The 45,058-nt window shown below is 62.7% G+C and carries 39 protein-coding genes, 1 tRNA gene and 1 pseudogene; 12 read left to right on the top strand and 29 right to left on the bottom strand.

Annotation, left to right across the window (positions count from 1 at the left end):
* The 9 genes and pseudogenes from Q1Y33_RS07505 to Q1Y33_RS07545 form a co-directional block, all read right to left on the bottom strand.
* A pseudogene (locus tag Q1Y33_RS07505) lies at positions 1–196 on the bottom strand (hypothetical protein); the annotation flags it as partial.
* The gene (locus tag Q1Y33_RS07510) at positions 184–1,911 is read right to left on the bottom strand and encodes a DUF4153 domain-containing protein (protein ID WP_300799128.1); all 1,728 of its coding nucleotides are present in this window, start codon (positions 1,909–1,911) and stop codon (positions 184–186) included. The gene Q1Y33_RS07510 and the pseudogene Q1Y33_RS07505, both read right to left, overlap by 13 nt.
* Before the next feature lie 53 nt (positions 1,912–1,964).
* On the bottom strand, positions 1,965–2,696 hold the full coding sequence (rlmB, locus tag Q1Y33_RS07515) for a 23S rRNA (guanosine(2251)-2'-O)-methyltransferase RlmB (protein ID WP_300799129.1): 732 nt from the start codon (positions 2,694–2,696) through the stop codon (positions 1,965–1,967).
* Positions 2,689–4,641, bottom strand: a complete 1,953-nt coding sequence (locus tag Q1Y33_RS07520) for an ABC-F family ATP-binding cassette domain-containing protein (protein WP_300799130.1) — start codon at positions 4,639–4,641, stop codon at positions 2,689–2,691. The genes rlmB and Q1Y33_RS07520 overlap by 8 nt, the downstream gene beginning before the upstream one ends.
* 275 nt (positions 4,642–4,916) lie before the next feature.
* Positions 4,917–5,570 carry a ribulose-phosphate 3-epimerase gene (rpe, locus tag Q1Y33_RS07525; protein WP_300799131.1) on the bottom strand — a complete coding sequence of 218 codons (654 nt, stop codon included), beginning with the start codon at positions 5,568–5,570 and terminating at the stop codon, positions 4,917–4,919.
* A gap of 78 nt (positions 5,571–5,648) precedes the next feature.
* Positions 5,649–6,866, bottom strand: a complete 1,218-nt coding sequence (locus tag Q1Y33_RS07530; RefSeq protein WP_300799132.1) for an ABC transporter permease — start codon at positions 6,864–6,866, stop codon at positions 5,649–5,651.
* Entirely contained in the window at positions 6,863–7,510 is a 648-nt protein-coding gene (locus Q1Y33_RS07535) for an ATP-binding cassette domain-containing protein (RefSeq protein WP_300799133.1), read from the bottom strand. Before Q1Y33_RS07535 ends, Q1Y33_RS07530 begins: the two co-directional genes overlap by 4 nt.
* Positions 7,511–7,598: 88 nt before the next feature.
* Positions 7,599–9,149 (bottom strand): DUF4836 family protein, encoded by a 1,551-nt coding sequence (locus tag Q1Y33_RS07540; RefSeq protein ID WP_300799134.1) that lies wholly within the window; start codon positions 9,147–9,149, stop codon positions 7,599–7,601.
* 223 nt (positions 9,150–9,372) lie between these two features.
* Positions 9,373–11,727 (bottom strand): leucine-rich repeat protein, encoded by a 2,355-nt coding sequence (locus Q1Y33_RS07545; RefSeq protein ID WP_300799135.1) that lies wholly within the window; start codon positions 11,725–11,727, stop codon positions 9,373–9,375.
* A 303-nt stretch (positions 11,728–12,030) separates the two neighbouring features.
* On the opposite strand from Q1Y33_RS07545, the gene rmuC reads away from it, so the two are divergent.
* The gene (gene rmuC, locus Q1Y33_RS07550) at positions 12,031–13,554 is read left to right on the top strand and encodes a DNA recombination protein RmuC (protein ID WP_300799136.1); all 1,524 of its coding nucleotides are present in this window, start codon (positions 12,031–12,033) and stop codon (positions 13,552–13,554) included.
* A 204-nt stretch (positions 13,555–13,758) separates the two neighbouring features.
* On the opposite strand, the gene Q1Y33_RS07555 is transcribed toward rmuC, so the two are convergent.
* The 7 genes from Q1Y33_RS07555 to Q1Y33_RS07585 all read right to left on the bottom strand — a co-directional run bounded on the left by Q1Y33_RS07555 (position 13,759) and on the right by Q1Y33_RS07585 (position 19,388).
* Positions 13,759–14,283, bottom strand: a complete 525-nt coding sequence (locus Q1Y33_RS07555; protein ID WP_300799165.1) for a hypothetical protein — start codon at positions 14,281–14,283, stop codon at positions 13,759–13,761.
* Between the two features lie 50 nt (positions 14,284–14,333).
* The gene (gene tsaB, locus Q1Y33_RS07560) at positions 14,334–15,041 is read right to left on the bottom strand and encodes a tRNA (adenosine(37)-N6)-threonylcarbamoyltransferase complex dimerization subunit type 1 TsaB (RefSeq protein WP_300799137.1); all 708 of its coding nucleotides are present in this window, start codon (positions 15,039–15,041) and stop codon (positions 14,334–14,336) included.
* 75 nt (positions 15,042–15,116) lie between these two features.
* Entirely contained in the window at positions 15,117–15,896 is a 780-nt protein-coding gene (locus Q1Y33_RS07565; RefSeq protein WP_300799138.1) for a Cof-type HAD-IIB family hydrolase, read from the bottom strand.
* A 25-nt stretch (positions 15,897–15,921) separates the two neighbouring features.
* Positions 15,922–16,386, bottom strand: a complete 465-nt coding sequence (gene smpB / locus Q1Y33_RS07570) for an SsrA-binding protein SmpB (protein WP_300799139.1) — start codon at positions 16,384–16,386, stop codon at positions 15,922–15,924.
* Positions 16,387–16,579: 193 nt separating this feature from the next.
* Positions 16,580–18,553, bottom strand: coding sequence for a DNA primase (gene dnaG, locus Q1Y33_RS07575; RefSeq protein WP_300799140.1), 1,974 nt, complete (start codon positions 18,551–18,553; stop codon positions 16,580–16,582).
* An 89-nt stretch (positions 18,554–18,642) separates the two neighbouring features.
* The gene (locus tag Q1Y33_RS07580; RefSeq protein WP_300799141.1) at positions 18,643–19,152 is read right to left on the bottom strand and encodes a hypothetical protein; all 510 of its coding nucleotides are present in this window, start codon (positions 19,150–19,152) and stop codon (positions 18,643–18,645) included.
* The gene (locus Q1Y33_RS07585; protein ID WP_300799142.1) at positions 19,149–19,388 is read right to left on the bottom strand and encodes a hypothetical protein; all 240 of its coding nucleotides are present in this window, start codon (positions 19,386–19,388) and stop codon (positions 19,149–19,151) included. The genes Q1Y33_RS07580 and Q1Y33_RS07585 overlap by 4 nt, the downstream gene beginning before the upstream one ends.
* A 467-nt stretch (positions 19,389–19,855) precedes the next feature.
* Here Q1Y33_RS07585 and uvrB point away from each other — a divergent pair, with 467 nt between their 5' ends.
* The gene (gene uvrB, locus Q1Y33_RS07590; protein ID WP_300799143.1) at positions 19,856–21,952 is read left to right on the top strand and encodes an excinuclease ABC subunit UvrB; all 2,097 of its coding nucleotides are present in this window, start codon (positions 19,856–19,858) and stop codon (positions 21,950–21,952) included.
* Between the two features lie 70 nt (positions 21,953–22,022).
* Positions 22,023–22,361, top strand: a complete 339-nt coding sequence (locus Q1Y33_RS07595; protein ID WP_300799144.1) for a TIGR04076 family protein — start codon at positions 22,023–22,025, stop codon at positions 22,359–22,361.
* Positions 22,362–22,499: 138 nt separating this feature from the next.
* On the opposite strand, the gene Q1Y33_RS07600 is transcribed toward Q1Y33_RS07595, so the two are convergent.
* From Q1Y33_RS07600 to Q1Y33_RS07625, 6 genes are read right to left on the bottom strand one after another with little or no spacing between them, the layout of a single operon-like run.
* The gene (locus Q1Y33_RS07600; protein WP_300799166.1) at positions 22,500–22,991 is read right to left on the bottom strand and encodes a GtrA family protein; all 492 of its coding nucleotides are present in this window, start codon (positions 22,989–22,991) and stop codon (positions 22,500–22,502) included.
* Positions 22,991–24,016: a hypothetical protein gene (locus Q1Y33_RS07605; protein WP_300799145.1), complete on the bottom strand. Its 1,026-nt coding sequence runs from the start codon at positions 24,014–24,016 to the stop codon at positions 22,991–22,993. Before Q1Y33_RS07605 ends, Q1Y33_RS07600 begins: the two co-directional genes overlap by 1 nt.
* A gap of 2 nt (positions 24,017–24,018) precedes the next feature.
* Entirely contained in the window at positions 24,019–24,897 is an 879-nt protein-coding gene (gene lgt, locus Q1Y33_RS07610) for a prolipoprotein diacylglyceryl transferase (RefSeq protein WP_300799146.1), read from the bottom strand.
* A gap of 20 nt (positions 24,898–24,917) precedes the next feature.
* On the bottom strand, positions 24,918–25,982 hold the full coding sequence (locus Q1Y33_RS07615; RefSeq protein WP_300799147.1) for an ATP-binding protein: 1,065 nt from the start codon (positions 25,980–25,982) through the stop codon (positions 24,918–24,920).
* Between the two features lie 7 nt (positions 25,983–25,989).
* Positions 25,990–26,586, bottom strand: coding sequence for a riboflavin synthase (locus Q1Y33_RS07620; RefSeq protein ID WP_300799148.1), 597 nt, complete (start codon positions 26,584–26,586; stop codon positions 25,990–25,992).
* A gap of 5 nt (positions 26,587–26,591) precedes the next feature.
* The gene (locus Q1Y33_RS07625) at positions 26,592–27,221 is read right to left on the bottom strand and encodes a S24 family peptidase (RefSeq protein WP_363322805.1); all 630 of its coding nucleotides are present in this window, start codon (positions 27,219–27,221) and stop codon (positions 26,592–26,594) included.
* 43 nt (positions 27,222–27,264) lie between these two features.
* Between Q1Y33_RS07625 and Q1Y33_RS07630 the strand changes: the two genes are divergently transcribed.
* Positions 27,265–27,336 (top strand) — tRNA-Arg (locus Q1Y33_RS07630).
* Positions 27,337–27,579: 243 nt separating this feature from the next.
* On the opposite strand, the gene Q1Y33_RS07635 is transcribed toward Q1Y33_RS07630, so the two are convergent.
* Positions 27,580–28,962: a hypothetical protein gene (locus tag Q1Y33_RS07635; RefSeq protein WP_300799150.1), complete on the bottom strand. Its 1,383-nt coding sequence runs from the start codon at positions 28,960–28,962 to the stop codon at positions 27,580–27,582.
* Positions 28,959–29,513, bottom strand: a complete 555-nt coding sequence (locus Q1Y33_RS07640) for a sigma-70 family RNA polymerase sigma factor (protein ID WP_300799151.1) — start codon at positions 29,511–29,513, stop codon at positions 28,959–28,961. The genes Q1Y33_RS07635 and Q1Y33_RS07640 overlap by 4 nt, the downstream gene beginning before the upstream one ends.
* A gap of 136 nt (positions 29,514–29,649) precedes the next feature.
* Here Q1Y33_RS07640 and Q1Y33_RS07645 point away from each other — a divergent pair, with 136 nt between their 5' ends.
* Together Q1Y33_RS07645 and Q1Y33_RS07650 are read left to right on the top strand one after the other, a co-directional pair.
* On the top strand, positions 29,650–30,357 hold the full coding sequence (locus Q1Y33_RS07645; RefSeq protein ID WP_300799152.1) for a NigD-like C-terminal domain-containing protein: 708 nt from the start codon (positions 29,650–29,652) through the stop codon (positions 30,355–30,357).
* A gap of 181 nt (positions 30,358–30,538) precedes the next feature.
* Positions 30,539–32,962: a glycoside hydrolase family 3 N-terminal domain-containing protein gene (locus Q1Y33_RS07650; protein WP_300799153.1), complete on the top strand. Its 2,424-nt coding sequence runs from the start codon at positions 30,539–30,541 to the stop codon at positions 32,960–32,962.
* 97 nt (positions 32,963–33,059) lie between these two features.
* Here the strand turns inward: Q1Y33_RS07650 and Q1Y33_RS07655 are convergent, their stop codons facing one another.
* A complete protein-coding gene (locus Q1Y33_RS07655) occupies positions 33,060–34,037 on the bottom strand; it encodes an alpha/beta hydrolase (RefSeq protein ID WP_300799154.1) in 978 nt (325 codons plus the stop codon).
* A 598-nt stretch (positions 34,038–34,635) separates the two neighbouring features.
* Here Q1Y33_RS07655 and Q1Y33_RS07660 point away from each other — a divergent pair.
* The gene (locus Q1Y33_RS07660; RefSeq protein ID WP_300799155.1) at positions 34,636–35,958 is read left to right on the top strand and encodes an Ig-like domain-containing protein; all 1,323 of its coding nucleotides are present in this window, start codon (positions 34,636–34,638) and stop codon (positions 35,956–35,958) included.
* A gap of 212 nt (positions 35,959–36,170) precedes the next feature.
* On the opposite strand, the gene Q1Y33_RS07665 is transcribed toward Q1Y33_RS07660, so the two are convergent.
* The gene (locus Q1Y33_RS07665) at positions 36,171–36,413 is read right to left on the bottom strand and encodes a DapH/DapD/GlmU-related protein (protein WP_300799156.1); all 243 of its coding nucleotides are present in this window, start codon (positions 36,411–36,413) and stop codon (positions 36,171–36,173) included.
* Positions 36,414–36,943: 530 nt separating this feature from the next.
* Here Q1Y33_RS07665 and ruvB point away from each other — a divergent pair.
* Positions 36,944–37,948, top strand: a complete 1,005-nt coding sequence (gene ruvB / locus Q1Y33_RS07670; protein ID WP_300799157.1) for a Holliday junction branch migration DNA helicase RuvB — start codon at positions 36,944–36,946, stop codon at positions 37,946–37,948.
* Between the two features lie 111 nt (positions 37,949–38,059).
* Complete coding sequence (locus Q1Y33_RS07675) at positions 38,060–39,340, top strand: malic enzyme-like NAD(P)-binding protein (protein ID WP_300799158.1); 1,281 nt, start codon at positions 38,060–38,062, stop codon at positions 39,338–39,340.
* Between the two features lie 104 nt (positions 39,341–39,444).
* Here Q1Y33_RS07675 and aroB read toward each other — a convergent pair whose 3' ends face one another.
* Entirely contained in the window at positions 39,445–40,461 is a 1,017-nt protein-coding gene (gene aroB / locus Q1Y33_RS07680; protein WP_300799159.1) for a 3-dehydroquinate synthase, read from the bottom strand.
* An 89-nt stretch (positions 40,462–40,550) separates the two neighbouring features.
* Between aroB and typA the strand changes: the two genes are divergently transcribed.
* Positions 40,551–42,353, top strand: a complete 1,803-nt coding sequence (gene typA, locus Q1Y33_RS07685) for a translational GTPase TypA (RefSeq protein ID WP_300799160.1) — start codon at positions 40,551–40,553, stop codon at positions 42,351–42,353.
* A gap of 98 nt (positions 42,354–42,451) precedes the next feature.
* Here typA and Q1Y33_RS07690 read toward each other — a convergent pair whose 3' ends face one another.
* A complete protein-coding gene (locus tag Q1Y33_RS07690; RefSeq protein ID WP_300799161.1) occupies positions 42,452–42,817 on the bottom strand; it encodes a YbaN family protein in 366 nt (121 codons plus the stop codon).
* A gap of 139 nt (positions 42,818–42,956) precedes the next feature.
* Here Q1Y33_RS07690 and rpiB point away from each other — a divergent pair, with 139 nt between their 5' ends.
* On the top strand, positions 42,957–43,397 hold the full coding sequence (rpiB, locus tag Q1Y33_RS07695) for a ribose 5-phosphate isomerase B (RefSeq protein ID WP_300799162.1): 441 nt from the start codon (positions 42,957–42,959) through the stop codon (positions 43,395–43,397).
* Positions 43,398–43,553: 156 nt separating this feature from the next.
* On the opposite strand, the gene ispE is transcribed toward rpiB, so the two are convergent.
* Positions 43,554–44,372, bottom strand: a complete 819-nt coding sequence (gene ispE, locus Q1Y33_RS07700; protein ID WP_300799163.1) for a 4-(cytidine 5'-diphospho)-2-C-methyl-D-erythritol kinase — start codon at positions 44,370–44,372, stop codon at positions 43,554–43,556.
* A 33-nt stretch (positions 44,373–44,405) separates the two neighbouring features.
* Between ispE and Q1Y33_RS07705 the strand changes: the two genes are divergently transcribed.
* The coding region (locus Q1Y33_RS07705) for a GSCFA domain-containing protein (protein ID WP_300799164.1) at positions 44,406–45,058 on the top strand (653 nt) is incomplete at its 3' end.

Below are 45,058 nucleotides of genomic sequence, written 5' to 3' on the forward strand. Positions count from 1 at the left end.
CCCGGCTGTCGAGAAACTCCAGCGCCCGGCGCCGCGAGATGCCGCAGGGCCAGGTCAGCCGCACGGCGCCCGACGCCCGCACGCTGATCGAGACGCGCCGCGCCCGCGCCGAGGCGGACAGTTCGACGACGCCCAGCCGCGGGTGCTCATACCGTTCGGGCTCCGTGTCGCGGTGGAATCGGATCAGCGCAGCCATAGCGAATGAACCTGCACCGACAGCAGCACATCGAGCGAATCTTCGCGCACGATCTCCATCGATTCGAAAAGGATGCGGCAGCGGCCGTCGCGGTAATCCAGTATCCGCAGCGCCTGTTCGGGTGTCGGATCGACACCCTGCGACAGCGCATACCCGCCGGCGGCAAGCTGTCGTTCCAACAGCTCCCGCCCGGCAATTTCCAGCACGGGGTGCTCCCGACCGAGCCGGAAGCGCAGCGTATCCCGCTCGAAGGAGTAACTTTCGGAATCCCACGCCGCCAGATTGACATAGCTCCGGGAGTAGCGGCCGTCCACCTCGATGCAGGCATTCCGGGGGAGGTTGACACCTACGGAGCGCGTGGACACCACCGCGTCTCCGGCAGCCGGCTCCCAACCCCACTGCACATAGTCGCGCATTGCCGAAGGCAGCGTCCTTACCAGATCATCCGACGACGCCACTCCGAAACGGGCAAAGGCCGCACTGTCGCGCTCGACATACTGCAACGCCTCGTAGAGTTCGCGGTACTCGCGCCGGTGCGCCGTGTCGGCCAGCGGAACGGGCTCCGGCGAGAGGCGGCCCGCCGCATCCAAGCGGCCGAGCTCCGCAGCGATCCGCACGGCCCGTCTGCTCTGCGAGCGCAGGGCAAGCGGTCCGGGTTCCAGCGCCGGAACGTATGCCACGGCGGCAAAGGCCGCAAAGGCGGCCAGCACGACCCACAGATAGCGGCCTGCACGGCGCGAGAGGAAGAGCAGGATGCAGAGCGTCATCACCCCGCCGCACAGCAGGAGGTAGATGCGCGCCTCGGTCAGTCCGTATTCGCCGACGCGGCGGGCGACGCCGACCCAGAACAGCGCGACGATGGGCAGCGACAGCAGGCTGAAACGGTCGTAGAACCAGCCGCCGCGACGTTTGTCGAGCTGCATCCACAGCGCCTTGACCAGCAGTGCCGCCATCGTGAATCCGAAGACCAGATAGGCCACGCCACCCTCGGGCAGGGTCCACGTGACGAGGATTTTCAGCAGGTAGAGGTAAAGGATGGCGGCATAGATGATGACGGCGGGCGTAATGATCCAGTTCACCAGGACTTCGAGTACGCGCGAAGAACCCATCTGCGTCTCCTCCCAACGGTCGAGCATCATCATAAAGAGCGTCGGAGCCGCCAAAAAGAGCGTCACAAAGAAGAGTTCGGCCGTCAGGTGGTCGACCCAACGGGCATCATTGAATCCGAAAATGTAGGCCGTCGACCAAAGAATCGCCTCGAAAAGCGCGTAGGCGACGCCTGCGAAGAACAGCGCCAGCACGGCTGCACGCAGACAGACAAGGGCATCGGTCACGAAACGGTCGTTCGCCACGGCCCGGCGGCTGGCCAGCAGGGCCAACGGGGTGAGAACCCCCATCGACACAACACCCTGCGCCGACAGCAGCCAGTCGGAGAATCCGGACCAGAAAAACAGCGGTACCAGCGCAACCCACGCCACCCAATAGAGGATGCGCAGGCGGGTGTGCATCGTCAGGCGGTTGACAATCAGCAGCAGCAAAGCGCCCCATCCGAGCACCACGCAACGTGCGCCGCCGGGGTCGCGATTGCTTTCAAGGCAGACGATCAGCGTCACGGTCAGTGCCAGCAGCAGGAGCAGTTCGAGCGGATGGCGGCGCACGACGTGCACGAGCCCCTCGCGGAGTTCAGCGGCACGTTCCCGGATATTCCATTTCATGGCGACGGAGGTTCAGGTTGTCGGAAAGGCAGGAGGAAGGGCATGCGGCCGGATCAGCTGCCGATACGCTGGCGCACCACCTCGAAGAGCATGACGGCCGCGGCGGCCGAGACGTTCAGCGACTCGATGTGGCCGATGAGCGGGATGGCCAGCTGCTCGTCGCACAGCTTGAGCACCTCCTTCGAGATGCCCGTATCCTCGGCACCCATCACGAGGGCCGTCGGGCGGCGGAAGTCGGCGTCGTAGAGCAGTTTGCGGCTCTTCTCGGTCGCGGCGACGATCTGGAAACCCTCCGTCTGCAACTGCTTGAGCGTATTGCGGATCGAGCCGACGCGGCAGACCGGAATCGTCGTCAGCGCCCCGGCCGACGAACGGATCGCCTCGGCGTTTACCGGAGCGGAGTTCTTCAGCGGCGTGATGAGCCCGTGCGCCCCGGCACACTCCGCCGAGCGGGCAATGGCCCCGAAATTGCGCACGTCGGTCACCCCGTCGAAGACCACCACGAGCGGCGTCTCGTCCTCGGGAACCCGCTCCAGAATGTCGGCCAGCTCGACGTAGGCGATGGCGGCCGTCTGCGCCACGACTCCCTGGTGGTTGCCGCGCGTCAGGCGGTTGAGCTTCTCGACCGGCACCTCCTGGTAGTGCACGCGGTGACGCACGCAGAGGTCCCGGAGCTCCGACATGAGCTGTCCGTCGGCCCCCTTGCGGATGTAGAGTTTCTCAATCTGCTTGCCGGCCTCGATGGCTTCGGCCACGGGACGGATTCCGAAAATCAGGTTATCCATTGTATTGCTCCTCGGTTAGTTCCAGTTCATAGGAGGCCTTCTCCCACTCGTGCATCAGGTGGTCGTACCGTGCCTTCAGGTCGTCGTAGGCCTTGTAGTCGGCCTCGTTGTAGGCCGTTGCGGCGGCGAAGCGCGCGTCGTACTCGGCGATCTGCCGCTCCACGTCGGCCAGCTGCGCCTCGACCGTCTCCACGGCCTTGCGCAGGCGGCGCAGCAGCTTCTCCTGCTCCTTCTTCTGCTCGTAGGAGAGCTTGCCCGCCGTCGGGGCCTTCGGTTCGGCGCCCTTCTCGGCACCCTTGACCGGCACGTCGCGCCGTTCGATCTCCTGCAGCGATTCCAGCTTCCGTTTCTCCAGAAAATAGTAGATGCCGCCGAGATACTCCTTCACGGCGCCGTCGCGGAACTCGTAGACCTTGTCGACCATGCCGTCGAGGAACTCGCGGTCGTGCGAGACGACGACGACCGTGCCGTCGTACTTCAGGATGGCGTTCTTGAGAATGTCCTTCGAGCGCATGTCCATGTGGTTCGTCGGCTCGTCGAGCACCAGCAGGTTGCGCGGTTCAAGCATCATGCGGGCCATGGCCAGCCGCGCCCGCTCGCCGCCCGAAAGGACCTTGACCTTCTTGTCGATGTCCTCGCCGCGGAAGAGGAACGCCCCGAGGATGTCGCGCAGCCGCGTGCGGATGTCGCCCACCGCCACGCGGTCCAGCGTGTCGTAGACCGTGAACTCGCCGTCCATCAAGTCGTCCTGATTCTGGGCGTAGTAGCCGATGTTGACGTTGGCCCCTATGCGGATCGATCCCTCGGTCGGCGTGAGCTGCCCGACGAGCATGCGCGCCAGCGTCGTCTTGCCCTCGCCGTTGCGGCCCACGAGCGCGATGCGGTCTCCCTTCGTGATGGTGAAGTTCGCCCCGCTGAAGACATGCTTCGCGCCGAACGACATGCCCGCATCCCGGATCTCGGCGACGACCTGTCCCGAGCGGGGTGCCGGCGGGAACTTGATGTTGAGCGTCGCGAGGTCCTCCTCCTCGACCTCGAGGCGCTCGAGACGCTCGAGCTGCTTGATGCGCGACTGCACCTGATTCGACTTCGTGGGCTTGTAGCGGAACTTCTCGATGAACTCCTCGGTCTTCTCGATCATGCGCTGCTGGTTCTCGTAGGCCGCCAGCTGCTGCTGACGCCGCTCGGCCCGCAGCACGACATATTTCGAATAGGGCACCTTGTAGTCGGTGATCTTGCCGAGCGACAGCTCCACGGTGCGCGTGGTGACGTTGTCCAGGAAGGCGCGGTCGTGCGAGATGAGCAGCACGGCGCCGTTGTAGTTCTTCAGATACTCTTCGAGCCACTGGATCGACTCGATGTCGAGGTGGTTCGTCGGCTCGTCGAGCAGGAAGATCGAGGGACGCCGCAACAGCAGCTTCGCCAGCTCGATGCGCATGCGCCAGCCGCCCGAAAACTCGCTCGTCGCCCGCGTGAAATCCTCGCGCTTGAAGCCCAGGCCGAGCAGCGTCTTCTCGATGTCGGCGTCACGCGTCTCGCCGCCGAGGATGTGGTAGCGGTCCTGCGCGTCGTTCAGGCGGTGCAGCAGCTGTTCATAGTCGGCGCTTTCGTAGTCGGTGCGTTCGGCGATCTCGCGCGTGAGCCGCTCGATCTCGGCCTCGAGGCGCAGCACCTCGTCGAAGGCCTTGGCCGTCTCCTCGACGAGCGTCGTCGTGTCGGCCACGCGCATCGTCTGCGGCAGGTAGCCGATCGTGCACTCGCCGTTGATCGTCACGGCACCCGACGTGGGCTGCATTTCGCCCACGATCAGGCGCAGCAGCGTCGTCTTGCCCGCGCCGTTGCGGCCAACCAGACCGATGCGGTCCTTCGGATTGATCAGAAAGGAGATGTTGTCGAAGAGGGTCCAGCCCCCGTAGCTCACGGTAAGGTTATCGAGTGAAATCATGGCTTCTCAAAAATCGGAGGCAAAGGTAGTGATTTAATCCGACATATCGGCTCTCCGAACGGCAGAAACCGCACCGGCAGTCATTCTCCGGCAGACGCGCCTATTTCCGATGGCAGGTCCGGCACACTCCGCATACTCCGGCGGCAGAAACCGCACCGGCACCACCCGCTCGTCTTCCTCCGACAACGCGGCACCCCGCAACCGACCGGCACACCTCACCCGACGGCCCGACGCCCGCTCACCGCATACGGGTCCGGCATCGCGCGGCGCCCGGCCTACCGTGCCCCGAGCATGCGGACGATCTCCGCCTCGGGGTCCGGAGCGCCGAAGACGGCATTGCCGGCCACGAGCACGTCGGCGCCCGCCGCGAAGACCTCGGCGGCGTTGCGCGACGAGATGCCGCCGTCAACCTCGATGATCGTGTCGAGACCCGCCTCGCGGGCCATTGCCCGCAGCTGCGCGATCTTCTCGAGCGACGAGGGGATGAACGACTGCCCGCCGAACCCCGGTTCGACGCTCATGACCAGCACCAGGTCGACCGCGGGCAGCAGCTCGCGCAGCACCTCGACGGGCGTGGCGGGCTTGATCGAGACCCCGACCTTGGCCCCGGCGGCGCGGATCAGCTCCACGGTGGCCTGCGGCTCGGCCGACGCCTCGTAGTGGAAGGTCACCAGATCGGCCCCCGCCTCGGCGAAGCGGGCGACGTACTTTTCGGGCTCGACGATCATCAGGTGCACGTCGAGAAACTTCTTCGACGCACGGCGGATGGCCTTCAGCACGGGAAATCCGAACGAGATGTTCGGTACGAAGACGCCGTCCATGACGTCGATATGGATCCATCGGGCCGCGCTGCGGTCGATCATCTGCGTGTCACGCTCCAGATGGCCGAAGTCGGCCGAGAGCATCGAGGGGGCTATGGTTCTCTCCATGACTGTTCCTAAAAAAGAGTTTCCGGCTCCACAAAGATAGGATTTTTTCGCCGATCGGCACCCTACGCGCCCGAATTTTCACGCACTGCGCCGCCCCGGCCGCACATCGGGGCGCAGGCGGGCGATGCGCCGGCGCACGGCCGCGGCGTCGAAGAGCACCATGACGCCGCACAGCACGACGCCGCACAGCAGCGTGGGCCACATCGCCGCGGGCCGGTAACCCTCCTGCAGCGACCCGAGCAGCGGAAGATAGGCGCTCCGCACGACCCGCACCGCCACGAGGGCGACAAGCGTCACCGCGCAGTTGAGCCCCAGCGCCAGCCGCACGTAGGGGCGCGCCACCTGCCGCGGGGCATAGCCGATCAGCAGCAGGTCCCGCACCCGGTCGCTGCTCCGCTGCAGGACAAGGAAAAGGCTTAAAATCAGGACATAGAACGCCATCATGCTGAACAGCAGACCGACGCCGCCGACACCTCCGGCCGCCAGCCGCAGCATGCGCGCCGCCTTGCCGTCGTCGTGCACGTCGCCCTCGGTCTCGTAGCCCCGGGCGGCGAGGTACTCCGTCACGGCCGCGTCGACCGGGCCCGTCGTCTCGACGATCACGCGCGCCGGGTTGCGGGCCTCCCCGCCGCGGCCGAATCGGTCGTTCGACCAGCGGATGAAGCTCTCGGGCACGAGGATCGTGTTGAGCCGGTTCGACAGCCCGACGATCCGTCCGCCGAAGGTCTCGCGACGGCCGCCGCCCTCGATCTCCAGGTCGATGCCGACGTGCCGGAAAAGCCCTTCGGAGAGCTGCGGCAGCCCCTGCGAGCGGGCGAATCCGTAGTTGTAGAGGTTGACGTAGTTGCGCGGGATGATGATGGGCACCTCGCGCGAGCCGGCCTCGTAGTGCCACTCCCCGGGCCGGATGTCGAGAAAACGGTCCGGCACCGCCTCGAAGAAGAGGTAGGTCGAAAGGCGCATGCCCCCGGCGCCGATGCTGCCCGCAATGCGGTAGTCGGCCGGAGTGAAGGCCCCGACGGCCCGGACAAAGGGCTGCGCCTCGAGATCGGCAATCTCCGCGGGCGTAAAGTCGGTCGACCCGATCCCCAGCGTCTGGAGCGCCCCGACCCGCTTCGAGAGGACCAGGAAATCGCCCCGCAGGAAGGAATCGGACGAGGAGAAGAGGGGGCGGATGTCGCGGTAGGCCTGCCACGAAGTCAGCAGAATGGCCATACCCACGACCCCGGCCAGGGCGAACCCGACAAGCTGGGCCGGGCTCAAGTGGCAGCGCAGCAGTCTCCAGAGCAGTGTCATAGGCGGTAGATTTTATGGTACGGCAGCGGCAGCCGGTTGCCTACCGACGTAACGAGCACCCCAGCCCCCTGCCGCCGGGCCTGCTCGACGACAAGGCGGGCGAGCGTCTCGCCGTTGGCCGCATCGAGGTGGCTCACCGGTTCGTCGAGCAGCAGGAAGTCGAACGGCTGGCAGAGGCTCCGCACGAAGGCGACCCGCTGCTGCTGTCCGAGCGAGAGACGGGCGACCGGCTCGTTGCGCTTCGGAGCCAGCCCGACCGCCTCGAGCAGGCGGTCGATTTCCTCCGGGCGGCGGAAGCCCGTCAGGTCGTTTTTCAGCGTCAGATTCTCCTTAACGGTCAACTCGCCGAAGAGCCGCAGGTCCTGAAACAGGCAGCTCAACGAGCGGCGGCGCAGCCCCTCCCACACCGCGGGCGCAAGCGTGCGGCTCTCCGCCCCGTCGAAGAGTATCCGCCCGGCATAGTCGCCGCGCAAGCCGTAGAGAAAGGCGCAGAACGTCGACTTGCCGGCTCCGGACTCCGCCTCGAAGAGGCAGTATTCGCCCCGGCGGAGCGTCACTTCACGGCCCCAGACCTCCGACGTGCGGGATTCGGGGCGATCGGCAAAAACGTCGGGTACGACCCGCTGCAATACGATTTGTTCCATGTCGATGCGTATGAATGGCCCGGACCGGGAAAGCGGCCGTCTCCGAAGGGACGGCCGCTTTTCACGTCCACGGCAAAAAATTGCGGCGTTACTCGGACAGATACGGTGCAAGGAGGTTGCCGACGACGTCGCAGATGCTCTTGAAGGCATTTTGCTCACGGTCGGTCATGCGGACGGTCAGCTCGCCTTTCTCATTGTTGCCGTATGCCTCGAGTTCGTCAAAGCAATTCAGCACCATTGCGCTCTCCCTGTCATAGGAAGAGCCGAGCATGGGCGTCAGCAGCTCGTTCAATGCCGCGAAGTCGAGGTAGCAGCTTCCCTTGTGCTTGCGGAACAGTCCGCTCTTCGATTCGAGCGATTCGAACGCGCCGCCGTCGAGAGCCGCCATCACGGCCGGGTCGGACGTCACGTAGAAGAATCCCTCCTGCACGCCGAACCGTACCGACGTACCGTACACGGTCAGCTCCCAGGCATTCTCGCCCCGCGCCTCCACGGGCATGCCGGCGAGATTCGCAATGACAAACTCCATGAGCGAAGTATCGTTCACCTGAGCCAGCAGCGACGCCAGCGGATAACGGCCGTCGGCCGACATGCCGGAAAAGTCCACCAGCACGTCGCCCCCGATGGAGGTCAGCGCCTGCTGCACCTGCGGATTGCCCGCCAGCAGGTCGCCGCCCGGCAGCGACGAGGCAACCTTCAGCAGCTCGCTGCCTTCGAGTCCGAAGCCCAGCACCGCAACCGTGTTCTGCGGGACATAGCGCAGCAGTTCGCCCTTCTGCGGTTTCACGTAGGAGTAGAACTCCTCGAACTGCCGCCTGCTCTTGGCATCGGCATACGAAAGCGTGCAGTCGCAGACGACCTCGCCCTTCTCGAAGTTCAGGGCGCAGAAGACCGTCATATTTCCGAAGGCCTCCGCCACGGGCAGCGCATTGAGTATCGGATTTCCCTTCAGCATCCCGCCGTAATCCATGACGACGTCGATGTCGTTGTCGCGGGAGAAGGCATCGGCCACGCCGGCCTTGCCCATCAGGCTTTCGCGGGACTTCTGCGCAAAGAGCGCATCGACCCTGCCGAGAACCGTCTCGACGGATTCGGGCGCGAAGTAGAGCAGCGCGGCCCGCCCGTCGAAGGCGCAGACCCCGTTGTAGGTATCGTTTTCAAAGACCACGCAGGTCAGCTTGCCCCGGGTCTGCTTCTCCAGCCCGGCATTTTGGCAGAGGAAGTCGACCGTCGCGGCGAACTTCGCCTGATCGGCCAGGGGCAGCAGCACGCCCGCCTCCTGCGGCATTTGCCGTCCGAGGCTCAACGTCTCCGACACCGACGAGAACAGGAAGATGCTTTTCCGCTTGTCGACACCCGTTTCGGCGGGATCTTCGAGCAGCTTGAGCAGGTACTGGCGCTCGGCGTCCGAGAGGTCCTGCGCCGTCTCGAGCTCGGTGCGCAGCCGCTGGCAGAGCGGGCTCTGGTCGCACGACCCCACGCCGCTCTTCTCGACCAGCGCAGCGAGGTTGACCGACATCGTAAAGGAGGAATCGGCCGGCAGCAGGTCACGATAATCGGCCTTGCCGTGGCACGACACCAGCAGCAGCGCGACTGCCGCACAGCAGAGCGCCTTCCAGTAGTACAGGAGATGTTTCATATCCGGAATCGTTTTAAGGGTTGTCAATTGTCAACAAAGGTAGCAAAATTCGTGAGAAAGCCCACCGCGGGCCCTTCCAAAATTGCGTGACAGCCGAAAAAAGCTCTCCCGAAACCCCTTGCCGATCGATTCGGGACGGATTTTCAAACAAAACGGAAACCCCAGAATCTAATATAAAATTTTAGGGGTTCGCACTCAATAATTATCAAAATGCATCTACAAATCAGAAATCATATCCAACAATGCGATCGGCATATTGACTCCATCCTGAATCCTGCTTGTAGCTGTCGACGGAACCCGAAGGAACATATATTCTCAAATCGCCGCGAGTCCCGGTAAAGGAATTGCCGACATAGGGAGGAACAACCGGACGACAATAGACCTCATACAATCCCGGACACTCGTAAAATGCATTGGTCATGGATGTCAGGCAATCAGGCAGCGTCACGGAAGTCAAACCTTTGCACTGGGCAAAGGCCTCGGATTCCATTACTTCGACTCCCGGCAGATCGATATTTTTCAACGACTGGCAGTCTCTGAATGCGGCATATCCGATATTGGTCACCGTTTCGGGCAAAATGATTGACTCCAGCGCACTGCATCCCATACACATGTAGGTACTTATCGATTTCATCCCCTGGGGAATGTTCAACGAGGTCAGTGCCGTACAATCCTGGAAAGCGGAAACACCGATCTCGGTCACTCCGTCCGGAATTCGGATCGTCTCCAGTTTGTCACACTCCCGGAAGACACCGTTCTCTATTCGCCAGACGCCGTCGACAATTTCCGGAAATTCATAACGGGTCACTCCGGCCGGAGCAAAAGCCAGCAAACGGCCATACAATACGACTCCCCGACCATCCGATGTAACCAGTTTCCCGGTAAACCGCTCCAAATTGTCGCAACCGCAGAAGACGTTTTCTCCAATCTGTTCGATTGCATCCGGAATGTTCAACTCCGTCATGGAGCTACAGTTCTGGAACGCACTGATATCGATCGTCTTCAACCCCGACGGCAGATCGATAGAAACCAGTCCGCTGCAATTGGTGAAGGCAAACTTGCCGATCTCCTCCAGACGGGAGTCCGAAGGAATCACGACTTCCTTCAGGCCGGTACAGTCCATGAAAGTACCGCAATCGTAGTAGGGCTGCTCTCCATCCCGGATAATCGTCACATTAGCCGGAATGGTCACCGATTCGAGACTCGTACAGCCATAAAACGCATTGCTCCCGATCTGCTGCAGATTTGTCGGCAAATCAATCGTTCTCAGAGATGTGCACCCGTAGAAAATATTGTCGGCCAGTATCTCCAGATCATCCGGCAGCGTAACTGACTCCAGTCCAATGCAATTTTCAAACAATCCGAACGGACTGCGCGTCACCGCTCCATACACCCAACCATCCGAAATTTCCACTCCGCGGGGAATTTCCACGGATTTCAAATTGACGCAGCTGGCAAAAATTCCAGAACCGAGCGTTTCCAATGTTTCAGGCAGAAATATCTCCGACAGTTTGGTATAAGCAAATGCTGCGTCATCAATTACCTGCAAATGAGAATCCGACGGTATATTAATCCGATCAAGACCAGCCGAAGTAAATACGTATGATCCAATATATTCCACTGAAGCCGGTAAATCCAGCGAAGTCAGGCTCGTGCAAGAGGCAAAAGCGCCATTGTGCTGATAGCTCGGGCTAGCCCCCTCTATCCGAAGAAGCGTCTGAGGCAATGACACGGATGACAAATTGGAACATCCGCTGAATGCGTTTTCTTCTATGACGGTTATCCCTTCGGGTATCACGATCGACAGGAGCATCTCATTCTTCCTGAACATATAGTACGGAATATGATCTATCCTGCGGTCCAGCACGATTTTTCCTCCCTCCCCCAATTCGTAGGTATTGCTAACGACCAGTGCATCCGAATGAGACATCATCGGTTCAATGACCGTACCATCAATGGAAGTATAATAAATGACCGTAGGCGCATTCGAGGCCGGTTGCACGACCGTCACCGATGCGGTCCGCGGACCGCACGTAACGACATATTCAACCGTCCGGGACTCCGTACCGCTATTTTCCAAAGCCCTGAATTCGATCTCGGCAGCCCCTTCGCCGGCGAGCATGGAGGGCGTACACCAGACGGATTCACCCGCCAATTTCCATTGGCCATTGCAGTCGATCTGCAATGTCGCGCTTCCACCCGACTCTCCGATTGTCAGAACCGAAGCGGAAAGCGAAAGGGTTGCAAAGCGCTGCGATACATGCAACACAACCTCATGTGTGTCGGAGCGGAATGTGAATTCCGCAAAACGGTCCGTCTCCTCGATATTTTCTATGGCAGAGAAGGTCACAACATCTCGATCTTCACCTGTCCGCACGGAGGGGACGCACCACATACACTCGCCTGAAAGAGTCCACGATCCGGCACTCCTTACCTCCAGATCGAGACTGCCTCCCGCGGCATCAAATTTGAGCTCATCGCTACTCAAAGAGAGGTTTTTCTGCTGCACGGGATCCTTCTCACAACCTATCAACAGCAACATCATGGCTGCAACGAACAAAGTCAGACAGTTTCTCATAACATCACTTTTTAAGGGTTGAACAATACAAATATAAAAAAACGTGGACAAATTTCAATATCCACAAGAGAGGCCCTGGATAGCCCATGCAGTAAGATATGAATCATGCCCACGCTGAAAACAGCGAGAGCATCAACTCTTGTTCCTTACTGCATTAGAAATTTTCCAGGTTTCTCTTGTAAGAAAAAAGCCGATGCGCTTTTTAGTCGTATGTACGCAGTCCTCACAGACTGTAAAAGCAAAGATAACAATTTTATTCGGAATATCGGCACCCATCCCGGAATATTCACTAAATTTGTCGACATGAATACCGGACTTCTTCTTGTCATCGCCCTGCTCGGAGCGGTCGCCGCAACGCTCGGGGCTCTTTATATCGCTTCCCGTCGCGAAACTGCGCGTCTGCGCCGCGAGGGGGCCGAGGCCGCCGAACGCGAGCGCGACACGGCAGGCCGTCTGATGCAGGCCGAGACTCGTGCGGCGGCAGCCGAACAGGCCGCCGGTGCCGAGCGCGAGCTCCGCACCCGCTGCGAGGAGCAGTTCCGCACGCTCACGGCCGAGCACAGCCGCACCGAGGCCGAGCTGGCGGCCCTGCAGGCCTCCTCCGCGGCCGAAATCGCGGCCCTGCGGCAGCGCAGCGCCGAGGAGCGCGAGGCCGAGCGCACGGCCCGCGAGAAGCAGGAGGAGACCTTCCGCCTGCAGTTCCGCAACCTCGCCACGGAGATTCTGGGCGAGCAGTCGCAGCGCTTCCGCCAGAGCAGCCAGGAGCAGATCGACCTGCTGCTCAAGCCTTTCCGGGACAACATCACCGACTTCCGCAAGCGCGTCGAGGAGATCTACACCACGCAGACCTCGCAGCGCGGCGAGCTGAAGGCCGAGTTGAAGCAGCTCATGGAGCTCAACCGCACAATCTCGACCGAGGCGCAGAACCTCACCAGCGCGCTGAAGGGCAACTCGAAGGTGCAGGGCGACTGGGGCGAGATGCTGCTGGAGACGATCCTCGACAGCTCGGCCCTCACGCGGGGTATCCACTACGAAACGCAGTACAACATCAAGGACGAAGAGGGGCGCAACCTGCGGCCCGACGTCGTGCTGCACCTGCCCGAAAAGAAGGACATCGTCATCGACTCGAAGGTCTCGCTCACGGCCTTCGTCGCCTACACGTCGGCCGAGACCGAGGCCGAGCGGCAGCGCCACCTCGCGGCGCACGTGGCGTCGGTGCGCCAGCACGTCACCGAACTCGGCCGCAAGGAGTACCAGCGGCGGCTGAACTCCCCGGACTTCGTCATCATGTTCATCCCCAACGAGCCGGCCTTCCTCGCCGCCCTGCAGAACGACACGGCGATCTGGTCGGATGCCTACGACAAGAAGGTCATCATCTCGTCGCCGACGAACCTCTTTGCGCTGCTGAAGATGGTCGCCGACCTGTGGAAATACAACGATCAGGACAAGAACACGAAGGAGATCGCCGCCTGCGGGCTGAAGCTCTACGAGCAGCTCGTGGCCTTCACTTCATCGCTCGAGAATGTCGGCGCGGCGCTCGACAGGGCCCGCGGCGCCTACGAGGATGCCCACAAGCGCCTCTGCACGGGCAACGACAACATCATCCGCGTGGGCGAGCGGCTGCGGCGCACGGCACGGCTCCAGACCAAGCGGCAGCACGACGCCCGCACGCTCGAGGCTGCGGGCAGCGACGGCGAAGAGCCGGACGACAACAACGGCAGCGCCGCAATTCCGGAGCGCCCCGCAATTCCGGACAATCCGGCTAATTCGGAGAACCCCGCAAATCCGGGAACCCCGGCAAATCCGGAAAGCGCCGCGGAAAAATAGTCCCGGCATACCTCCCCGGGCCGCCGCCGACCGTAAAGGGCCAACCGTTCGCCGTCCCGTCGCAATTCCGCCGCACCCCCATCGCATATCCGCCGCAAATCCGTTGCAAACCCGGTCGCGCATCCGTCGCAAACCCGGTCGCAGACAAAAACAAACGCCCCCGGAATAATTCCGGGGGCTTGCTTTATCCGTATGTTCCCATAGCTATTCCCTTCGCAGGCGCCGCAGCCGGCAGGTGATCCCGGGTGTCGCATTCCGGGCAAAGAGGTCCAGCAGGTCACTCCACGATTCGGCGACCCAGGCGACCCGGTCCCGACAGCGCTCCAGCACCTCGAAGGCCCGGACCTTCACCGCCACGGGCGACGACGGATCGGCCAGCCATTCGGCCGCCGCCTCGGCGATCCGTTCCACTGCCCCGGCCGAGGGCCGGAACCGCAGCAGCAGGTCGGCCATGATCTTGCCGAAATGACGGCGGGCGCTCATTCCCGAAGCCGCAGCGAAGTCCCGCTCACAAAACCGCTCCGCATGGGGCATGAAGCGCTCGGGCCAGCGGAAATAGAGCCGCTCGAGCACATAGGCGCTGCGGAAGGCAACCCTCTCGCGCAACGGGCGCGGCAGGGCTGCGGCGGAATCGGTCGCCACGGCATAGAGTGTTGCGACCGCATCGGCGGCCACCACCCGGCGGGCCATCTCCCCGGCGAAGTCCTCGCCGACGCGCTCGGAGAGCATCCGCACCAGCTCATCGCGGGTCATCGTCGCGTCGGAACCGGATGTGCGGGTCAGAAGAGCCGTTTTTTGGAGGTCGTCACCACAAAATCCTTCAGGTAGAAGGGCTCGAAGTAGGCGATGTCCTCCGTCCGCCCGGCATCGAGCGCCGCCTGCGCCAGGCGGACCAGGCCGCGCGCCGAGGGGGTCACCTCGACGAGCGTCGCGCCCGTCAGCACGTCGGCACACTTGCGGGCCCCGCTGCCGAAGATAACGAACGGCCGGTCGCCGGTGCGGTACTCCGCAAAACTTTCGGGTCCGACCACCTCGGCCGAAACCCCGCCCAACGCCTCTCCCTGCGCATCGAAGAGCTGCGCGTAGACCTCCATGCGGCGGGCGTCGACCATCGGGCAGAGCACGGCATCCTCCCAACGCTCGACCGAGATGATGCCCGCCTCGTAGTCCTCGCGCGCCACTTCGGTCAGGGCGTCGAGCGACCCCACGGCCAACAGCGGCTTCTGCAACCCGTAGCAGAGCCCCTTGGCAAAGGAGACACCGATGCGCAGCCCCGTATAGGAACCGGGGCCCTTGCCCACGGCCACGGCATCCAGATCGTCCGGAGCAATGCCCGTCTCGCGGAACAGTTCGTCGACGAACAGCCCCACCTTGCGGGCATGGTCGCGCCCCTCGTCGCTCTCGCGCAGCGAGAGCAGTTCGCCGTCCTTGGCAATACCGACCGAACAGATGTCCGTGCCGGTCTCGATACACAATATCAAACTCATATTTCGAAATATTTTTGTCTGCAAAAAACGTCTCCGCGGCCCGCTGCACACCTTCGGCGGCGCAGTCCCGGGTTTCTATATCACGCCGAAGTGTTCCAGCGCCCGCCGCAGGCCGTCGTCGTCGATATCCGCCGTGACGTAGTCGGCCGCCTCGCGGGCCGCGGCGCTGCCGTTGCCCATCGCCACGCCGATCCCCGCGGCGCGCAGCATCGCGACGTCGTTTCCGCCGTCGCCGAAGGCCATGGTCTCCCCGCGCGACAGGCCGAAGTAGCCGGCCACGGCGGCGATGCCCGACGCCTTGTCGACGCCGCGCACGTTGATGTCGGTAAAGAGCGGGCTCCAGCGGTTGGTCGCCAGCCCGGGCAGCTGCGCCATCACACGCCGTTCGAGCGCCTCGTCCAGGTAGAAGCACATCTGGCAGCACACCGTCCGCGCGAAGAGCGCCCGCAGGTCGGTCAGCTCGGGCACGGGGTGCGCCACCTGCGCGGCCAGCTCCGTGACGGCCGGCGACATGCGGTTGACGTAGACCCCGCCGTCGAGTTCGAGTCCGACCGGGAAGCCCAGCTCGTCGGAGAGGGACAGTGCCCGCTCGAACGCCTCGCACGGAATGGGATGCCGGTCGATGACCTCGCCGCCGCGCAGCACGCAGTCGGCGCCGTTCAGCCCGACGACCCCGTCGTAGGGGATCGCGGCGACGGGTTCGAGGTCCCCGACCGCCCGGCCCGTGGCGATGAAGAGCCTGACGCCCCGCGCATGGGCGCGGCGCAGGGCCCCGAGGGCCGAATCGGGCACACGGTGCGTGCGGAAGCTCACGAGCGTTCCGTCGACATCCAGAAACACGATCTTCGTTTTCATCTCCGTCAGGGTATCTTGCGGCGGTCTACCGCCGGTAGTTCTTCATCGCCTTGTCCATCTCGCGGCGCGCGTCGTTCTCCTTGAGGTACTCGCGCTTGTCGTAGCTCTTGCGGCCGCGGGCCAGGCCGATCACGATCTTCGCCAGGCCGCGCTCGTTCAGGAAGAGCCGCAGCCCCACGATCGTCAGGCCGCGGTCCTGCGACGCCCGCTGCAGCTTCTCCAGCTCGCGCGCCGTGAGCAGCAGCTTGCGGTCGCGGCGCGGCGCATGGTTGTTGCACGTGCCCCAGTCATATTCGGCGATGTTGACGCCCCGAATCCACAGTTCGCCCTTGTCGAAATAACAGAACGAATCGCTCATCGAGGCCTTGCCGGCGCGGATCGACTTGATCTCGGTCCCGACCAGCACGACGCCCGCAACCCACTCTTCGAGAATCTCGTAGTCGAAGGTCGCGCGCTTGTTGCGGATATTTATCTTCTTTTGTTCTCCCATATATTCAAAATCGGCATACATCTTGCGAATCCGAACACCGGGGCGGGTATCGGTCCAAGGTAACTAATTCTTTTATCTTTGATATGTTTTACACATCTTTCTGTTTATTTTCTGTTTGCACACCGTATGCGCAGTGATGCGCGTACAACCCGGCATCCGCCCCTCTTTTTCACATCCGCCGTTCATCCCGCCGTCAGAGAATCAGCCGCTGGAGCTTGCGGGCTATCTGCACCTTCACGCGGTTGTAGCCGTCCAGGCGGCGCAGCACCTCCTCCAGCCCGGCATCGGAGAGCGTATCGTCCGCCAGCCGGGCGTTGAGCTCCTTGATGAGCGAGTCGATGACCTTCGACTTGTAGAGCGTCACCGCCTTCGGCACCCCCACGGCCAGCATCTCCGCCTCGCTCTCGACATGCACCTCCTTGCGGCGCCACAGCTCGCTGGCCACGTAGTTGTCGTCGGCCGTCAGGATGTCGACCGCCGTGTTGCACACCTCCGGGTCGACATGGTTCAGGAAGAGCCGCACGGGCACCTCCACGCCCGGCCCCGTCTGCTCCCACTGCGCGCGGTACGTGGCCATAATCTTGGCATAGACCGGGTTGCGGAAGGTGATGTTGTCGTCGCTCAACTCCCCGAAAATCACCTCGGCGACGTTGCACGGCACCATCTCGCGCCCCTCCTTGAAGTCGAACGAGCAGTGGCCGAACTTGAGCAGGTACTTCACGATCTCGCGCTCGAGCGCCTCGAAACTGCTCCCGGCCTCCACGTGCCGCACGTACTCCACTTCGTGCTGCGCCGTCTCGCGCTGCCGCTGCACGGTCTGCCGGCGCAGGAACTCGTCCGTCTCGCGGTCGCCCGACGAGGTGAGCCGCTTGCGCGCCACCTCCGAGATGAGAATCTGCTCGTCGATGTCCATGATCCGCGCGCACTCCTTGATGAAAACCGAGCGCTGGATCGCATCGGGAATCTGGGCGATCGACTGCACCATGTCGCCGATGAGCGCCGCCTTGCGGATCGGGTCGCCCTCGGCATCCTTGAGCAGCAGCCGCGCCTTGAAGGCCAGGAAGTCCTGCTCGTTGGCGCGGATGTACTCCTGCACCTCGTCGGAGGTGTGGGCCCGGGCGAAGGAGTCGGGGTCCTCGGGCTCGGGCAACAGCACGACGCGCACGTTCATCCCCTCCTTGAGAATCATGTCGATGCCGCGCAGCGAGGCGTGAATGCCCGCCGGGTCGCCGTCGTAGATCACCGTGATGTTTTTCGTGAAGCGCCCGAGCAGGCGTATCTGCTCCGTCGTGAGCGACGTGCCGGACGAGGAGACGACATTCTCGATTCCGGCCTGGTGCATCGAAATCACGTCGAGGTAGCCCTCCACCAGGATCGCGAAGTTCAACTGCTGGATTGCCTTCTTGGCGAAGTAGAGGCCGTAGAGTTCGCGTTTCTTGCTGTATATCTCGCTCTCGGGCGAATTCTGGTACTTCGCCACGGCCTTGTCCGTGCGGAGCGTGCGGCCGCCGAAGGCCACGATGCGGCCCGAGATGTTGTGCACGGGGAAGATCACGCGGTCGCGGAAGCGGTCGTAGAGCGCGCCGTCGCGCTCGCTGACCAGCGACAGGCCCGTCGAGAGCAGGAACTCCCGTTTGTAGCCCGCCGCGAGGGCATCCTGCGACATGCGGTCGCCCTTCGCGGGGCAGAATCCCAGCCCGAACTTGCGGATCGTAGCATCGGTCAGCCCGCGCGTGCGGCGGAAGTAGGACATGCCGACGTTCATCCCCTCGGCCTCGTGGTGGAGGTAGTTGGCGAAGTACTCCGCGGCCCAGCCGTTCAGGGCGAACATCGACTCGCGGTCGTCGTTGCGCCGCACCTCCTCCTCCGAAAGCTCCTTCTCGTGGACCTCGATGCCGTAGCGCTTGGCCACCATCTTCAGCGCCTCGGGATAGGTCAGGCTCTCGTGCTCCATGAGGAAGGTAACGGCGTTGCCGCCCTTGCCGCAGCCGAAGCACTTGTAGAGCCCCTTGGCGGGCGAGACGACGAACGACGGGGTCTTTTCGTTGTGGAACGGACAGCAGGCCACGTAGTTCACGCCCTTGCGACGGAGCGTGACGTAGTCGCCGACGATATCGACGATATTGGCGGCGGCATAGATGCGGTCTACTGTTTCGGGATCAATCATAGCCTACAAAGGTAGGAATAATCGGCCGAAAGCGGAGCGATTCGGCGCTAAAAATCTCCATCACCCCTTACAATGCGACCGGCATCACGTCATGGAGAAACGATCGCATTAATTTTGTCCTTCTTGGAAACAATGTTCAATGTTCCTGATTTCCACCATATCGAATGCCGATATTCGATATAGTATTTCATTCCGCTCAAACAATCCTCAACAATATAATATGAGCTTAAGCCATTTTGATAATTCCTCTCGATCGGCCCTAACAGTATCTCGACATCTCTATATTGATCCATCAGTCCATCCAAAATCGAAAGATATTGTTTTTCCAATTTTTTCGGAAAGTACTCCTCGATCTTGTACATCCGGATGTACTCCATTCGCTTCCAATATGTTTCGCAATGAGTCTGCTGATCGATACGAAGAAGCAGGTTTCCAAGTATTCGCCTATCTATATAATAATGATCACACAAAGAACCGATAGCTCTTTTATATCGAATGATGTCTTCTATTTCAGCAACATGCTCTCGGGGTTCAAACCTGTCACAAGCAACACACGCCAACAAGCCGACAGTTGCCATAACAATTCTTCGCCAATTCATAATGCCTGCTTCAAGGTGATCATTTTTCCGATTCTCTCAAACAGATAGCCATAAGCTCTAATCCGAGCCGACACTTGTTTTGCCGGAAGAGGCCGCCCATCTTTTCTTCGATACAAATTCCTTCGGTTGATTTCTTCGGCAAGTTCCTGGGGTGTTTTTGCCCCTTCCTGTAAAACAACAGCAATAGCCTCATGCAATGTCAACATGATAAAATCTTTTTGAATGCGTACTGCCAACTCCTCGCAGTATTTTATAAAAGAAAGTGTGGAGTCGTTCGTTTATCTGGCAATAGGCATTTGGCGTGGCCCGAATACAAATAAACAATACCCCACACCGAATAGCGCCTATCAAACGACAGGCCTCTATACACGGTGATGAGTGTCTGTATTGCTTTCCCTGTATTCGTAAAATCGCCAAATTTTATTGCCAAGGATCAGCGAAACACTTTCACTAAACTCAATATGTCACTACCCCCATGGATAGTGAGACAAAGTTACGAAATAGTTTTCAATATACAAGACAGCATTGAACATTAAACCCCAACATCCGAACCATAAAGCCCCCGCCGGGCGAGGGTCCGGGGGCAGGTCCGGCCTGCGGACGGCACCGAAGGCAGCGGGCAACTGCGGCGGGCAACTGCGGCGGAGCGCAGAAAAGCGGCATGAAATGGAAAACTCTTTCATTTTATCACTACCTTTGCCGCATGGATTTCAATCTCGTATCGGACTACGCCCCGATGGGCGACCAGCCGGAGGCCATCGCACAGCTCGTCGGCGCGATCCGCCACGGTTCGAAGCACAACACGCTGCTGGGCGTCACGGGCTCGGGCAAGACCTTCACGGTGGCCAACGTCATCGCCGAGCTGAAGCGTCCGACGCTGGTGCTGAGCCACAACAAGACCCTCGCGGCGCAGCTCTACGGCGAATTCAAGAACTTCTTTCCCGAGAACGCCGTCGAGTACTTCGTCTCCTACTACGACTACTACCAGCCGGAAGCCTACCTCCCGTCGACGGACACCTACATCGAGAAGGACCTCTCGATCAATGCCGACATCGAGAAGATGCGTCTGCAAACCGTCGCCACGCTCCTCTCGGGGCGGCGCGACGTGATTGTCGTCTCGAGCGTCTCGTGCCTCTACGGCTGCGGCAACCCGGCCGACTTCCACGCCACGGCCATCACCGTGAAGGTCGGGCAGGTGGTCAGCTACAAGCACTTCCTCTACAAGCTCGTCGAGGCGCTCTACACGCGCACCGAGCGCGACCTCGAGCCGGCGACCTTCCGCGTCAACGGCGACACGGTCGACATCATGGCGGCCTTCGGCGAGTTCGGCAGCCAGTGCTTCCGCGTGATGTTCTTCGACAACGAAATCGAGGCGATTCAGATCATCGACCCCGTGACCGGGCAGCGCATCTCGTCGCTCGACACGCTGACAATCTACCCCACCAACCTCTTCGTCACGACCAAGGAGCGCATCCACGCCGCCGTGCAGCAAATCTACCTCGACCTGGGCAAGCAGATCGAGCTGTTCGAGCGCGAGGGGCGCATGACCGAGGCGCAGCGCATCAAGCAGCGCGTGGAGTACGACCTGGAGATGATCAAGGAGCTGGGCTACTGCCCCGGCATCGAAAACTACTCGCGCTACTTCGACGGACGGGCCGCCGGGACGCGCCCCTTCTGCCTGATCGACTACTTCCCGAAGGACTACCTGCTCGTCGTCGACGAGAGCCACGTGACCCTGCCGCAGGTGCACGCCATGTACGGCGGCGACCGGGCCCGCAAGGAGAACCTCGTCGAGTACGGCTTCCGCCTCCCGGCCGCAAAGGACAACCGCCCGCTGACCTTCGCCGAGTTCGAACAGCTGCAGGGCACGTCGGTCTACGTGAGCGCCACGCCCGCCGACTGGGAGCTGATGAAGAGCGAGGGCGTGGTCGTCGAGCAGCTGATCCGCCCCACGGGGCTTGTGGACCCGCCGCTGGAGGTGCGCGTGACGGTCAACCAGATTGACAACCTGATCGAGGAGATTGACAAGCGCGTGAAGCACGACGACAAGGTGCTCGTCACGACCATCACCAAGCGCATGGCCGAGGAACTGTCGAAATATTTCGACCGCGTGGGGGTGCGCAACCGCTACATCCACTCGGATGTCGACACGCTCGAGCGCATCCAAATTCTCGAGGACCTGCGCGCCGGGCTCTTCGACGTGCTCGTGGGCGTGAATCTGCTGCGCGAGGGGCTCGACCTCCCGGAGGTGGCCCTCGTGGCGATTCTCGACGCCGACAAGGAGGGCTTCCTGCGCAACGTGCGCTCGCTCACGCAGATCGCCGGACGTGCCGCACGCCACTCGCAGGGCAACGTGATTCTCTACGCCGACACCTGCACCGAGTCGATGCGCTACGCCATCGAGCAGAGCAACCGCCGCCGCGAAATCCAGGTGCGCTACAACATGGAGCACGGCATGCTGCCGCGCCGCGCCCAGAAGAGCGGCACGGGGCAGAGCACCCTGCTGGCGGGCCGCACCGAAGCCCCGGCCGACATCACGGCCTACCCCATCGTCGAGGAGCACTACGCCGTGGCGGCCGACGTGGCAAAGGGATACCGCGCATCCGGCGGCTCCGGCACCCGCACGGCGGCTTCGTCCGCCGCGGCCGGCACCGGGCCGGGCGAGAACCTCGATGCCCTGATTGCACGGGCCCGCGAGGATATGGAACGGGCAGCCAAGTCGCTGAACTTCCTCGCCGCGGCGAAGTTCCGCGACCGGATGTACGAATTGCAGAAACTCAAGGAGGAGAACCGCCGGTAATACGCGGCTGCCCGCCTCCCGCTTCGCCCCCCCCCAAAAAAACGCAAACGACTTACACGGATTCCATACCATGAAACGCTGCAAGATCACCATTCTGAAACGGACGCTCCAGGAGGAGCTCGCCCGGGAATATGCCGGACCGGGATTCACCCGCTGCCCGATGATGCGCGAAGGTCAGGTATTCTATGCCGACTACGCCAAACCCGAAGGCTTCTGCGACGAAGCCTGGAAAGCCATCTACCAATATGTGTTCGCCCTCTCGCACGGAGCCGGGACATTCTACTACGGAGACTGGATCACGAAGGAGGGGGTGGCCATCTGCTCCTGCAACGACGGGCTGCGCCCCGTCATCATGAAGATCGAACGGACGGACGAAGAGTCGGAGATCGACTACGAGCCGATTCCCTGACGGCACCGCACACCGCACAGACTCTCCGGGCGCTCCTTCGATGGTGCGCCCGGAACCGTTTTCGGACGGGGTCCGCCGATCGGATGAAGGGAGACCCACAGGCCGGATGAAGGGAGACCCACAGGCCGGCGGGAGTTGCTACGCCCTGTCGGCGTGGCGGAAGGTGAAATACTTGGCGGCGAGGTAGCTGTAGACGGTCGTCGCCAGCGTGGTGACCACCTTGGCGGGCGTGGGCCAGAGACCGCACAGCTCGACAAAGAATTTCATGCCCACGTAGGTCAGCACGATGGAGCCGACGATCGAGAGCAGGTAGCGCAGCAGCTGCGCATGCGTCCGCACGGGGGAGTTGCGGAAGGCAACGTTGCGGTTGAGCCAGAATCCGCAGAAAAAGGTGAAGGGGAAGACGAGCAGCATCGCCGCGATGTGGGGCGAGAGCACCACCACGCCCAGGTCGAAGAAGCGGTACGCGACGACGTAGTTGTAGATCAGGAAGTAGCACACGGGGTCGAACGCCAGGTAGGTCAGGCAGCCGCAGACGGCGTAGCGGAAGGTCTGACGGGACATCAGCGCGGCGACGGGCGGCAGGTAGAACCGGTCTATCAGGCGGATGATCCCTTCGGCGAGCGACATCATCGGGCGGTATAGGTCCACATGCCGGGGAAGGTCTCCGCATGGGCACGGATAAAGAGCGTGCAGGCCTCGGCATCCTCCGACTCGAAGGGCGAGACCATGAACTTCGCGCCGAAGCGGTAGACACCGCAACGGAACGAACCGTCCGTCTCGAGTGCAAGCCGGGCGGCCCGGGCGGCATTCTCGGGCGTGCTGTAGACACCCAGCACCACGTAGCGGCGGCCGGAGACCAGACGTGCCGGTTCAGCGGCCACATTCGCCGACGGCGCAGGACGGTCGGAAGCGGCGGCAGCCTCCCGGCCGGTCGAAGCGGACGGCGTCGCATGGGCCGAACCGCCCGCGGCATCGGCAGCAGAGCCATCGGCAGCAGCACCGGCAACCGCCTCGCCGGCGTCGTTTGCAGCAACATCGGCGTCGGCCGGCGCGTCGGCGGTGGAGAGCCCCTCCGTCGCAACGGGCGCTGCCGCAACCAGCGTCACGGGCTCCGCCGCGGCGTCGTGCCGGTTGTCCAGCCACCAGTAGGCCGTGAAGGCCACCACGAAGACGATGGCGGCAATGCCCATCCACATCACCCCGTCGAAACGGCGCGGACGATGGATGCGCACGGGGGTGTGTCCCTGGGGATTGATCCGGCGGTCGAACGCCTCATCGGGGGTAAAGTGCTTGAATTTCAGCACACCCACCCCTTCGATCGTCAGCACGTCGTCCTGCCGCGTGCGCATCAGCCAGCGGTCGTAGATATCCTGCGCCTGGGCCGCGACCTGTTCCCCGCCCGCCTGCGGTCCTTCGGCCGGGGCCGAAGCCCGGAGCACCCGGGCGATCTCGTCCACGAGCGACACGCCGCGCTGCTGCGACGTGAAGACCACCTCGCGCGAGGGCGGCTCGACAAGCCGTGCCGAGAGCCGCTTCGCCCCGTGGAAACGGACGCACAACGACCCCACGCCGGGCAGGTACAGTTCCCCGCCCGCCGCCAGCAAGTTGCCCGCCAGGCGGTTCACCTGATCGACCATCGGATATTGTGTCATTGTTATTTCTTCTTTTTGGGATGCACGGCCGTCGGCTGCGCCGCCGGTTTCACCGATGCGGGCTCAACTTCCGAACGGGAGAATCCCCGGTAAATCATGTAGAAGCCCAGCACGATGAAGGGAATGCTGAGCCACTGCCCCATGTCGAGCGCCCAGCCCTGCTCGAAGGCCTCCTGCTCGACCTTGATGAACTCGATGAGAAAACGCGTCAGGAAGACGCCGATGAGCCCGATGCCGAAGAGCACGCCGGGACGACGCCGCGCCATGTCACGCCCGTAGTAGAGCCAGCAGAGGACCGCGAAGGTCAGCAGGTAGCACAACGCCTCGTATATCTGCGTGGGATGTACGGGGTCCGGAGCGAAGCGGCGAATCCAAAGGCCCGAGCGCACAAATTCGAAGCCCCACGGCAGGGTCGTTGCCGTGCCGAAAATCTCCGAGTTGAAGAGGTTGCCCAGCCGCACGACGGCGCCGCCGATACCCACGGCAATCATGATGCGGTCGAGCGACCAGATATAGGGCAGGCGGTTGCGCCGCGAGAAGAGCCACAGCCCGATGAGCAGGCCGACGGCGGCGCCGTGGCTTGCCAGTCCGCCGTCGCGGAATCCCGTGATGATGGTCCACGGCTGCCGCAGGTACTCCATCGGGTCGTAGAAGAGACAGTGTCCGAGGCGGGCGCCGATAATCGTGGCCAGCGTGCCGTAGATGAAAATCGACTCCGAAACCGACGACGGCAGTCCCTCGCGCCTGACGAAGTTGTCGAAGAGTTTGGCGCCGATCAGGATGGCCAGCGCCCACATCACGCCGTAGTAGCGGATGTCGAACGAACCGATGGAGAAGAAGACGGGATCGAAATCCCAGACGATACTCAGAGGTTGCAGCATTTATTCAACGGGATTTCGGGTTATTTCATGTCCTGGAGGTTCACCTTCTTGAGCGTGAACGAGAAGGTGCTGCCCACGCCCGGTTCGCTGCGGACGGTAATCCGTTCGCCGTGGGCCTCGATGATGTGCTTGACGATGGCCAGGCCGAGGCCCGTGCCGCCCTGCTCGCGCGAGCGGCCCTTGTCCGTGCGGTAGAAGCGCTCGAAGACACGCGGCAGGTCCTCCTTGCCGATGCCCAGGCCGTTGTCCTCGACCTCGACGAGAATCCGGTCGAGCATGTCGCGGAAGTGGACGCGCGTCTGCCCGCCCTCCTTGCCGTAGCGGATCGAGTTGATGATGAGGTTGACGAAGACCTGGCCGATGTAGTGCTTGTCGGCCAGCACCCAGAAGGGCGACGGCAGGTTCTCCGCCCCCTTGACCGTGATGCGGATGTGCTTCTTGTCGGCCTCGATCTCGGCCTGCTCGGCAATCTCCTTGGCCAGTGCCACGATGTCGAACTTCTCCATGTCGAGCTTGTTCATGCTGCTCTCCAGCTTCGAGATCGTATCGAGGTCGTTGACGATGTTGATCAGGCGGTCGATGCTCTTCTCGGCCCGCTCGAGGTACTTGCGGTTGATGAGCTCGTCCTCCAGCCCGCCGTCGAGCAGCGTCGAGATGTAGCCCTGGATGTTGAAGATCGGCGTCTTGAGCTCGTGCGCCACGTTGCCCAGATACTGCTTGCGGAAGCGCTCGGCCTCCTTCAGCCGCGCGATCTCCTTGTCGTTGGTGTCGGCCCAGGCGGTGAGCTCCTCGCCGATATTCTCCACACGCTTGTCCTTCAATTCGGAGAGAATCTCCGTCGTGTGCACGTCGCGCGAGAGGACGATCGAATAGATCGGCTTGAGCTTGTAGGCCACGTACTTGCGGATGATGAAGAGCGCCACGAGCGCCACAATGCAGAATGTGCCCAGCAGCACGCCCGCCACGGCGAGCCAGCGCAGCTCCGCCCCGCGCAGGTGCAGTCCGAGGAAGACCCCGGCCACGATCAGCGTCGCGAGCAGGGCGATCCACAGCGACGCGCCTTCCTTGGTTTTGATCCGTATCATAGGCTCCTTATTTCATGTATTGCTGCATCAGACGGGCGATGTACTTTCCGACGATGTCGAACTCGAGATTCACGACCGAGCCCACGTCGATCCGGCTGAAGTTGGTATGTTCGAACGTATAGGGGATGATGGCCACGCGGAACGACGTCGGCGTCGAGTCGCAGACCGTGAGGCTCACGCCGTTGACCGTCACCGAACCCTTCTCCACGGTGCAGAGGCCGTCGCCCTGCGGCTCGTACTCGAACTTGAAGTACCAGCTGCCGTCGGCATCCTCCTTTTCGGTGCAGCGGGCCGTCTGGTCGACATGTCCCTGCACGATGTGGCCGTCGAGCAGCGCATCGGGCTTCATCGAGCGCTCCAGGTTGACCAGGTCGCCCACCTGCAGCAGCCCGAGGTTGCTGCGGTCGAGCGTCTCCTTCATGGCCGTGACCGTGTAGGTGTCCTCCCTGATGTCCACGACGGTCAGGCAGACGCCGTTGTGCGCGATGCTCTGGTCGATCTTCAGCTCGCTGCAGAAGTCCGCACGCAGTGTAAAATCCTTGTTCTGACGGTCCGTATGGATCGAAACCACTTCGCCCATGCGTTCCACGATACCTGAAAACATACTCCTTACGTATTAACGATCAATTTACCCTTTACCTTGTACACCGAGACGATGTCGCTGACATCCACCACGATATCATCGAAATTGTCCCGATCTCCGGCCACCAGGCGGAGTTTGCCCTCCGCGTCGCCGGTGCGTACTTTGCGCAAAGTTACAATTTTTCGGCAGACAATCACATATTCCGCCCCGGGAATTATTGCATCCCGGTCCACGGCCTTGAGCAGCACGACCGTGCCCGGAGGCACCGTCTCGCCCATCGCCCGGCCCGAATAGCGCATGGCGAAGTCGCATTCGCCCACGGGGGGCACGACCAGATTGCTCTCGGCCTCGAGCTGCTCGAGCTGCTGGATGCCCTGTTCGACGTCGATGTTGTAATAGGGTATCTGCACGCCGCGCACCTTCGTGCCCGAGAACATCTGCCCCTCGCCCGTCAGCAGCCAGAGTTTGTCCACCTGCGGGAATTTGGCGACGATACGGTCCGCAACATCGAGCGAAATGCCGTTGTTGCCGCGCTTGATCTGGTAGAGATTCTCCCCCCGCGCAAGACCGATATGCCGAGCAAAATAGTTGGTCGACATATTCGCCCACTTGATCACCGCCTCGATTCTTTGCCAATTATTCTGCTTTTCCCGCATTTTTTGTTGTATTTAGAAAAATTTTTTGCATCTTTGCACGTCCGGTCCCGTAGTTCAATGGATAGAATACAAGATTCCGGTTCTTACGATATGGGTTCGATTCCCGTCGGGACTACTCTCACAAGTGCGAAGAATCCTTCGCACTTGTGTTTTTTTAGTGCAGAAACTCCCGCTCCGGCCTCTCCTTCCCACACCGCACCAATCGACAAAATTAATAACAAAATTCTATTAGGCAATGAAAAACAGCATTTTTGATTGCCTGTGAGTTTTTTTTCGGCAGATGCCGGGAATCGGCACACACCGCATGCAAGTTCGGGAAAGCAATCGGGAAGGGACGCACGGAGAACCCGGCGGGCCGTCAGAAGGAGAAACGCATGCCCAGCCGGAAGGTCAGGGTCAGCGGATTTTCGGTACGCTCGGTCTCCAGTTCCGTCCGCGTGAAATAGTACGACAGTTCGGGTTCGAAATAGAGGCCGACCGTGCGGCCGAAACGGTATTCCGCGCCCGCGACACCGAACGCCGACCACTGCACGCCGTTTTCCGTTACAACTTTCGAACCGAACTTTGCGTAGAGGCATTTTTCAACCATGCCGCCCGCACCTATATATAATGAGAAGTGGCCCCGGCGGAGAAACTGCCAGTTCATGCGCAGCGGCACGCCGAGCATGTGCAGCTGCTGCGAAATATCATCCGACGCGAACGGCGTATGCACGTCCGAACGCAGCAGGGTGTAGACCAGTCCGCTCTCGACCGAGAGCCCGTGACGGAACTCCCGGCGCACGGTAAGGCCGAAACCGATGGGCTGGTGGTGGCGGAAGGAGCATTCGTCGTAATAGTCAAGCTCCTTCAACGGGTTGATCTCATAGGCATTGCTGCCCGGCAGGGAATTCCCGGCATCGCTCGCCACGAGCGGGTCCGAAACGGCCCGGCCCGTATTGCCTGCCGCGAACCGGCCCGCCGCGAAGAGCCCGACCGATGTTTTCCGCCGTGCCTCCCCGAAGGCAACCGGGACAACTGATGTTTCGGTATCGGCATCGGCGGCAAGCGTCTGCCCGCGCCGCGCCCGACCGACCGCCGCACGGGTGCGGCTGTCGGCAGCGTCATCCGCCCGGCGCGGCTCCTGCTCCGACGCAGCCTGCGACGCCGGAGTCTGTGCTCCGGGCATGGAGGATGCCGGCGACGGAGCCTGCCGTTGCGAATCCGACGAAGCGGAAGAGGCGCCGTCCGACGGGCATACGGTTTTTCGGGGGATCGGGTCTGCCGCAGGCTGCGGCGTTTCGGCCCGGTCGGACAGCGACACTCCATCATTCCGCAATCGTTCGGGTAGAGGCCGTGCGTTGTGCTCCGCCATGCGGCCGGTCCGGGAAAGGTTCTCCTCTCCGGAGATTCGGGCCGCAACGGCGGGAGAATCCTCCGGACGCATCTCCGCGGAAGAGTCGCCGCCGACTGCCGTCATCAGAACAAGCCCATCATCTCCCATTTCATCGGCCTTGTGCCACAGCAGTTCTCCTGCCACGACACAGACCAGAACGACAGCGGCAACGGCGACAACCCGCGGCCAATATGCACGTTTCACGGGACGGTCCGTGATCTTCCGGACAGAAGCCTCCCCGCGGGCGCTCCCGGCCCGCGAAGCGGCCAGCTCCCGCTGCAACCGCTCCCAGCCGTGCGGCGGAGGCGTCACTTCGGCATCGCGGAGTTCGCTCCGCATCACGTCGATCCAATCCTTTTCCCGTGTCATAATCCTTCACTCTTCATATACTCCCGAATCCGGCGGGAAAGCATCGCCCGCGCCCTGAAAAGTTGCGACGATGAGCTTTTCTCGTTGATCCCCAGCATCTCGGCAATCTCCCGATGGGAGTACTCCTCGATGCAGTAGAGGTTGAATACCGTGCGGTAACCGTCGGGCAGCTCGGCGACGAAACGCATCAGCACGTCGCGCGGTATGCAGGACACCTCCTCCGCGGCGGGCTCCCCGGCCTGTTCCTGCACGCGCCCCTCGTCGAGCGTCATGCACGCAAGGCGGTTGCGGCTGCGGAGCCATTCGAGCGCCACGTTCACCGTGATGCGCTCCATCCAGGCGCGCAGCGACCCCGGCCCCCGGTAGACGAAGCGGTCGAACGCCCCGTAAATCTTGAGGAACGCATCGTGCAGGAGGTCCTCGGCCGTAGAGCGGTCGCCCGCATAGCGGAGACAGATACCGAGCAGGCGCCCCGCAAAGCGGTCGTACAGCTCACGCCGGGCCGTATCGTCTCCCGTTCTGCACCCGTCGGCCAGTATCCGTTCATCCATCTGCATCTTCGAAGTCATCCTATAAACGGGGCCGCAACCGGAATACTGCACGGTCCCGAATTTTTTTTGCTCGCCGCGCAGTATTTCCGCCGGCAACTCGTTTAAGGGGGTGAAAGGTAACACAAAACACGGAAATATGAAAAAACTCGGTTTGTTATTTGTTCCGGTGCTGGCTGCGGCCCTCCTCTGCTCGTGCAACGACGACGACGGAGACTACCCGCGCTACACCCCGCTGATCACCACCGTGCGCACGATCGACGAGAGCGGCAGCGACTACTACTTCCAGCGCGACAACGGCCAGACGCTCTATCCGAGCGACAAGAGCCGCGTCCCGACCTACCGGGCCACGGACCGCCAGCGCGCCGTCATCTGGTTCAACCTGCTGCAGGGCATCCAGGGCTACGACTACAACATCGCCCTCTACGCCATCCAGGAGATCTACACCGGCACCTCGGAGGTCGTCGACGATCCGGCCCGCCTCGAAGAGCTCGGCGACAGCCCCACGAGCATCACACCCGCCTACTGCAACATGAGCGACGAGTGGCTCACGCTCTACGTCGGATACCCCGTCATCGACAACACGAAGCACGACTTCACGCTCATCGTCAACAACGTCGACGAACCGGAGGAGAGCAACGAGGGCTACCTCGACGTCGAACTGCGCCACAGCGCCGGGGGCGACCTGACGGGCTACACGCAGTGGTACTACGTCTCGTTCGACCTCACGCCGATCGCCGCACGGCTCGAAGGCAAGCAGGGCGTGACGCTGAAGATCAAGACCCAGCAGAACGGCACCAAGTACCTGCGCATCGACCGGCAGACAGCAACCGACACGGGGCGGTAATCCGTCCGCCGGCAGGCAGGCGAGCGGCCCGCACCTCCGTGCGGGCCGTTTTTTTGCACCTGCGGCGCGGCAGACGGACGGGAACGGCGGATTTTCACGCGAAAACTCCACGCCGCATGCCGGGCGCTTGTAAATTTGGCGCCGAAAGCCTAATTTTGGGAGACCAAACCGACCCTGCCCGATGAAAGAAACCCTCACCGCAGCCATGACGCTGCTGCTCGCCTGCACCCTCGCGGGCGCCCCGGCCCGCGCGGCCGGCCCCGACAACGGCACGATCTACCGCGACGGATGGATCGACTTCAACAAGAACGGCCGCATGGACCCCTACGAAGACCCGGCATGCGACCTCGACGAACGGGTCGAAGACCTGCTCTCGCAGATGACCCTCGAAGAGAAGAGCTGCCAGCTCGCGACGCTCTACGGCTTCGGGCGCGTGCTGCAGGATTCGCTGCCCACGGAGCGCTGGCGGGAGGAGGTCTGGCGCGACGGCATCGCCAACATCGACGAGATGCTCAACGGCGTGGGGCGCGGGCTGCAGCGCGCACCGGAACTGATCCTCGACTATGCCCGCCACGTCGAGGCGCTGAACACCGTGCAGCGGTGGTTCGTCGAACAGACGCGGCTGGGCATCCCCGCGGAGTTCACCAACGAGGGCATCCACGGGCTGAACCACAGCCGCGCCACGCCGCTGCCCGCACCGATCGCCATCGGCTCGACCTGGAACCGCGACCTGGTGCGGCAGGCGGGCGAGATCGTCGGACACGAGGCCCGCGTGCTGGGCTACCGCAACGTCTACGCCCCGATCCTGGATATCGTGCGCGATCCCCGCTGGGGCCGCACGCTGGAGTGTTACGGCGAAGACCCCTACCTGGTTGCCGAGCTGGGCATCCGGATGGTCGAGGGCATCCAGTCGCAGGGCATCGCCTCGACGCTCAAGCACTTCGCCGCATACAGCATCCCGAAGGGCGGGCGCGACGGGCACGTGCGCACCGATCCGCACGTCACCCCCCGCGAGCTGCACGAGCTGCTGCTCTACCCCTTCCGGCGGGTCATCCGCGAGGCCCGGCCGATGGGCGTCATGAGCAGCTACAACGACTGGAACGGCGAACCCGTGACGGCCAGCCGCTACTTCCTCACCGAACTGCTGCGCGAAGAGTACGGATTCGACGGCTACGTCGTCAGCGACAGCCAGGCCGTGGAGTTCGTCTGCACGAAGCACCAGGTGGCTCCGGATTACGACGACGCCGTGCGGCAGGTCCTCGAAGCGGGCCTCAACGTCCGCACGCACTTCACGCCCCCGGCCGACTTCATCCTCCCGGTGCGGCGGCTCGTGCGCGAGGGCAAACTCTCCGAGGAGCTCCTCGACCAACGGGTCCGCGAGGTCCTGCGCGTGAAATTCCGCCTCGGGCTCTTCGACAACCCCTATGTCGACGATCCGCAGGAGGCCGTGCGCACGGCCGGGGCCGACAAGCACCGCGACTTCATCCGCGACATGGCGCGGCAGTCGCTCGTGCTGCTGCGCAACGAGGGGAACACCCTGCCGCTCAACCGGAAAAAGGTCCGGCGCATCCTCGTCGCGGGGCCGCTGGCCGACGAGGCGAATTTCATGACGAGCCGTTACGGCCCGAACTGCCTGCCCGCCACGACCGTACTCGAGGGTGTCCGCCGCCTGGCCGGAACGGACATCCGGGTCGAATACAGCAAGGGCTGCGAGGTGGTCGATGCCGGATGGCCCGACTCGGAGCTGACCTCGCCGCCGCTGACGAAGCAGGAGCGGCGGATGATCGCCGAGGCGGCCGCCCGGGCACGCCGTGCCGATGTCGTCATCGCGGTGCTCGGCGAGGACGAGCTGCGCACGGGCGAGAGCCGCTCGCGCACGTCGCTCGCCCTGCCCGGACGGCAGCAACAGCTGCTCGAAGCGCTCCACGCCACGGGAACACCCGTCGTGCTGGTGCTCGTCAACGGGCAGCCGCTGACGGTCAACTGGGCCGACCGCAACGTCGCGGCGATCCTCGAGAGCTGGTTCCCGTCGCCCGACGGCGGCAACGCCATTGCCGAGGCGCTCTTCGGCGACTGCAACCCCGGGGGCAAGCTGCCGGTGACCTTTCCCAAGAGCGTCGGGCAGATCGAACTGAACTTCCCCTTCAAGAAGGGATCGCAGGGCGGCCAGCCCAAGAGCGGGCCCAACGGACAGGGCGAGACGCGCGTGCTGGGGGCGCTCTACCCCTTCGGCCACGGGTTGAGCTATACGACCTTCGCCTATTCGAACCTGCGGATCACCCCCGCACAGGGCCATGCACAGGAGAGCTTCACCGTCACGTGCGACATCACCAACACGGGGCCGCGCACGGGTGACGAGGTCGTGCAGCTCTACATCCGCGACCGCGTGTCGAGCGTCGTGACCTACGACAGCGTGCTACGGGGCTTCGAGCGGCTGACGCTCACCCCGGGCGAGATGCGCAGCGTCACCTTCCGGCTGGGACCCGCGGACCTGGAGATTCTCGACCGCAACATGCACCGGACGGTCGAGCCGGGCGAGTTCGAAATCCGCATCGGGGCCTCGAGCGAGGATATCCGCCTGACCGGAGAGCTCCGCGTGCTGTAGCACGCCCCCCGCCGGAGCACGGGACACACGGGACATAAAAAGACCCCGGGCCGCACAAAAGTGCAGCCCGGGGTCTTCGCACCCGCGGCGAGGCGTCCTACTTGAGGTATTCGCGGAAGAAAGCGACGATCCGGTCGTAGGGAATCACGCCGGCCCGGTTGTCGTAGAGGTCCACGTGACTGGCGCCGGGAATGATGAGCAGCTCCTTGTTATCGCCCCGCAGCCGCTTGAAGGCATCCTCGCTGAAGTAGCGCGAATGGGCCTTCTCGCCGTGGATCACCAGCACGGCGCTGCGGATTTCGTCGCTGTAGGCCAACAGCGGCATGTTGAAGAACGACAGCGCCGAAGTACAGTTCCACCCTTCGTTCGAATTGAGCGACCGCTCGTGGTAGCCGCGCAGCGTCTTGTAATAGTCGTAGTAGTCGCGGACGAACTGCGGCGCATCGTCGGGCAGCGGGTCGACCACGCCGCCGGCGCGTGCAAAAGTACCGCTCTGCGCATCGCGCGTGCGCTGCGCATTGAGTTCGCGGCGCAACGCCTGGCGGCCGTCGGCATCCAGCGCGTCGAAATAGCCGTTGGCGGTCACGCGGCTCATGTCGTACATCGTCGAGGTCACCGTCGCCTTGATGCGCGTATCGACGGCCGCCGCGTTGAGTGCCATGCCGCCCCAGCCGCAGATGCCCAGAATGCCGATGCGCTCGGGATCGGTCTCACCGCATGTCACGAGAAAATCCACCGCCGCGCAGAAATCCTCCGTATTGATGTCGGGCGAGGCGACATAACGGGGCTCGCCGCCGCTCTCGCCCGTATAGGAGGGATCGAACGCAATCGTCAGAAAGCCCCGCTCGGCCAGCGTCTGGGCATAAAGCCCCGACACCTGCTCCTTCACGGCACCGAAAGGCCCGCCCACGGCAATGGCCGCCAGCGGTTCCGCAGCGCCTGCGGGTTTGTAGAGATCGGACGCCAGCGTGATGCCGTAGCGGTTGCGGAAGGTCACCTTGCGGTGTTCGACCCGGTCACTCTGCGGGAAGACCTTGTCCCAGCGGGTCGTCAGTTCCAGTTTTTCCATATTCATGTCGTTTTGCGGTTTGGTTTGTGCGTTCACGCAGGTCGCACCGGAGAGGCCGGACAGCAGCGCTCCCAGCACGAAAATCAGACTGAAATTCAACTTTACACTTTTCATAGTTACAAAAACATTACGATTCAATATTCAAACCGGATATTCGGATACAATCGTGAGTTGAAATAAAAAATTTCATTACAGATTGTAACCGAAATTACCAAAATGTCGTTTTTTCTCCACTCATCAACACCCTGCACGCCCGTTCCGCGGACCGCCCACCTCCGTATCGGAACCGGGCAACCGAAGCCCCGATTTCCGGACATGCAGACATATATTTGCTGTATTACAACGCATTATATATTTGCAAAAACAGTCATATCCCGCCCGGTGAGGTCTCCGGGCATCTCCGTCTCAAAAAAATATTTCAAATTATTACAAAAAAATTTACAAAACTGGCTGCATTATGAAATAATATGTTTACATTTGTACATACGGTTCTTGCAAAAAACCTCGATATTTCTCTTCGGAACAGTATCCGGAGGATCTATCCGGAACCGAATAAATACAAACAGATTTATTCATTCATTTCCTAACTTTAATTTTTTTGCGTATGAAAAGACTCTACATTGCTTTCTTCCTGGGTCTGGCCATGATGGTAACCGGATGTGACAAGGACTCCGATTCCGACAACTCGGGAGATGTTGCCGTAACGGGCATAAACGTATCGCCAAGCCCCCTTACCCTCGCCGTGGGCGAGGCACAGCCTCTGACGGTCGAGGTGCTGCCGGCCGATGCAAGCGACAAGAGCTATACCTGGTCGATGGATAAGGAGGGCGTGGTTCTCGTCGAGAACAACATCGTAACGGCGCTGTCGGCCGGTGAAGTCATCCTGACGGCCACCACGACGGACGGCGGCTACACCGCATCGTGTCTGGTAACCGTTGCTGCAGACTACGACGTCACGCTGAATGCATCGATCGTCAGCGCAACCTATTACGGACAGGAGTTCAGCAACGGCAGCGAAGAGAATTACTACATGGTATTCTCCGATCTGGGATTCGACAGTCAGGGTTACGCCATAGAGAACGGCCACTACTACATCGTCGACCTCTTCTCCGACGTGGCTCCCAGCGACCTGAACAACATCACGATCCCGGAAGGCACCTACACGCTCGGCGCTTATGCCGAAACGGCTGCCGGCACCTTCACGAGCGACTATTCGCAGTACTATGACTATACCGCTTCGGGCTATAACGCCTACTTCACGGAGGGTACCGTCACGATCTCCTACTCGGGCAGCAATCTGGTTGTCGACGCCAACTTTGTCGATGAGTTGGGCAACTCCCACCACCTGACCTACAACGGTCCGTGCGTGGTATCGGATGCAACTTCGAGCGGCGGAGACTATGAGGATATCACCTTCGTTGCCGACGACTGCTATGCAGACTACTACGGCGATCAGTTCAGTGTGGGAGGTGAGCAGAACTACTACGTCATTCTCTCCGACCTGGGATTCGACGCCGAGGGATATGCTTACGAAGGCGGCCACTACTACATTCTGGACATCTTCTCGGACGTAGCACCCACCGATCTGAGCAACATCGTTATTCCCGAAGGGACCTATACGCTCGGAGAGTCCGGACTTACCGAAGCCGGAACCTTCACCTCGGATTACTCCTCTTACCAGGACTACGTGGAGATGATGGAGTATCCGTTTGCAGCCGGCGAGGTAGTCGTGACCCACGAGGGTAGCAACACGAAATTCGAGTGCGTCATCGTAGACGTGGTAGGCCGCACGCACACCGTAACCTACAACGGTCCGTGCAACGTCGGCGATGCAAGCCAGATGAGCGTACCGTTCGGCACGGACAGCAAGGTCATCAAGCAAGTCAAGAGCAAGTCGATGAAGAAGATGATGACGGCAAGACGATAAGCCGGATTCCTCATCGAAATATTGACAACACGAGAAAGAACGTTTTATGTCTCCGACGGGGCGGCTACGGCCGCCCCGTCTTTTTTATGCGGCCGGCCCGAAAGGTGGCGGGCAGCACCGGAACCGGGAGCCGAAACGGCAGGACCGCGGGTCCGGCAATTCGGATGGGCCGACGGGTCCGGCAATTCGGCGGAACACGGAAACGCGCCGGGTCAGCGCATCGGGTCGATGGGACGGATCACCCGGGCCGGATTGCCCGCGACAATCATCCCGTCGGGCACGTCGCGCGTCACGACCGACCCGGCCCCGACAATGGCGTGCTCACCGACGGTCACGCCCGGCAGGATCAACGCCCCGGCGCCGATCCAGGCGTTGCGCCGCAGGCGCACGGGACGCGTATAGACGTTGTGGCGCCGCCCGGGATTCTCGGGATGGTTCTCCGTAAGCAGCTGCACGCCCGGGCCGATGAAGACATCGTCCTCGATGGTGATGCCGCCGCGGTCGAGGAACGTGCATCCGAAATTGATGAAGACCCCCGGCCTACGCGGGTAAACCGGCCGAAGGCCGTATGGAAGGGCGGGAACATCCGCACCGACGCATCGAGCGGCTGCCCCCAGATGCGTTCGAGCAGGGCCCGCACCCCGTCGGCCGTATGATAGCCCGTATTGAGTTCGCCCACCAGGCGCATCGTCTCCTCGAAGAGCCGGTACAGCGCCGGATAATCGGGGTCCGTTTCGAGGATCAGCTCCCCGGCGCGCATGCGTTCCAGAATGTCCTTCATGATTCCACGGTTTGTTTCACAATGCAAAATTAGGGACGGGAGGCGGTCCGGCAGGTAGACGGATTCCGGGAAAAACAACCCGTTTTACGGTTTTTCGGCCCGCCGGCCGGGAATCCGCCCGGAGCACGCCACACAAACGGCCTTTCGCACGAGATTTTGCCCCGGCGGAGGGCGAATCCCCCGAAAAAGCGTTATCTTTGCAACATGTCTATCATCCGCAACACAGAAAGCGACCTCGATTTCGAGAACAAGATCCGCCCGCAGGAGCTGGAAACCTTCTCCGGACAGGACAAGATCGTCGAGAACCTCCGCATCTTCATCAAGGCGGCGCTCATGCGCGGCGACTCGCTGGACCACGTGCTGCTGCACGGCCCCCCGGGACTGGGCAAGACGACGCTGGCGAACATCATCGCCAACGAGATGGGCGCGCAGCTGCGCGTGACGTCGGGCCCCGTGCTGGACAAGCCCGGCGACCTGGCCGGCCTGCTCACGAACCTCAACCCGGGCGACGTGCTCTTCATCGACGAGATACACCGTTTGAGTCCCATCGTCGAGGAGTATCTCTACTCTGCAATGGAGGACTACAAGATCGACATTGTCCTCGACAAGGGTCCCTCGGCCCGCTCGATCCAGATCGAGCTGGCGCCCTTCACGCTCATCGGCGCCACGACGCGCAGCGGCCTGCTCACCTCGCCCCTGCGTGCGCGGTTCGGCATCCAGTGCCACCTGGAGTACTACGACGCCGGGGTGCTGGCGCAGATCGTCAAGCGCTCGGCGCGCATTCTGGACGTGCCGATCGACGACGAAGCGGCCCGCGAGGTGGCGCTCCGTTCGCGCGGCACGCCGCGCATCGCCAACGCCCTGCTGCGGCGCGTGAGGGACTTCGCCATGGTCAAGGGCGGCGGGCACATCGACCTGCCGATCACCCGCACGGCCCTCACGGCGCTGAACATCGACTCGCGCGGTCTGGACCGCATGGACAACAAGATTCTCACGACAATCATCGAGAAGTTCAAGGGCGGCCCCGTGGGGCTGAACACCGTGGCCACGGCCGTCGGCGAGGATGCCGGGACAATCGAGGAGGTCTACGAGCCCTTCCTCATCAAGGAGGGATTCCTCAAGCGCACGCCCCGCGGCCGCGAAGCCACCGAACTGGCCTACCGCCATCTGGGCTACACTCCGCCGCACGACGAGGCCTCGCTCTTCTGATCCTCCGGACAGGGACAGACGACACGATTGCGCCCGGGAGGATGCTTCCCGGGCGCAATATTTGCAGCGGCCATCCGTTATCATACAACACCACCAAAAGAGAGAATGAATATGGAGAAAAACGAAAAACTCGACGAGGCTGCGCTGCACTACCACAGCGAAGGACGCCCCGGCAAGATAGGCGTCACGCCGACCAAGCCCCACCATACGCAGCACGACCTGGCACTGGCCTATTCGCCCGGTGTCGCGGCACCGGCGCGCGCCATCGCCCGGACGCCCGGGGACGCCTACCGCTACACGAACCGCGGCAACCTCGTGGCCGTCATCTCGAACGGCACGGCCGTCCTGGGGCTGGGCAACATCGGGGCACTGGCCTCGAAACCCGTCATGGAGGGCAAGAGCATGCTTTTCAAGACCTTTGCGGGGATCGACGCCTTCGACATCGAGATTGACGAGACCGATCCCGAGGCCTTCGTCCGCACGGTGAAGGCCCTGGCCCCGACCTTCGGAGGCATCAACCTCGAGGACATCAAGGCGCCGGAGTGCTTCGAGATCGAAGCGCGGCTGCGCGAGGAGCTGGACATTCCGGTCATGCACGACGACCAGCACGGCACGGCGGTCATCACCTCGGCGGCACTGCTCAACGCCGCGAAGATCGCCGGCAAGGAGCTCGGCCGCCTGCGCGTGGTCATCAACGGCGCCGGAGCCGCGGCGCTGGCCTGCGCACGACTGTTCCTTGTCGTGGGCATCCGGCCCGAGCACCTGATCCTGTGCGACAGCCGGGGCGTCGTCACGACCTACCGCGAAGACCTCAACCCGCAGAAGCGCGCCTTTGCCACCACGCGCCGCATCGCGTCGCTGGCCGAGGCGCTGCACGGTGCCGACGTCTTCCTCGGCGTCTCGAAGGCCGACGTGCTGACGCCCGACATGGTGCGCACGATGGCCGAAAGCCCCATCGTCATGGCGCTGGCCAACCCCGACCCGGAAATCTCCTACCGCGCAGCGATACACGCGCGCCCCGACATCCTCTTCGCCACGGGGCGCTCGGACTATCCGAACCAGGTCAACAACGTACTGGGATTCCCCTACATCTTCCGCGGGGCGCTCGACGTGCGGGCCACGGAGATCAACGACGCCATGAAGCTCGCCGCGGCACACGCCCTGGCCGACCTCGCCCGCGAGGAGGTGCCGCAGAGCGTCCTGCGCGCCTACTGCATCGACACGCTCACGTTCGGCCGCGGGTACTTCATCCCCAAGCCGCTCGACCCGCGGCTGCTGCGCACCGTGGCGCCCGCCGTGGCCCGCGCCGCCATCGAATCGGGCGTCGCAAGGCAGCCCGTCGACGACTGGGAGGCCTATGCCGCGCGGCTCGACACGCTGGTCGGGCTGTAACCGGACCGGCACGGCTCATCAAACGCCTGCGGGCCGCCGGTCGATACCGGCGGCCCGCAGCATTTTGTCCCGCACGGCGCACCCGCCGGCGGCAGACGACCGCATCAGACGAAGAGTGCGGCGAAGGCCTCGGGCGTCAGCGGGCGCACCTCGCAGTCGCCGATACCCACGGGCAGGACGATGCGCAGCATGCCGTCCTCGCTCTTCTTGTCCTTGACGACCTCCCTGAGCAGGAGATTCATCCCGACGGGCGGCGTCAGGTCGAAGCCCAGGCGCGCGAGCAGCGCCCGGATGCGCCCGCGGTCGGCATCCGAAAGCACGCCGAGCCGCACGGCGGCATCGGCAATGAGCGCCGTACCGACAGCCACGGCCTCGCCGTGGTTCATCTTCGACGTGCACTTCTCGATGGCGTGCGCCAGCGTGTGGCCGAGGTTGAGCTTGCGCCGCTCACCCTGCTCGCGCTCGTCGCGCCCGACGATGTCGGCCTTCACGCGGACCGCCGCGGAGATGGCGTCCGAAAGCAGGTCCGTATCGCTGCGCAGCGTCTCGAAGGAGCTCTGCTCGATGCGGGCGAAGAGGTCGGCATCGGCGATGATCGCCGCCTTGACCACCTCGGCCAGTCCGGCGCGGAACTCCCGCCCGGGCAGCGTGCGCAGCAGCGCCGGGTCGCAGATGACGAACTGCGGCTGCGTGAAGGTGCCGGCCATGTTCTTGTAACCGTCGACATTCACGCCGTTCTTGCCCCCGACCGAGGCGTCGACCTGCCCGAGCAGCGTCGTCGAGACGAAGCCGAAGCGCAGGCCGCGCATGTAGGTCGAGGCGGCGAAGCCCGCCACGTCGGTGACGATGCCTCCGCCGACGCCCAGGATGAAGGTCCTGCGGTCGACGCCCAGTTCGATGAAGCGGCGGCAGATCGTCTCGACGGTGCGGAGCGTCTTGTTCCGCTCGCCCGTACCGATGAGCACGCACTCGTAGGGTGCCAGCAGCGCCCCGTAGACCCGGGCGACCGTGGTGTCCGACACGACGACCACACGCCCTTCGGGCAGCGCGCCCGAAAGCAGATCGTCCACCGGACCGATGTATACGGCACTCTGTTCGCGGACGTTGAACGAAGGTTTCATAGCCAGGAGTTTTTTCAAGAAACAAGCAAAAATAGTACATTTTCCGGAGAAATTGCTACCTTTGCAGCACAAAATTCCATTCTGTTTCTATGCAAAAACTGCGCAATATCGCCATTATTGCCCATGTGGACCACGGTAAGACCACTCTCGTAGACAAGATGATTCTGGCAGGGCACATCCTGCGCGACAACGCCAAACCCGCCGGCGAACTCATACTCGACAACAACGACCTCGAACGCGAACGGGGCATCACGATCCTCTCGAAGAACGTTTCGGTCATCTACAAGGATTACAAGATCAACATCATCGACACCCCGGGCCACGCCGACTTCGGCGGCGAGGTCGAGCGCGTGCTGAACATGTGCGACGGCGTGCTGCTGCTCGTCGACGCCTTCGAGGGCACGATGCCCCAGACGCGCTTCGTGCTGCAGAAGGCCCTGGCGCTGGGCAAGAAGCCCATCGTCGTGGTCAACAAGGTCGACAAGCCCAACTGCCGCCCCGAGGTGGTCAACGAGCAGGTCTTCGACCTGATGTTCTCGCTCAACGCCACCGAGGAGCAGCTCGACTACAAGACCATCTACGGCTCGGCCAAGCAGGGCTGGATGTCCCACAAGTGGAACGAGCGCACCGACTCGATCGTCCCGCTGCTCGACACCATCATCGACGAGATTCCCGAGCCGGCCGTGGTCGAGGGCACGCCGCAGATGCTCATCACGTCGCTCGAATACTCCTCCTACACGGGCCGCATCGCCGTGGGCAAGGTCACGCGCGGCACACTGCGCGCCGGACAGAACGTCACGCTGGCCAAGCGCGACGGCGTGACGATGCAGAAGACCAAGATCAAGGAGCTGATGGTCTTCGAGGGCCTCGGCAAGAAGAAGGTCGAGGAGGTGCCGTGCGGCGAGATATGCGCCATTATGGGCATCGAGGGATTCGAGATCGGCGACACGATCTGCGACTACGAAAACCCCGAGCCGCTGCCGCCGATCGCCATCGACGAACCGACGATGTCAATGCTCTTCACGATCAACAACTCGCCCTTCTTCGGCAAGGACGGCAAATACGTCACCTCGCGCCACATCAAGGAGCGCCTGGACCGCGAACTCGAGAAGAACCTCGCGCTGCGCGTGACGCCGGGCCCCTCGGCCGACTCGTTCAACGTCTTCGGCCGCGGCGTGCTGCACCTCTCGGTGCTCATCGAGACGATGCGCCGCGAGGGCTACGAGCTGCAGGTCGGACAGCCCCGCGTCATTGTCAAGGAGATCGACGGCCGGAAGTGCGAGCCGATCGAGGAGATGACCGTCGACTGCCCCGAGGAGCACTCCGGCACGGTGATCGAGATGACGACGCGCCGCAAGGGCACGCTCACGAACATGGAGTCGAACGGCGACCGCGTGCGGCTGGAGTTCACGATCCCGTCGCGCGGCATCATCGGCCTGCGCTCGAACATGCTCACGGCCACGGCCGGCGAGGCGATCATGACGCACCGCCTGAAGGACTTTGAGCCGTGGGTCGGCGAGATCGAGATGCGCACCAACGGTTCGATCATCTCCGGCGAGACCGGCACGGCCTACGCCTACTCGATCGACAAGCTGCAGGACCGCGGGCGCTTCTTCATCAGCCCGATGGACCAGGTCTACGAGGGACAGGTCATCGGCGAGCACACGCGCCAGAACGATATCACGGTGAACGTCACCAAGGCCAAGCAGCTGACCAACATGCGCGCCTCGGGTTCGGACGACAAGGCCGTCATCACGCCGCCGAAGGTCTTTACGCTCGAGGAGGCGCTCGAATACATCAAGGAGGACGAGTACGTCGAGGTGACGCCCCACGCCATGCGGCTGCGCAAAATCCTGCTCCACGAGGTGGACCGCAAGCGCGCCTCGAAATAGCCGTCGCAACGCGACACCGGTAAAAAAGTCCGGACCGACTTGGAGATCGGTCCGGACTTTTTTGTCATGCAGGGCGGCAACGGAACGCCCCGCCGCCGTCACTTGCGCAGCGTGGCGAACGACAGGATGTGCCACGTGATGCCCGCGGCAAGGAGCACCATGCCGGCCTGCGCCCACCACCAGGCGCCGAGCAGCGCGAAGGTGCAGTAGAGCATCGTCGCCCACAGCAGCGTGACGGAGACGACCTTGGCCCGCAGCGGGATGGCCCGTTTTTCGCGGAAGTTGCGGATATATTCGCCCAGCCGCGGATGCGCGAGCAGCCACCCGTAGAGACGCGGTGAGGAGCGCACCCAGAGAGCCGCGGCGAGCAGCAGAAAGGGGGTCGTGGGCAGCAGCGGCACGAAGATGCCGACGATGCCCAGCGCGAAGGCGATGCAGCCCAAAGTGGCAAGAAAAGGTTTCACGGAACAAAATTAGTACAAAATCGGGGCCCGGACGCAATACTGACGTTATTTTTGCGTATCTTTGTCAGAAACGGGGAGCACGGCAGCATGCAGGAAACCCCGGCATCGCAAAACACAGGAAGCACAAAAAAAGGATATCATGAAAAAGATCGGAATCGCCTGCGACCACGCGGGCTATGAAATGAAGGAGTTTCTCGTGGGTTACCTCGGCGCCATGGGCTATGAGGTGCTCGACTTCGGCACGCACTCGCCCGAGAGTGTCGACTACCCCGACTATGCTCATCCGCTGGCCGAGGCCGTCGAGCAGGGCGAGGTGGAGTTCGGCATCGGGCTCTGCGGCTCGGGCGAAGGCATGGCCATGACGCTCAACAAGCACCAGGGCATCCGCGCCGGACTGTGCTGGGATCCCGAGGTCGCCACGCTCATCCGCCGCCACAACAACGCCAACGTCATCGTCTTCCCGGCCCGCTTCATCACCAACGACGAGGCGGTCAAGATGCTCGAAGCCTTCTTCGGCGCCTTGTTCGAGGGCGGACGCCACGAAGCGCGTCTGGCCAAGATGCCCGTACCGTCCAAATAGGTCCGGCCGGAAGGCGGAGAGGGGGGGGGTGCAAAAGTGCCCTCCGGCCCGCTTCGCAGTGAGACAACGCAAGGCAGACAGGAAAGGCGGCAACCGTCGGGTTGCCGCCTTTTTCGTCCCGGGCCGCAAGGGGCCCGACCCGCATGCGAAGAGAAACTACCCGATCGTCTCCCGGTGGAGGAACTCCCCGTCGCGGAGCGGAACCGCCGGATCGGGGTTATCAAAAAGGCCGAAGACGGCCGAGCCGCTGCCCGACATCGAGGCATAGAGCGCCCCGGCACGCAGCAGCCGGTCGCGCACGTCGCGGATCACGGGGTGCGCCGCAAAGACCGACTCCTCGAAGTCGTTGGTCACGACGCCCTGCCACTGCCGCACGGGAAGCCGCAGCCGTTCGGCAAGCGGCACGTCGGGCACCCGGGGCCGCACGCCGGCATAGGCTTCGCGTGTCGAGACCCCCTCGGTGGGCTTCACGACGACGAGCGTCAGCCCCCGCAGGTCGACCGCACAGGGCGTCATCACCTCGCCGCGTCCCGTGCAGAGCTGCGGCGTGTTGCGCACGAAGAAGGCCGTGTCGCTGCCCAGCGCCGCGGCGCAGCCGATAAGCTCCGCTTCCGGAAGCCGCAGGTCGAAGAGCCGGTCGAGGGCCACGATCACCGCCGTACCGTCGGCCGAACCGCCCCCGAGCCCCGCACCGAAGGGGACGCGCTTGTCGAGGCGGATACGGACGCCGTCCACGCCGCAGCGGTCGCGCAGCAGCGCAAAGGCCTTCAGACAGATGTTCTGCTCCGCAGGACAGTCGACCGCAAGGCCCTGCTGCACGAACTCCGCGCCGGCGGCTCCGGTGCGCGTCACCTCCACTTCGTCATAGAGTTCCCGGACGGGAAACATCACCGTCTCGAGGTCGTGGTAGCCGTCCGCCCGGCGGCGCAGGATGTCCAGACCAAGATTTATTTTGCAGTTTGCTTTCAGGATCATGCCGTAAAGATAAGAATTTTCTAATTTTGCCGTATGAAATTCCGCACCGAAATCGACATCGCGCCCCTGCGCACCCGCATCGGCTACGAAAACCGCACGCTCGCCCTCGGCTCGTGCTTCGCCGAACAGATCGGCGACCGTCTCGCCCGCGCGAAGTTCCACGTCACGGTCAACCCCACGGGCATCCTCTTCAATCCGCTCTCGATCGCCGCGGCACTGCGCGACTACCCGACACCGGTCGGCCGCGACGAGCTGCACTGCGACGGCGGGCGGTGGTTCCACTACGGCTTCCACGGCGACTTCGCGGCACGGACAGCCGACGAGGCGCTGCAGCGGATGAACGCCGCCCGACGAGCGGGCGCCGAAGCGCTTGCCGCGGCCGACCGCGTGGTGCTGACGCTCGGCACGGCATGGGTCTACGAGCGCGGCGGGGAGGTGGTCGCCAACTGCCACCGCCAGCCTGCCGCGGAGTTCGTGCGGCGGCGCCTGACGGTCGAAGAGGTCACCGAGGCCCTTGCCGCGGCGATCGAGGGGCCGCTCGCCGGGCGGGAGGTCATCCTCACGGTCAGCCCCGTGCGGCACCTCGGCGACGGCCTGGCGGGCAATGCCGTGAGCAAGGCGACGCTGCGGCTCGCCGCCGGGCAACTCACGGAGCGTTATGCCTGCGTGAGCTACTTCCCGGCCTA

Origin of the sequence: uncultured Alistipes sp. (genome assembly GCF_949296715.1) — a bacterium.
In the GTDB taxonomy this organism is placed as follows: Bacteria; Bacteroidota; Bacteroidia; order Bacteroidales; family Rikenellaceae; genus Alistipes.

Coding starts and splice junctions, on each gene's coding strand:
- Q1Y33_RS07510 (WP_300799128.1), bottom strand. CDS start 1,911: ATGAAATGGAATATCCGGGAACGTGCCGCTGAACTCCGCGAGGGGCTC.
- rlmB (WP_300799129.1), bottom strand. CDS start 2,696: ATGGATAACCTGATTTTCGGAATCCGTCCCGTGGCCGAAGCCATCGAG.
- Q1Y33_RS07520 (WP_300799130.1), bottom strand. CDS start 4,641: ATGATTTCACTCGATAACCTTACCGTGAGCTACGGGGGCTGGACCCTC.
- rpe (WP_300799131.1), bottom strand. CDS start 5,570: ATGGAGAGAACCATAGCCCCCTCGATGCTCTCGGCCGACTTCGGCCAT.
- Q1Y33_RS07530 (WP_300799132.1), bottom strand. CDS start 6,866: ATGACACTGCTCTGGAGACTGCTGCGCTGCCACTTGAGCCCGGCCCAG.
- Q1Y33_RS07535 (WP_300799133.1), bottom strand. CDS start 7,510: ATGGAACAAATCGTATTGCAGCGGGTCGTACCCGACGTTTTTGCCGAT.
- Q1Y33_RS07540 (WP_300799134.1), bottom strand. CDS start 9,149: ATGAAACATCTCCTGTACTACTGGAAGGCGCTCTGCTGTGCGGCAGTC.
- Q1Y33_RS07545 (WP_300799135.1), bottom strand. CDS start 11,727: ATGAGAAACTGTCTGACTTTGTTCGTTGCAGCCATGATGTTGCTGTTG.
- rmuC (WP_300799136.1), top strand. CDS start 12,031: ATGAATACCGGACTTCTTCTTGTCATCGCCCTGCTCGGAGCGGTCGCC.
- Q1Y33_RS07555 (WP_300799165.1), bottom strand. CDS start 14,283: ATGCTCTCCGAGCGCGTCGGCGAGGACTTCGCCGGGGAGATGGCCCGC.
- tsaB (WP_300799137.1), bottom strand. CDS start 15,041: ATGAGTTTGATATTGTGTATCGAGACCGGCACGGACATCTGTTCGGTC.
- Q1Y33_RS07565 (WP_300799138.1), bottom strand. CDS start 15,896: ATGAAAACGAAGATCGTGTTTCTGGATGTCGACGGAACGCTCGTGAGC.
- smpB (WP_300799139.1), bottom strand. CDS start 16,386: ATGGGAGAACAAAAGAAGATAAATATCCGCAACAAGCGCGCGACCTTC.
- dnaG (WP_300799140.1), bottom strand. CDS start 18,553: ATGATTGATCCCGAAACAGTAGACCGCATCTATGCCGCCGCCAATATC.
- Q1Y33_RS07580 (WP_300799141.1), bottom strand. CDS start 19,152: ATGAATTGGCGAAGAATTGTTATGGCAACTGTCGGCTTGTTGGCGTGT.
- uvrB (WP_300799143.1), top strand. CDS start 19,856: ATGGATTTCAATCTCGTATCGGACTACGCCCCGATGGGCGACCAGCCG.
- Q1Y33_RS07595 (WP_300799144.1), top strand. CDS start 22,023: ATGAAACGCTGCAAGATCACCATTCTGAAACGGACGCTCCAGGAGGAG.
- Q1Y33_RS07600 (WP_300799166.1), bottom strand. CDS start 22,991: ATGTCGCTCGCCGAAGGGATCATCCGCCTGATAGACCGGTTCTACCTG.
- Q1Y33_RS07605 (WP_300799145.1), bottom strand. CDS start 24,016: ATGACACAATATCCGATGGTCGATCAGGTGAACCGCCTGGCGGGCAAC.
- lgt (WP_300799146.1), bottom strand. CDS start 24,897: ATGCTGCAACCTCTGAGTATCGTCTGGGATTTCGATCCCGTCTTCTTC.
- Q1Y33_RS07615 (WP_300799147.1), bottom strand. CDS start 25,982: ATGATACGGATCAAAACCAAGGAAGGCGCGTCGCTGTGGATCGCCCTG.
- Q1Y33_RS07620 (WP_300799148.1), bottom strand. CDS start 26,586: ATGTTTTCAGGTATCGTGGAACGCATGGGCGAAGTGGTTTCGATCCAT.
- Q1Y33_RS07625 (WP_363322805.1), bottom strand. CDS start 27,221: ATGCGGGAAAAGCAGAATAATTGGCAAAGAATCGAGGCGGTGATCAAG.
- Q1Y33_RS07635 (WP_300799150.1), bottom strand. CDS start 28,962: ATGACACGGGAAAAGGATTGGATCGACGTGATGCGGAGCGAACTCCGC.
- Q1Y33_RS07640 (WP_300799151.1), bottom strand. CDS start 29,513: ATGGATGAACGGATACTGGCCGACGGGTGCAGAACGGGAGACGATACG.
- Q1Y33_RS07645 (WP_300799152.1), top strand. CDS start 29,650: ATGAAAAAACTCGGTTTGTTATTTGTTCCGGTGCTGGCTGCGGCCCTC.
- Q1Y33_RS07650 (WP_300799153.1), top strand. CDS start 30,539: ATGAAAGAAACCCTCACCGCAGCCATGACGCTGCTGCTCGCCTGCACC.
- Q1Y33_RS07655 (WP_300799154.1), bottom strand. CDS start 34,037: ATGAATATGGAAAAACTGGAACTGACGACCCGCTGGGACAAGGTCTTC.
- Q1Y33_RS07660 (WP_300799155.1), top strand. CDS start 34,636: ATGAAAAGACTCTACATTGCTTTCTTCCTGGGTCTGGCCATGATGGTA.
- ruvB (WP_300799157.1), top strand. CDS start 36,944: ATGTCTATCATCCGCAACACAGAAAGCGACCTCGATTTCGAGAACAAG.
- Q1Y33_RS07675 (WP_300799158.1), top strand. CDS start 38,060: ATGGAGAAAAACGAAAAACTCGACGAGGCTGCGCTGCACTACCACAGC.
- aroB (WP_300799159.1), bottom strand. CDS start 40,461: ATGAAACCTTCGTTCAACGTCCGCGAACAGAGTGCCGTATACATCGGT.
- typA (WP_300799160.1), top strand. CDS start 40,551: ATGCAAAAACTGCGCAATATCGCCATTATTGCCCATGTGGACCACGGT.
- rpiB (WP_300799162.1), top strand. CDS start 42,957: ATGAAAAAGATCGGAATCGCCTGCGACCACGCGGGCTATGAAATGAAG.
- ispE (WP_300799163.1), bottom strand. CDS start 44,372: ATGATCCTGAAAGCAAACTGCAAAATAAATCTTGGTCTGGACATCCTG.